General features: G+C 70.8%; 46 protein-coding genes and 3 tRNA genes. 21 read left to right on the forward strand and 28 right to left on the reverse strand.

Annotated elements, in window-relative coordinates; translation table 11 throughout:
* Nucleotides 1–56 precede the first annotated feature (56 nt).
* Nucleotides 57–2,141: a GH25 family lysozyme gene (locus VFV67_RS21650; protein ID WP_326472402.1), complete on the forward strand. Its 2,085-nt coding sequence runs from the start codon at nt 57–59 to the stop codon at nt 2,139–2,141.
* Here the strand turns inward: VFV67_RS21650 and lhgO are convergent.
* The 3 genes from lhgO to VFV67_RS21665 form a co-directional block, all read right to left on the reverse strand.
* Complete coding sequence (gene lhgO / locus VFV67_RS21655) at nt 2,131–3,309, reverse strand: L-2-hydroxyglutarate oxidase (RefSeq protein ID WP_326472403.1); 1,179 nt, start codon at nt 3,307–3,309, stop codon at nt 2,131–2,133. The genes VFV67_RS21650 and lhgO overlap by 11 nt on opposite strands.
* A gap of 22 nt (nt 3,310–3,331) precedes the next feature.
* A complete protein-coding gene (locus tag VFV67_RS21660; RefSeq protein WP_326472404.1) occupies nt 3,332–5,281 on the reverse strand; it encodes a DUF6541 family protein in 1,950 nt (649 codons plus the stop codon).
* Nucleotides 5,282–5,371: 90 nt separating this feature from the next.
* A complete protein-coding gene (locus VFV67_RS21665) occupies nt 5,372–6,613 on the reverse strand; it encodes a glycosyltransferase family 2 protein (RefSeq protein ID WP_326472405.1) in 1,242 nt (413 codons plus the stop codon).
* Between the two features lie 95 nt (nt 6,614–6,708).
* Here VFV67_RS21665 and VFV67_RS21670 point away from each other — a divergent pair, with 95 nt between their 5' ends.
* A complete protein-coding gene (locus tag VFV67_RS21670) occupies nt 6,709–7,404 on the forward strand; it encodes a class I SAM-dependent methyltransferase (protein ID WP_326472406.1) in 696 nt (231 codons plus the stop codon).
* A complete protein-coding gene (locus VFV67_RS21675; protein WP_326472407.1) occupies nt 7,394–8,131 on the forward strand; it encodes a hypothetical protein in 738 nt (245 codons plus the stop codon). Before VFV67_RS21670 ends, VFV67_RS21675 begins: the two co-directional genes overlap by 11 nt.
* A gap of 3 nt (nt 8,132–8,134) precedes the next feature.
* On the opposite strand, the gene VFV67_RS21680 is transcribed toward VFV67_RS21675, so the two are convergent.
* Both VFV67_RS21680 and VFV67_RS21685 read right to left on the reverse strand, forming a co-directional pair.
* The gene (locus tag VFV67_RS21680; RefSeq protein WP_326472408.1) at nt 8,135–9,298 is read right to left on the reverse strand and encodes a glycosyltransferase family 4 protein; all 1,164 of its coding nucleotides are present in this window, start codon (nt 9,296–9,298) and stop codon (nt 8,135–8,137) included.
* A 24-nt stretch (nt 9,299–9,322) separates the two neighbouring features.
* Nucleotides 9,323–10,252 (reverse strand): lysylphosphatidylglycerol synthase domain-containing protein, encoded by a 930-nt coding sequence (locus VFV67_RS21685; protein ID WP_326472409.1) that lies wholly within the window; start codon nt 10,250–10,252, stop codon nt 9,323–9,325.
* Nucleotides 10,253–10,295: 43 nt separating this feature from the next.
* On the opposite strand from VFV67_RS21685, the gene VFV67_RS21690 reads away from it, so the two are divergent.
* Both VFV67_RS21690 and VFV67_RS21695 read left to right on the forward strand, forming a co-directional pair.
* Nucleotides 10,296–12,188, forward strand: coding sequence for a glycosyltransferase (locus tag VFV67_RS21690; RefSeq protein WP_326472410.1), 1,893 nt, complete (start codon nt 10,296–10,298; stop codon nt 12,186–12,188).
* Between the two features lie 42 nt (nt 12,189–12,230).
* A complete protein-coding gene (locus tag VFV67_RS21695; RefSeq protein ID WP_326472411.1) occupies nt 12,231–12,578 on the forward strand; it encodes a hypothetical protein in 348 nt (115 codons plus the stop codon).
* 7 nt (nt 12,579–12,585) lie between these two features.
* Here the strand turns inward: VFV67_RS21695 and VFV67_RS21700 are convergent, their stop codons facing one another.
* Both VFV67_RS21700 and VFV67_RS21705 read right to left on the reverse strand, forming a co-directional pair.
* The gene (locus VFV67_RS21700) at nt 12,586–13,071 is read right to left on the reverse strand and encodes a histidine phosphatase family protein (protein ID WP_326472412.1); all 486 of its coding nucleotides are present in this window, start codon (nt 13,069–13,071) and stop codon (nt 12,586–12,588) included.
* A gap of 14 nt (nt 13,072–13,085) precedes the next feature.
* A complete protein-coding gene (locus tag VFV67_RS21705) occupies nt 13,086–13,892 on the reverse strand; it encodes a Cof-type HAD-IIB family hydrolase (RefSeq protein WP_326472413.1) in 807 nt (268 codons plus the stop codon).
* A gap of 55 nt (nt 13,893–13,947) precedes the next feature.
* Between VFV67_RS21705 and VFV67_RS21710 the strand changes: the two genes are divergently transcribed.
* Together VFV67_RS21710 and glf are read left to right on the forward strand one after the other, a co-directional pair.
* A complete protein-coding gene (locus tag VFV67_RS21710) occupies nt 13,948–14,832 on the forward strand; it encodes an LLM class flavin-dependent oxidoreductase (protein ID WP_326472414.1) in 885 nt (294 codons plus the stop codon).
* 164 nt (nt 14,833–14,996) lie between these two features.
* The gene (glf, locus tag VFV67_RS21715) at nt 14,997–16,202 is read left to right on the forward strand and encodes a UDP-galactopyranose mutase (protein ID WP_326472415.1); all 1,206 of its coding nucleotides are present in this window, start codon (nt 14,997–14,999) and stop codon (nt 16,200–16,202) included.
* A 1-nt stretch (nt 16,203) separates the two neighbouring features.
* On the opposite strand, the gene VFV67_RS21720 is transcribed toward glf, so the two are convergent.
* The 10 genes from VFV67_RS21720 to VFV67_RS21765 form a co-directional block, all read right to left on the reverse strand.
* Entirely contained in the window at nt 16,204–16,638 is a 435-nt protein-coding gene (locus tag VFV67_RS21720) for a hypothetical protein (protein WP_326472416.1), read from the reverse strand.
* A gap of 2 nt (nt 16,639–16,640) precedes the next feature.
* A complete protein-coding gene (locus VFV67_RS21725) occupies nt 16,641–17,366 on the reverse strand; it encodes a hypothetical protein (protein ID WP_326472417.1) in 726 nt (241 codons plus the stop codon).
* Nucleotides 17,367–17,510: 144 nt separating this feature from the next.
* Nucleotides 17,511–17,960 carry a hypothetical protein gene (locus tag VFV67_RS21730; RefSeq protein WP_326472418.1) on the reverse strand — a complete coding sequence of 150 codons (450 nt, stop codon included), beginning with the start codon at nt 17,958–17,960 and terminating at the stop codon, nt 17,511–17,513.
* Entirely contained in the window at nt 17,957–19,312 is a 1,356-nt protein-coding gene (locus VFV67_RS21735; RefSeq protein ID WP_326472419.1) for a hypothetical protein, read from the reverse strand. Before VFV67_RS21735 ends, VFV67_RS21730 begins: the two co-directional genes overlap by 4 nt.
* A complete protein-coding gene (locus tag VFV67_RS21740) occupies nt 19,309–20,163 on the reverse strand; it encodes a hypothetical protein (RefSeq protein ID WP_326472420.1) in 855 nt (284 codons plus the stop codon). Before VFV67_RS21740 ends, VFV67_RS21735 begins: the two co-directional genes overlap by 4 nt.
* A 17-nt stretch (nt 20,164–20,180) precedes the next feature.
* The gene (locus VFV67_RS21745; protein WP_326472421.1) at nt 20,181–20,714 is read right to left on the reverse strand and encodes a YbaB/EbfC family nucleoid-associated protein; all 534 of its coding nucleotides are present in this window, start codon (nt 20,712–20,714) and stop codon (nt 20,181–20,183) included.
* An 80-nt stretch (nt 20,715–20,794) separates the two neighbouring features.
* Nucleotides 20,795–21,064 (reverse strand): hypothetical protein, encoded by a 270-nt coding sequence (locus tag VFV67_RS21750; RefSeq protein WP_326472422.1) that lies wholly within the window; start codon nt 21,062–21,064, stop codon nt 20,795–20,797.
* A gap of 74 nt (nt 21,065–21,138) precedes the next feature.
* Entirely contained in the window at nt 21,139–22,044 is a 906-nt protein-coding gene (locus tag VFV67_RS21755) for a glycosyltransferase family 2 protein (protein ID WP_326472423.1), read from the reverse strand.
* A complete protein-coding gene (locus VFV67_RS21760) occupies nt 22,044–22,862 on the reverse strand; it encodes an ABC transporter ATP-binding protein (protein ID WP_326472466.1) in 819 nt (272 codons plus the stop codon). Before VFV67_RS21760 ends, VFV67_RS21755 begins: the two co-directional genes overlap by 1 nt.
* Before the next feature lie 15 nt (nt 22,863–22,877).
* Nucleotides 22,878–23,825 (reverse strand): ABC transporter permease, encoded by a 948-nt coding sequence (locus VFV67_RS21765; protein ID WP_414636312.1) that lies wholly within the window; start codon nt 23,823–23,825, stop codon nt 22,878–22,880.
* Nucleotides 23,826–24,076: 251 nt separating this feature from the next.
* Between VFV67_RS21765 and VFV67_RS21770 the strand changes: the two genes are divergently transcribed.
* A complete protein-coding gene (locus VFV67_RS21770; RefSeq protein ID WP_326472424.1) occupies nt 24,077–24,295 on the forward strand; it encodes a hypothetical protein in 219 nt (72 codons plus the stop codon).
* Here the strand turns inward: VFV67_RS21770 and VFV67_RS21775 are convergent, their stop codons facing one another.
* Nucleotides 24,296–24,871 carry a bacterial proteasome activator family protein gene (locus VFV67_RS21775; protein WP_414636313.1) on the reverse strand — a complete coding sequence of 192 codons (576 nt, stop codon included), beginning with the start codon at nt 24,869–24,871 and terminating at the stop codon, nt 24,296–24,298.
* Nucleotides 24,872–24,961: 90 nt separating this feature from the next.
* On the opposite strand from VFV67_RS21775, the gene VFV67_RS21780 reads away from it, so the two are divergent.
* Nucleotides 24,962–26,161, forward strand: a complete 1,200-nt coding sequence (locus tag VFV67_RS21780) for a cysteine desulfurase-like protein (RefSeq protein WP_326472426.1) — start codon at nt 24,962–24,964, stop codon at nt 26,159–26,161.
* Here the strand turns inward: VFV67_RS21780 and VFV67_RS21785 are convergent.
* Nucleotides 26,154–27,134, reverse strand: coding sequence for an NAD(P)H-quinone oxidoreductase (locus tag VFV67_RS21785; RefSeq protein WP_326472427.1), 981 nt, complete (start codon nt 27,132–27,134; stop codon nt 26,154–26,156). The two genes, VFV67_RS21780 and VFV67_RS21785, sit on opposite strands and share 8 nt — an antisense overlap.
* 165 nt (nt 27,135–27,299) lie before the next feature.
* Between VFV67_RS21785 and VFV67_RS21790 the strand changes: the two genes are divergently transcribed.
* Nucleotides 27,300–28,868, forward strand: coding sequence for a M28 family metallopeptidase (locus VFV67_RS21790; protein ID WP_326472428.1), 1,569 nt, complete (start codon nt 27,300–27,302; stop codon nt 28,866–28,868).
* An 867-nt stretch (nt 28,869–29,735) separates the two neighbouring features.
* On the opposite strand, the gene ypfJ is transcribed toward VFV67_RS21790, so the two are convergent.
* Nucleotides 29,736–30,653 (reverse strand): KPN_02809 family neutral zinc metallopeptidase, encoded by a 918-nt coding sequence (gene ypfJ, locus VFV67_RS21795; protein WP_326472429.1) that lies wholly within the window; start codon nt 30,651–30,653, stop codon nt 29,736–29,738.
* 588 nt (nt 30,654–31,241) lie between these two features.
* On the opposite strand from ypfJ, the gene VFV67_RS21800 reads away from it, so the two are divergent.
* Nucleotides 31,242–31,715, forward strand: coding sequence for a MarR family winged helix-turn-helix transcriptional regulator (locus VFV67_RS21800; protein WP_326472430.1), 474 nt, complete (start codon nt 31,242–31,244; stop codon nt 31,713–31,715).
* Nucleotides 31,716–31,740: 25 nt separating this feature from the next.
* Nucleotides 31,741–31,825 (forward strand) — tRNA-Ser (locus VFV67_RS21805).
* 431 nt (nt 31,826–32,256) lie between these two features.
* On the opposite strand, the gene VFV67_RS21810 is transcribed toward VFV67_RS21805, so the two are convergent.
* The 3 genes from VFV67_RS21810 to VFV67_RS21820 are packed head-to-tail and all read right to left on the reverse strand — an operon-like array spanning nt 32,257 to nt 33,212.
* Complete coding sequence (locus tag VFV67_RS21810) at nt 32,257–32,541, reverse strand: DUF2277 family protein (RefSeq protein WP_326472431.1); 285 nt, start codon at nt 32,539–32,541, stop codon at nt 32,257–32,259.
* Between the two features lie 36 nt (nt 32,542–32,577).
* A complete protein-coding gene (locus VFV67_RS21815; protein WP_326472468.1) occupies nt 32,578–32,961 on the reverse strand; it encodes a DUF2795 domain-containing protein in 384 nt (127 codons plus the stop codon).
* Nucleotides 32,962–32,963: 2 nt separating this feature from the next.
* Nucleotides 32,964–33,212: a CsbD family protein gene (locus VFV67_RS21820; RefSeq protein WP_326472432.1), complete on the reverse strand. Its 249-nt coding sequence runs from the start codon at nt 33,210–33,212 to the stop codon at nt 32,964–32,966.
* A 324-nt stretch (nt 33,213–33,536) separates the two neighbouring features.
* Between VFV67_RS21820 and VFV67_RS21825 the strand changes: the two genes are divergently transcribed.
* Entirely contained in the window at nt 33,537–35,252 is a 1,716-nt protein-coding gene (locus VFV67_RS21825; protein ID WP_326472433.1) for a bifunctional metallophosphatase/5'-nucleotidase, read from the forward strand.
* Between the two features lie 52 nt (nt 35,253–35,304).
* Here the strand turns inward: VFV67_RS21825 and VFV67_RS21830 are convergent, their stop codons facing one another.
* Complete coding sequence (locus tag VFV67_RS21830) at nt 35,305–36,078, reverse strand: putative hydro-lyase (RefSeq protein ID WP_326472434.1); 774 nt, start codon at nt 36,076–36,078, stop codon at nt 35,305–35,307.
* A 12-nt stretch (nt 36,079–36,090) separates the two neighbouring features.
* Nucleotides 36,091–37,374 carry an MFS transporter gene (locus tag VFV67_RS21835; RefSeq protein ID WP_414636314.1) on the reverse strand — a complete coding sequence of 428 codons (1,284 nt, stop codon included), beginning with the start codon at nt 37,372–37,374 and terminating at the stop codon, nt 36,091–36,093.
* 331 nt (nt 37,375–37,705) lie between these two features.
* On the opposite strand from VFV67_RS21835, the gene VFV67_RS21840 reads away from it, so the two are divergent.
* The 4 genes from VFV67_RS21840 (at nt 37,706) to VFV67_RS21855 (ending at nt 42,073) form a co-directional block, all read left to right on the forward strand.
* Nucleotides 37,706–38,383: a GntR family transcriptional regulator gene (locus VFV67_RS21840; protein ID WP_326472435.1), complete on the forward strand. Its 678-nt coding sequence runs from the start codon at nt 37,706–37,708 to the stop codon at nt 38,381–38,383.
* 143 nt (nt 38,384–38,526) lie between these two features.
* Complete coding sequence (locus VFV67_RS21845) at nt 38,527–39,282, forward strand: sulfite exporter TauE/SafE family protein (protein WP_326472436.1); 756 nt, start codon at nt 38,527–38,529, stop codon at nt 39,280–39,282.
* A 20-nt stretch (nt 39,283–39,302) separates the two neighbouring features.
* Nucleotides 39,303–40,079: an ESX secretion-associated protein EspG gene (locus tag VFV67_RS21850; RefSeq protein WP_326472437.1), complete on the forward strand. Its 777-nt coding sequence runs from the start codon at nt 39,303–39,305 to the stop codon at nt 40,077–40,079.
* Nucleotides 40,080–40,090: 11 nt separating this feature from the next.
* Nucleotides 40,091–42,073: an acetoacetate--CoA ligase gene (locus VFV67_RS21855; RefSeq protein WP_326472438.1), complete on the forward strand. Its 1,983-nt coding sequence runs from the start codon at nt 40,091–40,093 to the stop codon at nt 42,071–42,073.
* A gap of 37 nt (nt 42,074–42,110) precedes the next feature.
* Here the strand turns inward: VFV67_RS21855 and VFV67_RS21860 are convergent, their stop codons facing one another.
* Both VFV67_RS21860 and VFV67_RS21865 read right to left on the reverse strand, forming a co-directional pair.
* Nucleotides 42,111–42,371 carry a hypothetical protein gene (locus VFV67_RS21860; protein ID WP_326472439.1) on the reverse strand — a complete coding sequence of 87 codons (261 nt, stop codon included), beginning with the start codon at nt 42,369–42,371 and terminating at the stop codon, nt 42,111–42,113.
* Between the two features lie 39 nt (nt 42,372–42,410).
* Entirely contained in the window at nt 42,411–42,674 is a 264-nt protein-coding gene (locus tag VFV67_RS21865) for a hypothetical protein (RefSeq protein WP_326472440.1), read from the reverse strand.
* 188 nt (nt 42,675–42,862) lie between these two features.
* On the opposite strand from VFV67_RS21865, the gene VFV67_RS21870 reads away from it, so the two are divergent.
* A complete protein-coding gene (locus VFV67_RS21870; RefSeq protein WP_326472441.1) occupies nt 42,863–43,771 on the forward strand; it encodes a MauE/DoxX family redox-associated membrane protein in 909 nt (302 codons plus the stop codon).
* Between the two features lie 4 nt (nt 43,772–43,775).
* Here the strand turns inward: VFV67_RS21870 and VFV67_RS21875 are convergent, their stop codons facing one another.
* Nucleotides 43,776–45,536: a gamma-glutamyltransferase family protein gene (locus VFV67_RS21875; RefSeq protein ID WP_326472442.1), complete on the reverse strand. Its 1,761-nt coding sequence runs from the start codon at nt 45,534–45,536 to the stop codon at nt 43,776–43,778.
* 22 nt (nt 45,537–45,558) lie between these two features.
* On the opposite strand from VFV67_RS21875, the gene VFV67_RS21880 reads away from it, so the two are divergent.
* The 3 genes from VFV67_RS21880 (at nt 45,559) to VFV67_RS21890 (ending at nt 46,266) form a co-directional block, all read left to right on the forward strand.
* A complete protein-coding gene (locus tag VFV67_RS21880; RefSeq protein ID WP_326472443.1) occupies nt 45,559–46,005 on the forward strand; it encodes a DUF5655 domain-containing protein in 447 nt (148 codons plus the stop codon).
* Between the two features lie 60 nt (nt 46,006–46,065).
* Nucleotides 46,066–46,155 (forward strand) — tRNA-Ser (locus VFV67_RS21885).
* Between the two features lie 38 nt (nt 46,156–46,193).
* Nucleotides 46,194–46,266 (forward strand) — tRNA-Arg (locus VFV67_RS21890).
* Nucleotides 46,267–46,391 lie beyond the last annotated feature (125 nt).

Raw genomic sequence — 46,391 nt, forward strand, 5'->3', positions numbered from 1 at the left:
CCGCCGGGGCCAGGATGGCCCCCGTCGTTGCGCGCCCGGCGTCGGTGGAGGACCAGATGACCGCAACTCTTGCCCGGTTGGCCGGCGGGCTGCTCGGCGCGGCCGTGCTGCTGGCCGGGCTGCCGCCGCTCGCCCCGGCCGCGCAGCCCGCACCGCCGGCCAACCCGGAACGCGACTTCATGGGATCCACGCTGGCCACCCACGAGCCGCAGGCGGTGACCCACGCGGTGGACGCGGCTCCGTACGGCACGCCGGGCATCGACGTCAGCCACTGGCAGGGCCGGATGGACTGGCCCGCGATGGCCGCGCGCGGCATCCGGTGGGCGTACATGAAGGCCACCCAGGGCACCAGCTACCGGGATCCGGAGTTCGGCAACAACTACACCGGCTCGCGCACCGCCGGCCTGCTGCGCGGCGCCTACCACTTCGCCCAGCCGTCGATCTCCGGCGGCGCCGCGCAGGCCCACTTCTTCGTGGACAACGGCGGCGGCTGGTCGGCCGATGGCTGGACCCTGCCGCCGGTGCTGGACATCGAGTACAACCCGTACGGTCCGACCTGCTACGGCCTGACGCCCGGCCAGATGGTCGCCTGGGTCGACGAGTTCGCGACCACGGTGCGGGCGCGCACCGGTCGCTGGCCGGTCGTCTACACGACCCGGAACTGGTGGCGGTTGTGCACCGGCAACAGTGAGGCCCTCGGGCTGCGCACGCCGCTGTGGATCGCCGGCTTCAACGGCAACCCGGTCAACCTGCCGTACGGCTGGACCACCCACACGATGTGGCAGTACGCGGTCACCGACATGGATCAGGACGTCTTCAACGGCACGCCGGCCGAGTTGCGCGCGCTGGCCGTGGACAGCGCGGGCGACGCGATCGCCGCGCACTACGACCGGGTGGGCGGCGCGGCCTGGCTGGGCCTTGCGACCGGCGCGCGGTACGCGGTGGGCGCCGGCTCGGCCCAGAACTACACCGGCGGCCGGATCTACTTCACCCCGGGCGGCGGGGCCTGGTCGGTCCGCGGCGACATGCTGGACCGCTACCTTCGGGGTGGTGGGCCCGCCGGGGTCCTCGGCTTCCCGGGCAGCGACGAGCTGTACACCTCGGACGGGTCGGCCCGGTTCAACCACTTCATGCGCGGCTCGTTCTGGGCCGGGCCGACCGGCTTCTTCGAGGTCCGCGGCAGCGTCCGGGAGAAATGGGGCGGGCTGGGCTGGGAGCGGTCCCAGCTCGGCCACCCGACCAGCGACGAGCAGCGCACCGCCGACGGTGCCGCGTTCAGCCTGTTCCAGGGCGGCGCGATCTACTACACGCCGGGCACCGGGGCGCACGAGGTGCGCGGGTCGATCTATCAGCTGTGGCGGGCTTTCGGGGCGGAGTGGTCGTTTTTCGGCTATCCGGTCACGGACGAGACGCGGTCCTCGGACGGGGTGGGGTCGTTCAGCCACTTCCAGCGGGGGTCGATCTTCTACCACCCGGGCCTGGGCGTGCGGGAGGTGCACGGCGCCATTCGGGACAAGTATGCGGCGCTGGGTTGGGAGCGGTCCCACCTCGGCTATCCGACGACCAACGAGCTGCGCACACCGGACGGCATCGGCGCTTATAACTTGTTCCAGCAGGGGTCGATCCACTGGACGCCGGCAACCGGTGCGCACGAGGTGCGGGGGCTGATCTATCAGGTGTGGGCGTCGTTGGGTTTGGAGCGGTCGGTGATCGGCTACCCGATCACCGACGAGACCCCGTCGTCGGACGGAGTCGGGTCGTACAACCACTTCCAGCGAGGGTCGATCTTCTACCGGCCGGGGGTCGGGGCGCAGGAGGTGCGCGGCGCCATTCGGGACAAGTGGGCGGCGCTGGGTTGGGAGCGTTCGGTGCTGGGCTATCCGACGACCAACGAGCTGCGCACGCCGGACGGGATCGGCGCCTATAACTTGTTCCAGCAGGGGTCGATCCACTGGACGCCGGCAACCGGCGCGCACGAGGTACGCGGCGCGATCTTCCAGCGCTGGGTGGCGCTCGGTTCCGAACGGGGCCGGCTCGGCTACCCGACCAGCGACGAGTACGACGTCCCGGGCGGGCGGCGGACCAACTTCCAGCGCGGCACGCTCACCTGGAACCGGACCACCGGCGCCGTCACCGGTTGACCCGGTCGGCCACGTACCGGGCGATCTCCAGCGCGCAGGTCGCGGCCGGCGACGGCGCGTTGAGCACGTGCACCTGGTCCCGCGCGGTCTCGATCAGGAAGTCCTGCACCATCGAGCCGTCCGGCAGCAGCGCCTGGGCCCGCACCCCGGACCCGGCCCGGACGAGGTCCTCCTTGCGCACGGCCGGCACCAGCCGGGCCAGGCTGGCCGCGAACCGGCGCTGCGACAGCGACCGCAGCACCTCGTCCACCGCGGTCCGCGGGTAGCGCCGGGCCAGCTTCCACAGCCCGGGGAACCGCACGGAATCCCCGAGGTCGCGGGCCGAGACGTCGCGCCACCGGTACCCCTCGCGGCGCAGCGCCAGCACCGCGTTCGGCCCGGCGTGCACGCTCCCGTCCAGCATCCGGGTGAGGTGCACGCCGAGGAACGGCAGCGTCGCGTCCGGTACCGGATAGATCAGCCCGCGGACCAGGTGCCGGCGGTCGGGCCGCAGCTCGTAGTACTCGCCCCGGAACGGCACGATCCGGGCGCGCGGTTCCAGCCCGGCCATCCGGGCGATCCGGTCGCTGTGCAGCCCGGCGCAGTTCACCAGCGCGTCCGCGCGCAGCACGTCCGTTCCGGTGGCCACCTCGACCCCGCCGGTGGCCCCGCGCCGGATGCCCAGCGCCGGCGTGGCCAGCCGCAGGTCGGCGCCGAGCTCGATGAGCTGGCGCATCAGCGCTTCGCACACCGCGGGAAAGTCGATGATGCCGGTGCTCTCCACCCGCAGCGCCGCCACGCAGGACACCTCGGGCTCGTACTCCCGGGCCTGCGGCGGGTCGATCAGCTTGGCCGGCACGCCGTTGGCCTCGGCCCGCTCGGCCAGCACGTGCAGCGCCGGCAGCTCCGCCTCGGTGGTGGCCACGACCAGCTTGCCGCACACCTCGACCGGAACGCCGTTGTCCCTGGCGAACTCCACGATGGACCGGCTGCCGGCCACCGCCATCCGGGCCTTGTTCGAGCCGGGCTGGTAGTACAGCCCGGCGTGCACGACGTTGGAGTTGTGCCCGGTCTGGTGGGCGGCCCAGTGGTCTTCCTTCTCCAGGACCGTCACCCGGTCGCCGCGCCCGGCCAGCTCGCGCGCCACGGCCAGACCGAGAATTCCCCCACCGATCACCACCACTCGCATCCGAACAGCCTAAGGCCGCCGGTCAGGGATCCGTTCGGTGGTCCTCGGTGTCCACCCGGTACAGCCGCACCGACCCGCTGCTGTAGACCAGCGTGGCCGAGCGCATCCCGGACAGATCGTCCAACCCGGGGATCCGGCTCTGCCACGGCCGGATGAACCCGGTGCACAGCACCGTCCAGCGCACCCCGAGCGTGGTCGCGTCCCGGCGTACCTGCGCCTCGGTGCCCAGCTCGTCGAACCGCTCGTAGAGCCGCATCCGGTCGTAGCCGACGGTGGACCAGTCGAACGGCCCGGTCAGCGGAGTGGGGAACACCACCTTCATGCCGTACAGCGGGTAGGCCCACGAGCACCCGTCGTGCGGGTCGTTCATCACCATGCCGCCCCCGCCGGCCGCCACCACCTTGCTGGCCTCGGCAAGGTCGGCCCGCTCCTGGTCGGTCACGGTCGGCCCCTGCCCGTAGGCGATCGCCACCGTGGCCCGCGTGGTCCCCTGGTAGTCGGCCTTGGTGACCACGAAGAACAGCCCGAGCAACCCGGCCAACGCCACCGGCGCGACCCACCGGGTCCACCGCGATTCGGACACCCGTCCGGTGCGCCCGATCAGCCCGGCCAGCCAGTCCCGCACCCAGACCAGGCCGGCGGCCAGCAGCGGCAGCACGATCACGCCGAACGCCGCGGCGAACCGGTGCCGGTCGTTCCACCAGAACGAGGTCAGCCGTAACGAGATCGCGTTGTCGTAGGCCGCCGCCAGCACGTACAGGCCGGTGACCAGGCCGGCGGCCAGCACGATCGGCCGCAGCGCGCGCACCCCGCCGGGCGCGAGCACCGCCCACAGCCCGACTCCGAGCAGCGGAATGAACCAGTACTGCGGAAACGGCGTGACGGCGTTGAACATCACCAGCTCGCCGAAGGCCGCGCCGGGGTTGGTGTAGGCCGGCCAGTCGATCCCGGTGGCGCCGGCCGCGGCGGCCAGGGTGGAGCGCAGCACCGCGATGCCGCCGATCACCCCCACCACGGCCGCGACGCCGAGCGTGCCGACCAGCGGCCACTCGATCCGCCTGCGCTCGACCAGCTGCGCGCCGAGCAGCAGGGCACCGATGATCGCGGCGAACAGCGCCACCTGCGGGTGCCCGTTGAGCAGCCCGGCCACCGCGAGCCCGAGGGCGAGGCCGAGCCGCCAGTTCGGCCAGCGCAACAGCACCACGATCAGGGCGAGCACCCCGGGCAGCATGACCAGCGTGGTGCCGTACGGCAGCAGCGCGCCGTAGCCGGTCATGTGGTACGGGATCGCGGCCATCCCGACCGACAGCAGGCCGACCGCCGCGGCGTGCGCCGGCCGGCCGGTGAGCACCCGCAGGAACGCGACCAGACCGATGCCGAGCAGCAGCGGCCCGGCCGCCCCGATCGCGTTGAGCACCTCCGGAACGGAAAGACCGGTCGCGTCCCGGATCAGGGCGGCGGTGGCGTGGTAGGCGTCCGGCGCGTAGGAGGTCGATGCCGGTGCGCTGATCGCGGCGACCGCGGACGGTGCGGCGTCGCCGGTGTCGCTGATCATGCGGGTGGCGGCGGCGTGGAACAGCGCGTCCCAGGTCTGGTTGATCCCGTCCAGCGCGTTGGTCGCCCGGACGAACACGAAGGCGCCGACCGCGCCGGCGACGGCAAGCACGGCCGCGACGCCGGCGTGGTGGTACCACTCCCATGTGTTCAGCTCGACCCGCCACCGGCGCCAGGGCCAGGTGACGGCGGCGAGCAGCACGCACAGCGCAAGGCAGGCCAGCAGCACGTTCAGCGGCTCCCAGCGGATTCCGGCCGCCGAGAACACGATGATGGTCACGGCGACCAGGCCGTAGGTCAGCGCCGGGGCCACGCCGGCCAGCGTCCAGCCGCGCAGGCCCATGGCCAGGCCGAGGGCGAGCCCGGGCAGCACCAGCCAGGCCAGGGTCGCCAGGACCGGGAGCACGGTGCCGGTCATGACGGGTCTGCCTCCCGGAAATTCTTGTCGGCGCGGATCGCCGCCGCGGAATTTACCGTGGTGGTCGACGTGAGGTTCAGACCAGGGGTGTTACGACCGCATGGACCGTTCGGTGTGCGGCTCGGCGGCCGGTTCCGTGTCCCGGGACGACCTGGCGAACCGGGTGCCGTCGCTGGTCGGAATGTTCAGTACCCCGGCGAACATGCTGAACATGATCGTCTGGAAGCCGAGCACGAGGCCGAGCACCGCCGGGATCGCGGTGCGGATGGTCTGTGCCGTGTCCATCGCGCCGAACCCGGCGTCGCCCCAGCGAAGCAGCTGACCGAGCGCGGCCAGGACACCGGCCAGGAAGATCGCCAGACCGAACACCAGACCCCGTTCCACCGAGAACCGCTCGATCAGCTGCCGGTACCGCGGGCTCATCGGCAGTAAGCCCGCGCGCGCGCCGAACAGCTTCACCAGCACGGAGAACAGCACCGCCTGGTAGCCGAGCACGGCGATGCCGGCGGCGTAGAGCATGGTGCCGACGTCGAAGCCGATCACGCCGATGTCGACCGGACCGATCAGCAGCACCAGGGTGGCCGCCAGGCCGCTGGCCAGCGCGGCCAGTCCTGGGTAGAGGAACAGCCAGCGCGGGCTGTAGATCAGCAGGAAGCGCAGGTGTCGCCAGCCGTCCCGCCAGCTGTTCAGGTGCGGCGGCCGGTTGCGTCCGTCCTTGGCCAGCGTGGTCGGCACCTCGGCGATACGCAGGCCGGACAGGCAGGACTTCACCACGATCTCGCTGGCGAACTCCATCCCGGAGGTGTGTAGCCCGATGCCGAGAATCGCCTCCCGGCGGAACCCGCGCAGCCCGCAGTGGAAATCGCCGACCGGCGCCTTGAAGAACTGCCGGCCGACCCCGGAGAGCAGCGGGTTGCCGAAATAGCGGTGCAGCGCGGGCATCGCACCCGGCGCGATACCGCCGCGAAACCGGTTGCCCATCACCAGATCGGCGCCCCTGCGCAGCTCGTCGACGAACGCGTCGAGGTCGCTGAAGTCGTAGCTGTCGTCGGCGTCGCCCATGATCACGTACCGGCTGTTCGCCGCCCGGATGCCGCCCATCAGCGCGTTGCCGTAGCCCTTGTCCGGCACGTCGACCACCTGCGCGCCCAACTCCCGGGCGATCGCCTGGGAGCCGTCGGTGCTGCCGTTGTCGGCGATCAGCACCGCACCGGACACGCCGGAGGCGGCAAGATAGCCCTGCGCCTTGCGGATGCAGGTGCCCAACGTCTCCGCCTCGTTGAGGCAGGGCATGACGATGGTCAACTCGCTCGCGTAGGTGCGCTGTTCCATGCTGTGTCCGTTTCGGCGACTGTCTGACCGCGTCACAGTACCGACGGTGATCGTTCATTTCTTGTCGAGCCGGTTTCGGGAAGGAAAACTGAAGAGTGCTCAACTCCCACTACGACGACGATCCCGCAGCCTACGCAGCCAAACGCACCGGGTGGTTGCACCAACGCAGACAGCGACGGGCGATCGAGTTCCTCGGCACCGCGCGACCGGGCGAGCGGGTGCTCGATCTCGGCTCCGGAACCGGTGAGCACACCCTGGCGATGGCGGCGGCGCATCCGCACCTGAGGGTTGTCGGCGTCGAGCCGCTGGCGGACTACGTGGCTTATGCCCGGGAGCGCGCCGCCGGTCTCGGACTCGGCAACGTGGAGTTCGTGCAGGGCTACGCCGAGGACGTCCGGGCGGTGCTGCCGGACGGCCCGGTCGACCGGGTGGTGTCCAGCGACGTGCTGCACCACGTGGCCGACGAGCGGGCGGCCGCGGGCAGCGTGGCCGCCGCCGCCCGGCCGGGCTGCCGATGGCTGGCGTTCGAGCCGAACCGCTGGAACCCCTACATCTTCCTGTTCCAGGCGTTGACCAGGGGCGAGCGCAACTTCCGGCCGGGCGCGTTCGTCCGGGCGGCGGCCCCGGCCGGCTGGCGTCCGGCCGGCCGCGACTATCTTTTCCTGATCCCGTCGGCCATCCCGGAGCCGCGACCCTGGATGAAGACGCTGGAACGGCGGTTCGAGTCGCGAGCCGTACTCGGCGGCGGGGTGACGCTCACGCTCGTCCTTGGAGATGATCATGGCCACTAACCTGCGCGTCGAAGTCCGCCGCGGAGTGAGCGCCCTGCGCGAGTCGATCGGCGACCACGGGTTGTGGACCACGGCCGGCCTGGTCGCCTCGACCGCCGCCGGCCAGGTCGCGTTCCCGGTCATCCGGGCCCGCAGGCGCCGCGCCCGGTTCACCTTCCGCGGCACCGCGCTGCCCTACACCGTGCACCGGTACAACAACGCCTACCGCAACGAGCGCACCGTGGAGATCGCGGTCGCCAGGTGGTTCCTCGCCGGCGCCGGCCCCGGCCGCACGCTCGAGGTGGGCAACGTGCTCGGGCACTACGGCGTCACCGGGCACACCGTGCTGGACAAGTACGAGACCGTGCCCGGGGTGATCAACTCCGACATCGTCGGCTTCCGGCCGGACGAACCGTTCGACACCGTGCTCGCCATCTCCACCCTCGAGCACGTCGGCTGGGACGAGCAGCCGCGCACCCCGGAGAAGGTGATCAAGGCGATCGAGGCGACCAAGGCCTGCGTGGCACCCGGCGGGCGGCTACTGGTCACCCTCCCGATCGGTTGGAACACCCGGCTGGACGAGGAACTGCGGGCCGGAACGATCGGCTTCCAACGGGAGACCTGGCTGGTCCGCACCAACGCGGCCAACGACTGGCAGGAAACCGATCGCGACGAGGCCCTGCGCGCCCAGTACGGCCACCCCTTCCGCAACGCCAACGCCGTACTGATCGGCACCGAGACCCGGTGACGCTTAGCGCTTTCCCGAGCTGACCGCGGCCTGGATCCGCCCGAGCAACTGGGTGGCCGCGGCTCGGATCGTCCTGGTCCTGCTGGCCTGCTGGAACCATTCCGCGGTGCTCTTGCGCAGGGCCGGGCCGGCGGCCACCACGTCGGCGATCGCGTTGCCGAGCACTGGTGCCGCGACCGATCCGGCGATCCGGCCGTTGACCCCGTCCGCCACCAACTCCAGCGCGGCGTTGTCCGGGCCCTCGACCAGGACCACCGGGGTGCCCTGCGCGCACGCCTCGACCACGACCAGGCCGTAGCCCTCCCTGGCCGACGGGTTGACCAGGCACGCGGCCGTGCGCATGCCCTCATCCAGCTCCTCCTGGCTGACGAACCCGGGTGTGTCGATCACCGCGCCGAGCCCCAGCCGGGCGATCTCGGCCCGCACCGCCGCGCGGCTGCGGCCCTCGCCGTAGATCGTCGCGGTCAACTCGGGAATCCGGTCCCGGGCCACCGCGATCGCCGCCGGCAGCGTCTCCACCCGCTTGTCCGGGATGTGCCGCCCGACGTAGATCACCCGAGGCGGCTCGGTGGCGGTCAGCACCGGCCGCCCACCGCACTGGCCGTCGATCAGACCCGGGCTCACCACCGGCTCCGAGCGCAGCCCCAGCTCGGTCAGCCGGCGCGCGTTGAGCTGTGAGTGGCAGCTGGCGATCGGGCTGAACCGCACCGCAATCCGCTGGATCGCGGTGGCCACCCGACCGGCCACCGGCCCCTTGTACTCCCGCCACTGGGCCGGCCGCCACACCTCCAGCCAGTCCACCACCAGCACCGCGGGCGAGCCGATCAGTGCCGCCCTTGCCGCCGGCACGTTGGTCGCCGGGATGGCGCTGACCAGCACGGCGTCGTAGTCGCGGTGCCGGCGCAGGTGCCGGTACAGGCCGCGGGCGAACCGGATCGCCGGTCCGAGGGTGCGCGCCCCGGTCTCGTCGTACAGCTCCCGGTCGGTGCTGATCACCTTGATGTCGAAGGGTTCCCCGCCGGGCGGGGCGCCGTCCCACTGCTGCCGGGTCAGGTAGGTGACCCGGTGGCCGGCCGCGGCGAACTCCTCGGCGAACACGCGGTACTGCCGCTCGCCGCCTCCGGTGGAGTAGGGGAACAGGCAGTCGTAGGCGACGGCGATATGCAACGGAACCCTCCTGAACGCGATCGGTCAGGTCGCGGCGACGGGGTGAGCCGCATCGTCGCGGCGGCGCGGCCGGGCGAGCAGCGTGGCCACCCCCGCGGAGGCCAGGTCGGCCACCGTGAACATCACCCGGGACACCACCGCGAGCGCGATCGCGGTGCCGGCCGGCAGCACGCTGGCCAGCGCCGCGACCAGCACCACCTCGCGTGCGCCGATCCCGGACGGCAGGAAGAACGCGAGCAGTCCGGCCGTCATGGCCAGGGCCATGGCGCCGGTGCACAGCATCAGGCCGCGCATCCCGGGCGAACCGAGTGCGTCGGCCAGCAGCCACAGGTGCAGGCCGAGCAGGACGAACGTGGCCAGCCCCAGTCCCAGCGTGCGGGCGATCGCGCCCGGGGTCAGCGGGTGCGGCAGCGGCGGCCGGCGCAGCAGCCGCAGGCCGCGCGAGACCAGCCAGGTCAGCGGCCGGGGATGCAGCAGGACCAGCCCGGCCGGCAGCAACACGAACAGCCACAGGTACTCCCGGTGCTCTACGAGCAGCACCGGAAGGGCCAGGAAACCGGACAGCAGCGAGGCGACGATGCCGATGCCGGTAGCCACCACGGACGCGGTCAACGCCCGCACCCGGGTGATCCCGGCGGCCTTGGCCAGCTCCATCTGCACCAGGAACGACCACACCGAGCCGGGCACGTACTTGCCGAGCTGACCGACCAGGAAGATCATCGAGGCGTCCCGGGTCCGGGACGCGGTGCCCAGGTCCCGCAGCACCGTCTGCCACATGAACGGGCCGAGCAGGACCGCGGCCAGCACCAGCAGGAAGGAGACCAGCACGCTCGGCAAGGGCAGCGCCAGCAGCGTGCCGGACACCTCGGGCCACCGCACGATCAGCTGATGGACGGCTCCGGCGAGCACGCCGGTCACCAGCACCCGGCGTAACCACTGGGTCACCGCGGTCATGCGTGCCTTTCGCTACGGGGGCCTCAGGTTACAGTGACGCCTTGTGAACGATCTGGTTAGCCCGAACCCGGCCAGCGCCGACCGCGTGTTGCAGCGGGTCATCCTGCCGAGGGACACCGACCCGCTCGACGTCCGGCCGCTCTACCTCGACGAGCCGGAGCACGTGCACAGCCACGTCTCGTCCCGGCGCGCGGTGACCGTGCCGCCGTCGGCGCGGGTGTCGTTCGCCGCGTACTTCAACGCGTTCCCGGCCAGCTACTGGAAGCGCTGGACCCGGATCGACGAGGTGGTGCTGCGGATGGACGTGCGCGGCGCCGGCCGGATCGACGTCTACCGGTCCAAGCCCAACGGCGACGTGGTGCACCTGCAGGGCCGCGCGGTGCCGGCCGGCGAGGACTGGCAGACCCTGGAGTTCCGGATCAGCCTGCGCCCGTTCGAGGACGGCGGCTGGATCTGGTTCGACGCGTTCACCGACGACACCCGGCTGGAGATCGCCGAGGCCGCGTGGCTGGCCACCGAGGACCTGACCCGGCAGCGGGTGGCCATCGGCACCACCACGTTCAACCGGCCGGACGACTGCGTGGCCACGCTGCTCGCGCTCGGCGAGGACCCGGCCGTGCTCGCCGTGGTCAGCCGGGTCTACGTGGCCGACCAGGGGGACCGCAAGATCTCCGCACATCCGCGGTTCGCCGAGGCCGCCGCGGCGCTCGGCGACCGGCTGCAGGTCATCGAGCAGGACAACCTCGGCGGCTCCGGCGGCTTCACCCGCGCGCTGTACGAGGCGCTCGAGCACAGCGACGTCGAGCAGATCCTGCTGATGGACGACGACATCGTGCTCGAGCCGGACAGCGTGTTGCGGGCCAACGCGTTCGCCAGGGCCGCCGCGGCGCCGGTGATCGTCGGCGGGCACATGCTCAACCTGCAGGCCAAGGCCCGGCTGCACACCACCGGCGAGATCGTCGACCTCGGGTCCTGCCTGTGGCGGCCGGCGCCGGACGCCGTGGTGGACCACGACTTCGGCCAGAGCTCGCTGCGCACCAGCCCGGAGCTGCACAAGCGGATCAACTCCACCTACAACGGCTGGTGGATGTGCCTGTTCCCGCGCGAGGTGGTCCAGCGCACCGGTCTGCCGCTGCCGCTGTTCATCAAGTGGGACGACGCGGAGTACTCGCTGCGCGCGCTGGCCGCCGGTTTCCCGACGGTGAGCCTGCCCGGCGCCGCGGTGTGGCACATGCCGTGGACCGACAAGAACGACGCCACCGACTGGACCGCATACTTCCACCTGCGCAACCGACTGATCATGGCCGCCCTGCACAGCCCGTACGACATGCGCCGCACGCTGCTCAAGCAGGGCCTGCGGATGGCGCTCGGCCGGCTGCTGTCCATGGAGTACTCCACGGTGGCGATCGAGCAGAAGGCGGTGGAGGACTTCCTGGCCGGGCCGGACCGGCTGTTCGACCTGCTCGGCACCGTATTGCCGGAGATCCAGGAGATCCGCCGGCAGTACCCGGACGCCCGGGTGCTGCCCTCCGCCCAGGAGTTCCCGGCGCCGACCTTCGACATGGTCCGCACCGAGGCGCTGCTGCGGCCGCCGGGCGACCCGGTGCGCAAGAGCGTGCGGGCGGCCAAGGCGCTGCTGCACAACCTGGGCGCCCCGCAGCCGGTCGCCACCGAGCGGCCGCAGGTCAACGTCCCGGCCGGGAACGCGCTGTGGTACCTGCTCGGCAACCTGGACAGCGCCACCGTTTCCAACCCGGACGGCAGCGGGGTGGCGTTCCGCAAGCGGGACCCGGAGCTGTTCCGCGAGCTGGCCCGCCGGGTCGTGCGCAACTACCGGACGCTGGCCCGGGAGTGGCCGAACCTGGTGGAGACCTACCGGGCCGCGGTGCCGGAACTGACCTCCGTCGAGTCGTGGCGCAAGGTCTTCGACAGCTGAGCGGGGGTTGCGAGGGATCACGGGCTGGGAGACGCTTCCCCTGTGAGCGAGCTCGCTAACCAGTCCCAGACCATCTCCCTTGAACTCGACGACGCCGGTGTCTCCGTCGATCTGCCCCGCCCGCCACACCAGGGCGATCAGGTTTACGGCGTGCCCTATCGCCCGGTGGAGTTCCGCGACGACGACCTGCCGACCGCACTGGAGCGCTCGGCGGCGTGGCTGCGGCAGACCCAGGAGTGGCTCGGTGAACCGGTGGATGTGATCGCCATCCACCTCGACTACGACGACAGCGAGGACTCCCCGTACTACGACGTCAAGCTGCTGTGCAACGAGGAGGATCTCGCCGGGGCGCCGATCGCGCTGCGCCGGGCCACCGGCGACGACGCCTGACCGCGGCTCAGCCGCGCACGGTGGCGTAGGCGTCCACGGTCGCGGTGCTGAACTCGGCGTCGACCCACGACCCGGGCCAGCTCAGCACCGCGACCGCGGCGGTCTTCAGCTCGCGCTGCTCCCCGGACAGCCGGGCGACCAGGTCGGCAAGGCCGGGGTTGTGCCCGACCAGCGCCACCCGCTCGATCTCGTCCGGCAGCTCGGCCAGCACGGTCAGCAGCTCGGTCGGACCGGCGCCGTACATCCGCTCGTCGTGCCGCACCGACGGCCGCGGATCGAGCCGCGCGCCGGCCAGCTGCCAGGTCTGCCGTGCCCGGGTGGCCGGTGAGCACACCACCAGGTCCAGCGTCTTGACGTGCTCGGCCAGCCAACCGCCGAGCGCAGGCGCGTCCCGGCGACCCCGCTCGGCAAGCGGCCGCTCGTAGTCCAGCTCGCCGCCGGACCAGTCGGACTTGGCGTGGCGAACCACGACCAGCGTGCGGCGTTCGGTCATCGGCCAAGCATCCTCTAGAACCAGCGCTCGAGAACCTGAGCCACGCCGTCCTCGGAGTTCGGTGCGGCGACCTCGTCGGCGGCGTCCAGCGCCCTCGGGTGCGCGTTGGCCATGGCCACCCCGTGCCCGGCCCAGCGCAGCATCTCCACGTCGTTGGCCATGTCCCCGAACGCGATCACGTCCTGCGCCGGCACGTCGAACAGCTCGCAGACCCGGGCCAGCCCGAACGCCTTGGTGACGCCCTGTGCGGAGAACTCGATCAGCCCGTGGTTCGTGGAGAACGTCACGTCCACGGCGTGGTCGAGCACCTCGATGGCGGCCGCGGCCATCTCCTCGCTGCTCATCCGGTCGTGCCGGACCAGCAGCTTGGTCGCCGGGTGACCGAGCACCTCGGCGCGCGGGACGGCGGCCGCGCCGTCCTCGTCACCCCACGGGTTGCGGTAGCCGAGCTCGGTGACGAACACCGGGACGTCCCGGGCCGGGCTGGCCCGCTCGGCGGCCACCCGCATCCCGGGCAGCGCCCGCTCGAGCGCGTGGGTCACGTCGTGCAGCAGCATCGGGTCGAGGCCGTGGCTGTCCACCACCCGGCTGGTGCCGATGTCGTAGAGCACCGCGCCGTTGGAGCAGACCGCGTAGCCGTCCAGCCCGGCGCTCTGCACCACCGGCGTGATCCACCGCGGCGGCCGGCCGGTCACCAGAACGAACGGGACGCCGGTCGCGGCCACCCGGGAGATCACCCCGGCGGTGCGGTCGGTGAGCCGCGCCATCGGGTCGAGCAGCGTTCCGTCCACGTCCGAGGCGATCAGGCTGGGTCTGCGCACCAGACCATTCTCCCAGGCCGGGCCGGGTGGTTCGGTGGAGCGCTACGGTGCCGCCATGCGTGTGGGAATCATCATCCTGCCCGAGCACCGTTGGGCGCAGGCCGCGCCGCGCTGGCGGGCGGCGGAGGCGTACGGGTTCGACCACGTGTGGACCTACGACCACATCGGCTGGCGGAACCTGGTGGACGGGCCGTGGTTCGACGCCGTGGCCACGCTCACCGCCGCGGCGACGGTCACCGAGCGGATCCGGCTGGGCACGATGGTCGCCTCGCCGAACTTCCGGCACCCGGTCAGCTTCGCCCGCTGCCTGCTGGCCCTGGACGACATCGCCGGCGGACGGTTCACGCTCGGCGTGGGCTCGGGCGGGATCGCCGGTTACGACAACCTGGTCACCGGCGGCTCGGAGCTGTCCCCTCGGGTGCGGGTGGACCGGTTCACCGAGTTCGTCGAGCTGACCGACGCGCTGCTCACCCGGGAGCGGACGGACTTCGCCGGCGAGTACTACACGGCGGTGCAGGCTCGCAGCGCCCCCGGGTGTGTGCAGCGGCCGCGGCTGCCGTTCGTGGTGGCCGCCAACGGTCCGCGGTCGATGCGGCTGGCCGCGCGGTTCGGTCAGGGCTGGGTGACCACCGGGGAGCGCGGTGCGGACTTCGACACCTGGTGGCGCGCGGTGGCGCAGCGGGCCGAGCAGTTCGATGCCGCGCTGGCCGCGACCGGCCGGGACGGCGCCGGGATCGACCGGTTCCTCAGCGTGGACAGCGCGCCGGTGTACTCGCTGACCAGCGTGGAGTCCTTCCGGGACGCGCTGGGCCGGGCCGCCGCGCTCGGCTACACCGACGTGGTCGCGCACTGGCCGCGACCGGACGGCTACTACGCCGGGTCCGAGGCGGTGCTCGAGCGGGTGGCCGCCGAGGTTCTGCCTGGTCGGAATGTGATCTGAGTCGCCAGGGCAACGCAGCGGTAGGGGACGGCGTCTACATGCATGGAGGCGGGATGCCGGAGGGGTACGGGGGTACCGGGCCTCCGTGCCGACCGAGTCGGGAGGACCGGTCGGCGCGGAGGCCTTTCGGTTGCGTCGGGTTGTCCACAGTAGGCTCGGTGCCCGTGAGCTCGGATGAGAACTACGCCGGTTTCGATCTGGTGGTCGTGGGGTCGGGTTTCTTCGGCCTGACCATCGCCGAACGCGTCGCCACCCAGCTGGACAAGCGGGTGCTGGTGCTGGAGCGGCGCCGGCACATCGGCGGCAACGCGTACTCGGAACCGGACCCGGAGACCGGGATCGAGGTGCACCTCTACGGCGCACACCTGTTCCACACGTCGAACCGGCGGGTCTGGGAGTACGTCAACCTGTTCACCGAGTTCACCAGCTACCAGCACCGGGTGTTCACCAAGTACCAGGGGCAGGTCTACACGTTCCCGATGAACCTGGCGCTGATCAACCAGTTCTTCGGCCGGTCGTTCACCCCGGACGAGGCCCGTGCGCTGGTCGCCGAGCAGGCGTCGGAGATCAACACCGCGGACGCGCAGAACCTCGAGGAGAAGGCGATCTCCCTGATCGGCCGCCCGCTCTACGAGGCGTTCGTGCGCGGCTACACGGCCAAGCAGTGGCAGACCGACCCCAAGGAGCTGGCGGCGTCGATCATCACCCGGCTGCCGGTCCGGTACAACTTCAACAACCGCTACTTCAACGACCTCTACGAGGGTCTCCCGGTCGACGGCTACACGGCCTGGCTCACCCGGATGTCCGACCATCCCAACATCGAGGTCCGCTGCGACGTCGACTACTTCGACGTCCGCGACCAGATCCCGCCCGGCACCCCCACCGTGTACACCGGCCCCCTCGACCGCTACTTCGACTACTCCGAAGGCCGGCTTGGCTGGCGCACCCTCGACTTCGAACCCGAGGTCCTGCACGACTGCGCCGACTTCCAGGGCACCCCGGTGATGAACTACGCCGACGAGGACGTCCCCTTCACCCGCATCCACGAGTTCCGGCACTTCCACTCCGAGCGCTCCGCCTACCCGCCGGACAAGACCGTGATCGTCCGCGAGTACTCCCGGTTCGCCAAGGAAGACGACGAGCCGTACTACCCGATCAACACCCCGGAAGACCGCACCAAGCTCGAGCGCTACCGCGACCTGGCCAAAGCCGAAGCCCGCACCAACAACGTGATCTTCGGCGGCCGCCTCGGCACCTACAAGTACCTGGACATGCACATGGCCATCGGTGCCGCTTTGTCCATGTACGACAACAAGATCGCCCCGCACCTCAGCGCCGGCGCCCCGCTCGACGGCACCCTGGACGGCTGACCTACTCCGGCTGCCGGCCCTTCCACTCGTCGAACATCAAATCCGTGTGCCGCTCGCGGTACTGGGTGATCTCGTGCACCGCAACCGTTCTGGCCCAGGTGCCCTGATCGACCTGCACGAAGCCGTGTCGCACCACCGCCGCCTGCTCGGTGCCGACGTAGTGCAGGCCGACCGAGCCGTCCGGGTCGATGGCGATCACCTGGCAGGTGTGCCCCTGGTAGTTGGCGATCGAGGTGATCTCGACGATGCGCTCACACCGGTCGGTCGGCACCGTCGCGGCCCAGACGTCGTGCTCGGTGTCCCGGCCGAACAGGTCCGGGTTCGGATTCGCCTGCGCCCGGACGACGAGCGTGACGGCACCGCCTTCGGGATAGGAGTTTGCCGGGTACTCGACACCGTCCACAGTGGCGAAGATGCCGGTGCGCGGTCGGTTCATGTTCATCGCTCCGCCCTCCAGCCGAACCCGGCGCCCCGGTAGCTCGCCACCTGGCTGGTGCTGCCGTCCAGGCGGTACACCATGATCACGGCACCGGCCGGAAGCGGGGCGTAGCGCCGCCACCGAACCGGAACCCCGGTTTCCGGGTCGGCGGTGATGCCGGTTCCGGTGTAGGGCCAGGGGTTCAGCTCCATCCGGTAGGCGTTGGGATCCACTCCGGCCGCCTCCGCCGCCTCGATCATGCGCAGGGCCGCCACCCGAACCTCGGTCATGTTCGGCGGGTATCCGGTCCGCGGGTAGGGCAGCGCCGGCGCGCCAAGCGGGATCACCAGTTGGGCCGGTTGGGTTGCCGCGAACGCCAGCAGGTGCAGTTCCGGCAGGTCCGGCCGGAACGGGCTGCCCGGGTAGTCCAGCCGGAACGCACGCAGCAGGTCGGCCGGAGTGCGCAGGCCGGCCAGGTCCTGCAGGCGGGCCACGGTGCCACCGGCCACCCGGTAGTCGAACGGCGGCCGCTCGCCCCACCGCCCGGCGGAGACCTCGGCGTGCAGGTATCGCTCGAGGCTGCCCGGCCGCAGCGGCTTGACCAGAACCGTGTCCGGCTCGACGGTCACCACCGTGTGCACCCGAGCGGTCAGCGCGCGCTCGCGTTCGGTCAGTGCGCCCGAACCGGGCACCGCACCCTGGCCCGGTTCGCCCTGTGACATTGGTTCGCTCGCAAGCTCGCTCACGTCGTGTCCTCGCAGGCTCGGATCCGCCGCGAGCGGACGCCCTGTGACATTGGTTCGCTCGCAAGCTCGCTCACGTCGTGTCCTCGCAGGCTCGGATCCGCCGCGAGCGGACGCCCTGTGACATTGGTTCGCTCGCAAGCTCGCTCACCGGTGCACCGCCTCGCCGAAGCTGCGCGCCCGCCAGCGCTCGAACAGCAGGTCACGGTGGATCTCGTGGTAGTCGAACAACTCGCCGACCGGGACGATGGTGGAGTAGGTGCCGGGATCGGTCTGCTCGAAGCCGTTCTTCTCGGCCTCGGCACCGTTGTCGCCCGTGTAGTACACCAGCGCCCGGCCGTCGTCCCCGATCGACATCACCTGGCACGGCGCACCTCGGTACCGGGCGAACGAGTTGATCTCCACGAGCAGGTCGCACGCATCGACGGGAACGACCGTCTCCCACAGGTCCCACTTCTCGTCGTAGCTGAACCGAGGGTCGTTCGGCGGTGTCGGACCCTTGCGGGACAACCGGACCGTCCCATCAGGACGGACCGCGCCCGCCCGGCAGGTGACTCCGGCGAGCACGGCGACGACCTCGTTGCGCGGGTAGGTCATCGGGTCCTCATATCCATCCAGCCGCGGTCGGAGTCGACGTACTCGGCAACCAGCACCTTGGCCCCGGACGGACTGTACTCATAGATCCGGGAGCCATCCGGGATCTGGTGATAGGGCGTCGTCCGCTCCGGCACCCCGATCTCCCCGTCGGCCGTGACGCCGATTCCGGAGAACGGCCACCGGTACACCTCACGCCGGTAGCTGTCCGGCGGGAGACCCTGCGACTCGGCGGTGGCGATCATGTCGTCGGCCGCACGCTGCACCACGCCCCAGTTCTGGTGTGTGCCGCTGCCGCCCCCGAAGGGCGCACCGAACGGGGTGACGTAGCTGGCGTTGCCGGCCGGGAACTCCATCACGTGAACCGGCCGGCTGGTGTCGCGGAACGGCGAGTTCTGGTAGTCCAGCCGGTTGCCCTGGATGATCTCGGCCGGGGTGCGCAGATGGGTGGCATCCTGTTGCCGGGCAACGTATCCACCCACCTGATTGGCGTCGAATCTGGGTCTGTCCCGGATCGTGCCGGCCAGGTAGTCGTCCAGCGCTCCCGGCGGCAGGACCTTCTGCATCAGGGTGTCCGGCGTGATCACCACGAGTTGCTGGGCCCGGACGACCAACTCCCGTTCGCGCGGGGTGAGCTGGCCGGAGCCGGGCACCTCGCCGCGCCGGGGGTCGGCGGCCATCTTGCGATAGGCCGTGTCCAGCTCCCGCATCTCGTCCGGCGTGAAGTGGTTCTTCAGGCCCTCCCGCCAGGAGACCGGTCCGCCCGACCCACCCGGGGGCGCGGGGGGCCGGTGTGGCGGGCCGCCGCCGGGACCGCCCGGCGGTGGGGTGGGCGGCCCGCCCCCACCGGGCGGAGTGGGCGGGGCGGCGGGCGTGCTCGGGGCGGTGGCGGTGCCGCTCGGGGTGGTGCCGGCGGCGCCGGCCGGGTCGGGCGGCCGGGTGGTGGTGTCGATGGCGGAGAGGTTGGCGGCGCTGGTGGTGTCGGTGGTGCGGTAGGCCTCGGCGGTGCCGCGGGTGCCGTGTTGGGCCTGTTCGACGGCGCGGGTGGTGCGGGCGACCTGGGCTTCGGCGTGGCGGAGGTGGGACTGCGCGGCGCCGGCGAACCCGGAGCCGATCACGCCCATGCTCTGCGGGCCGAGGTTGACCCCGCTCACGGTGGCCGCGACGCCGTCGACCCGGCCGCGGGTGGCGTCCAGCCGGCCGGCCATGGTGTCGATGCCGCCGAGGTCCGTGCCGACGCCGTTGCCGCCGCCGGAATGATGGCCGGACCCGTCGGTGTCCGGCCGGCGGCTCGGGCCGCTGCCGCCGCCGTGCTGGTTGCTGCCGCCGGTCGAGTGCCGTCGCCGGCCGGTCATGGGGCCGGCTCCGCCGGGGGCATGGCGTACGGCCTGGCGCCCTGGTAGGCGCCGTAGGCCAGGTCACCGGCCATGGCGAACCGGTCGAGGCCGTCGGCCAGGCGCTGCATGGCCTGGGCCAACTCACCGAGCCGACCGGTCTGCCGGCCCAGCCCGCCGAGCAGCTTGCTGATCTTGCCGGCGATCTTGGACGCGGTCATCGCGGCGCGCGCCCCGGCGTAGCCGCAGTACGCGGCGATCGAGCTGCCCAGGCTGATCACCGAGGAGGCCAGCGCGATCAGCGCGCCCTTGATCAGCTCCGCGACCACCGACGCGATGATGTCGAACACGATCCCGCGCATCGTGCACACCAGCATCCCGGAGACACCCACCACCGCCGCGGTCCCGTCCAGCGTGGAGCCCAGCGCGTCCAGCTCCTCGGAGAGCTGGCTCATCGACGTTCGGTAGCTGTCCGCGGCCGTCCCGGTCCAGTCCGACACGCTGGACAGATCCTGCCGGTGTTCCTCGGCGATCATGTGCATCTCGAGCGCGGCGGACTTGAGCTGGTCGATGTTGGCGTTGATCTCGTCCGGGTTGCCCAGCAGCGCGTCCAGCGGCTCACGCAGGAAGCTGATGTGCTCGAGCAGCCAGCCGACGCCCGCGGTGAGCACCGAGCCGAGCGGGTCGATGGCGAACCCGATCGTGTCGGTCACCACGCCCACGGCGCTCAGCGCCACGTCGCAGACCTGCTCCCCCTCGGACTCGGCGTCGCTGGTGATGGCGCTGACCAGTCCGGCGTAGCTGTCCACGATCCCGGCGCCGGTGGTCGCCGTCGTCGTGGGGGTCACCGAGGTCGCGGCACCGTCCGGCATGCGTTCTCCCCCTCAGGTCACCATTCGTCCCGGCGACCGAAGATCTGGTCACCGCCGAACTCGTCGTCATCGTCATCGCGTGCGGTAGACCGTGGACGACCCGGACGGCCCGATGGTTCCGCCGGCGGCCGGGCCGGCGGCTCGGCGTCCTCGGGCTCGTCGGTGAACGCGTAACCCGGCCGGCGCTCGGCGGCCGGGGGATCCTCGTCCTCCTCCGGCGGAAGGTAACCGGTGACCATCCGCAGCGACTCGGAGTCCTCGCCGGCCAGCGGCGCGAACGCCTCGGCAACGTGCACGGCGGCCGCGCGCTGCGCCTTGCGGGCCAGCCGCATGATCTGCGCGGCCAGCTCGCCGCCGGAGCCGCGCAGCGCCGAGTCGGCGATCGTCAGGTCGGTCAGCGCACCGTTCGGCGCGACGGTGACCCGGAGCGAGCCGTCCGCGGAGGACTCGGTCGCCCCGGACGACTCGAGGTTCTCCTTGAACTCGGCGGCCTTCTGCTGAACCTCGGCGATCTTGGCCTCGAAGTTCGACAGCCACTGCTCCGGCGTCACCGGACTCACCCCTTACCTCTGGTGCGTTTCTCGCCGAGAGTGTCACACCGATCAGGACGGGATGCGGGGGGTTCGCCGGACTATTTCGCGAAGCCGTGCCTGCGGTGGGTGACGCTGCCGTACACCCGTCCGAGCGGCGGCAGATCGTCCAGATGCGCGGACACCACGTGCCCGAAGTTGATCGCCACGGTGCTGCCGTCGGCCAGCTCCGGGGTGTCCACCCCGCCGGAGTTGAGCAGCGGCCCGAGCCGGGGCGCGAGCTTCTTCGCCCCGCTCTCGGACAGCGCGAACACCAGCGGTTCGGTCGCCCCCGTCACGTGCAGGACGAGGGCGCGGTTGTGTTCAGCCATGCACCCGACAACACCAGCGCACCGCACCGGCGACAAGGCGAGTTCACCCAGGGCGGATCCGCCCACAGCGGACCTCAGTGCCGGAAGAACCGCTCCCGGCGTCCCTGGCGGACCAGCCGTAGCCAGTCCCGGAACGCCTTCGGGTCACGCTTGGTGCCGAGGAAGTACAGCGCGAACCGGCCCAGCTCCAGCATCCCGATCTTGCGCAGGCCGGGCTGGGAGAGCAGGTAGCCGCGGTTGCGGTAGGTGTAGTACCGCTTGACCTCGTTCTCCGGATCCTGCGCGTGGAACCGGCCGCCGAGCATCGGCTTGAACTCGTCCGACCCGTCCGGGTGCAGGTACGTCGCGGTCAGGCAGGTGCCGAACGGCAGCCCGGAGCGGACCAGCCGGCGGTGCAGCTCGACCTCGTCGCCGCGGACGAACAGCCGGTAGTCCGGCACGCCGATCACGTCAAGGGTGGATGCCCGGAACAGCGCGCCGTTGAACAGCGAGGCGATGCCGGGAAGGAAGTCCGTGCCCAGCTCGGCGGCGGTGCGCTTCCAGGTGAGGCCGCGGCGTAACGGAAACGCCAGCCGCTCCGGCGTCTCGATGTTGACCACCTTCGGCGACACGTGCGCAAGGCCGCGCCGCTGCGCCACGGTGAGCAGGGTGTCCAGCACGGTCTCGTCGGCAGGGCGGCCGTCGTCGTCGGCACACCACACCCAGTCCGCGCCGAGCGCCAGCGCGTGCAGCATGCCCAGCGCGAAGCCACCGGCTCCGCCCAGGTTGCGGTGCGAGGGCAGATAGCTGGTCGGCACCGGACAGGACTGCACGAGGTCGCCGACCGGCTCGTCCGGTCCGTTGTCGACCACCACAAGGTGGTCCGGCGGCCGGGTCTGGGCGGCGATCATCTTCAGCGAGTCGGCGAGCAGCTCCCGGCGGTGCCGGGTGACCACGACGGCCACGACGGCGCCGACCGCCAGCCGCTCCTGGCCGGTCATCAGGCCTCGCCGTTGTTCGCACTCAGCGCGGGGGAGACGCCGAGCCGGTCGAGGGACTCCCCGTCCAAGTGGGCGAACGGATCCCTGCCCTTGTACGACGTGAGCACCTCACGCAACGAACCGCGCATCTTCACCTGCCCCTCGTCCATCCAGACCGCGCTGTCACACAGCTCGAACAATAGGTCGTCCTGGTGCGATGCGAACACCAACAGGCCGGAGCGTTTCACCAGATCCACCAGCCGGTCCCTGGCCTTGGTCATGAAGTCCGCGTCCACCGCGCCGATGCCCTCGTCGAGCAGCAGGATCTCCGGGTCGATCGAGGTGACCACGCCCAGCGCGAGGCGCACCCGCATGCCGGTGGAGTAGGTGCGCAGCGGCATCTGCAGGTAGTCGCCGAGCTCGGTGAACTCGGCGATGTCGTCCACCCGCTTCTGCATCTCCCGGCGGTTCATGCCAAGGAACAGCCCGCGGATCATGATGTTCTCGATGCCGGAGATCTCCGGGTCCATGCCGACGCCGAGGTCGAAGACCGGCGCCACCCGGCCGACGATCCGCGAGTCGCCCCGGCTCGGCTCGTAGATGCCGGCGAGCACCCGGAGCAGCGTGGACTTGCCGGCGCCGTTGTGCCCGACCAGGCCGAGCCGGTCGCCCTCCTTGAGCGACAGCGTCACGTCCCGCAGTGCCTCGATGATCGGCACCCGGCTCTCCGTGCCGATCTTGCCGCCGACCTTGCCGAGCACCTTCTTCTTCAGCGACCGCGTCTTGGCGTCGAAGATCGGAAAGTCGACCGAGGCGTTCCAGATGTCGATGCTGACCATGTCGAAATGCCTCACTCAGACCCAGTAGGACACGCGGGAACGGTAGTTGCGCATGACGAGCAGCGTCGCCGCCCACCCGACAACGGTAATGCCGAGCACGACCACCCAGCTCCACGGGTTGATGGCCTGGCCGATCAGCGGTGCCCGGATGATCTGCACGAAGTGGTAGAGGGGGTTGAAGTAGACGAACGGCAGCGCCCAGGACACCGACGACCGGTCGCCGCCGGAGTAGAGCTGGTCGATCGGCCAGACGATGGGCGTCAGGTAGAACATCAGCTGGATGATCGAGCCGATCAGCTGCGGGAAGTCGCGGAACCGGGTCGAGATGATGCCCAGGAACATGGTGATCCAGCCGGCGTTCACCGCGATTAGCAGGAACGCCGGGATGGCGGTCAGCGAGTACCAGCCCAGTCCGGGGTGGCAGATCCCGGTGGATCCGGCCTGGCAGGTCCCGGTGGTCATCCCGTAGGGCTGGTCCACGGCACCGAAGAAGATCACGATGACGATCACGTACACGATCATGTTGTGCCCGAACATGATCGTCTGGCGCCACACGGTGCGCAGCGCGTACACGGTCAGCGGGGCCGGCAGGTGCTTGATCAGGCCCTCGTTGGTGATGAAGGTCTCCATGCCCTCGGTCAGGCTGCCGCTGATGAACGTCCAGACGATGAACCCGGTCACGATGAACGGCAGGAACGTGGGCAGGTGCAGTTTGAACAGCTGCGAGTAGAGCAGGCCGAGGCCGAGGGCGAGCACGCCCTGGCTGATCGTGATCCAGAACGGCCCGAGCACGGAGCGCCGGTACCGCTGCTTGATGTCCTGCCAGCCGAGGTGGCTCCACAGCTCGCGGTCGCGCCAGCCCCCGGTGAGGTCCTGGACCGCCCGCGCGAAGCTGCGGCTGGGCGCGTGGTTCGGCACCGGCTGGGTGTCGGCCGGCTCGGAAGCCTTCGTTGCTGCTGGCACGGCTAGCCAGCGTACCTACGGTCGGTGGACGCTCATTCGGTCGGGGCGTCCGGCGGCGCTACCACTGTCCGTCGCGGGTGTGATACTGTCCGGAGTCGGGCTCGCTTACCGTCCGTTAGCTGTTCACACTTAACGCGGCCAATGGCAAAAAAACGTGTCCCGAATTCGTCATATGCCGGTACGTGATCGCCCGCGCCTGCGGTCTACTGTGCTGTGGAAGATCGCACGTTCCACAGGCGTGGAGGTCGGACATGGTAGGCGTCCAGTGGTGGCTGTCCGGCTACGACAGTCAGGTGCACGCGTTCCCCAACGAGCAGGCCGGCACCGAGTACGGCGAGGCGATCTGCAACCACAGCGTGCCGAACGCCAAGATCACCTGCACGGATGAGGGTCGCCGCTGCATGGCCTGCATGCTGCTGCTGGGGGATCTCCTTGCCGAGCAGATCGACCCCACCTGGCGCGCCTCCTGATCAGAGGTACTGCCCCGTACCGCGGATGTGCGGGCCGCCCTCCGGAAGATCGCCCGGCCCCAGCCCGCCACTACCCGGCGGCAACCCCCGACGCATCTGTTCCAGCTGCACCCGCGCGGCCATCTGCTGAGCGAACAGCGCGGTCTGGATCCCGTGGAACAGCCCCTCCAGCCAGCCGACCAGCTGAGCCTGCGCGATCCGCAGCTCGGCGTCTGACGGCGTGCCCTCCTCGGTGAACGGCAGCGACAGCCGCTCCAACTCCTCGCGCAGCTCCGGCGCCAGCCCGTCCTCCAGCTCGCTGATCGACCGCTTGTGAATCTCCCGCAGCCGGTTGCGGCTCGCGTCGTCCAGCGGTGCGGCCCGGACCTCCTCGAGCAGCTGCTTGATCATCGTGCCGATCCGCATCACCTTGGCCGGCTGCTCGACCATGTCGCCGACCGACTCGCGGCGCTCCTCATCGTCACCCGGTTCGCTTCCGGGCAGGCGGGTCGCGCCGAGCGGCGTGCCGTCCGGACCGACCACCACCACGTGCTGCGGCTGCTCGCCGCCGCCGTTGGGCTGGTTCATCTGCTCCATCCTGGCCTCATCGGGTACGTGCCGAGCGATCTTAAGGTGCGTCCGGACCCAGCGGGCGCGGATTCGCACTGTCACTCTACGGTGTGTTGCATGGCGTTCGACGTCGCTCGGATTCGCGGGCTGTTTCCCGCGCTGGGGGACGGGTGGATTCACCTGGACGCCGCCGCCGGCATGCAGGTGCCGGAGCAGGTGGCCACCGCGGTCTCCACCGCGCTGCGGGCGCCGGTCTCCGGGCCCGGCGGCCAGTTTCCGGCCTCGCACCGGGCCGAAGCGATCGTGGACGCCGCCCGGCGGGCCGTTGCCGACCTGGTCGGCGCCGATCCGGCCGGGGTGGTGCTCGGCCCCAACGCCGCGGTCCTGCTGCAGCGCCTGGCCGAGGCACTCGGCAGCGGCTGGCTGATCGGTGACGAGGTGGTCGTCTCCCGGCTGGACCACCCGGCCAACGTGACCCCGTGGTTGCGCGCCGCGCAGCGGGCCGGTGCGACCGTGCGCTGGGCCGAGATCGACATCGAAACCTGCGAGCTGCCCGCCTGGCAGTACGAGAGCCTGGTCTCGCACCGCACCAAGGCGATCGCGGTCACCGCGGGCTCCGGCACGGTCGGCACCCGGCCGGACCTGACCAAGATCACCGAGGTGGCCCGGGCCGGCGGCGCCCTCGTCATCGTGGACGCCTCGGCGGCGGCGCCGTTCGTGCCGCTGGACATCGCGGCGATCCGCGCCGACGTGATCGCGCTGTCCGCAGGCGCGTGGGGCGGGCCCGCGGTCGGCGCGCTCGCGTTCGCCGACCCCGCCCTGCTGGACCGGCTGCCCTCGGGCGCGCTGGACCCGAGTGCCACCGGAGCCGGTCGGCTCGAGGTCGGCCTGCACGCCTTCCCGCTGCTCGCCGGGCTGGTGGCGTCGGTGGATTACCTGGCGATGCTGGACGACGCGGCCACCGGCACCCGGCGGGAACGCGTGCAGACCTCGCTCGGCTCGGCCAAGTCCTATCAGGCCGGGCTGTTGGCCAAGCTGATCACCGACCTGCGCGCGCTGCCCGGGGTGACCGTGATCGGCGACGCGATGCGCCGCATCCCGGCGCTCGCGTTCACCGTGGCCGAGGCCAAGGCCAGCTCGGTCAGCATGCATCTGGCCGAGCGCGGCATCTGCGCGTACCCCGACGACACCAGGGCCGGGGTGCTGGCCGCGCTCGGCGTCGCCGAGATCGGCGGCGCGGTGCGGATCGGGCTCGCCCACTACTCCACCGCGGCCGAGGTCGAGCAGCTCGCCGCCGCGGTCGCCGAGCTCAGCTGACCCGCAGCACCACCTTGCCGAACGGGTGCCCCTGTTCCATCAGGCGGTGCGCGTCGGCCGCTCGCTGTACCGGCAGCACCTCGTGCACCACGGGCCGCACCGCGCCGCTCTCGATCAGTGGCCAGAGATTCTCGGTGACCGCGGTGGTGATCGCGCCCTTCTCCGGCACCGGCCGGTAACGCAGCCCGGTGGCGGTCACGCTGGCGCACTTGCCGAGCAGAGCGCCGAGGTTCACCGCACCCTTGGCGCCACCCTGCATCCCGATGACCACCAGCCGGCCGTGCCTGGCCAGCACGTCGACGTTGCGCTCCAGGTAGGCCGCGCCCATGTTGTCCAGCACCACGTCGGCGCCGCGGCCGTCGGTCGCCTTGCGCACCTCGGCCACGAAGTCCTGGTCCCGGTAGTTGATCAGCAGGTCCGCACCCAGCTCGGCGCACCGGGCCAGCCGCTCGTCATCGCCCGCGGTGACCGCGACGGTCGCGCCGAGCGCCTTGCCCACCTGGATCGCGTGCGTGCCGATCCCGCCGGCGCCGCCGTGCACCAGCAGCACCTCGCCCACCCCGAGACGAGCTACCAGCACCAGGTTCGACCAGACGGTGCAGGCGACCTCCGGCAGGCTGCCCGCGGTCACCAGGTCCATCGCGGCGGGCACCGGCATCAGTTGGACCGCGGGCACGGTGACCCGTTCGGCGTAACCGCCGCCGGCCAGCAGCGCGCACACCGGCTCGCCGACCGTCCAGTCCGAAACTTCGGGCCCCAGCGCGGCGATCGTGCCCGAGCACTCCAGCCCGAGCACGTCCGGCGCGCCCGGCGGTGGCGGATAGAACCCCTGGCGCTGCAACAGGTCCGCCCGGTTCACCGCGCTCGCCGCGACATCGATCAGCACCTCGCCGGGGCCCGGCTCGGGATCGTCCCGTTCGGCCCAGGTCAGGACGTCGGGTCCGCCCGGCTCGGTCATCGTGATCGCGTGCATGGCCCGACCCTAACGGGACGCATCCGGCACCCGACGAATAACAGTACGAAAGGAGGTATTGACCAGGCGCGATTATGTCGAAAGGGTGACCATCGCCGGTTTTGTGGCGATCGGGATCGGGGCGGTCGACCACCGGCAACCGACCCGATATGAAGGGGAAGCTACATGCCCTCTCTCACGACCTCACGAAAGTTGGTGGTTGCCGGCCTCGCGGCGGCCGCCGGCCTCGTATTCACAGCAGTACCAGCGTCGGCCCAGGCGGAGCTGCCGGACGGGCCGGCGCTCGCCAGGAACCTGGCGCGCAAGGTGACGATCAGCCAGATCAACCGGCATCTGATCGCCTTCCAGCGGTTCGCCGACCGGGTGGGCGGCAACGGCACCCGGGTGGCCAGCAGCCCCGGACACGAGGCGTCGGCCGAATACATCGCGACCAAGCTGGAGACCGCCGGATTCGTCGTGACCCGGCAGGAGTTCCCCTTCGTCTTCACGCAGACGCTGGCCGAGTCGCTGTCGGTGGCCGGCACGGCCGTGGACATCGACATCATGACCTACAGCCCGTCCACGCCGGTCGGGGGAATCACCGCTCCGCTCGCGGTGATCCCGTCGGACGGCACCCCGGGCTGTGAGGCGGCGGACTTCCCGGCATCCGTGGCCGGCAAGATCGTGCTGGTCCAGCGCGGCGCCTGCACGTTCGCCATCAAGCAGGCCAACGCCGCCAACGCCGGCGCGGTCGGCGCGATCATCTACAACAACGCCCCCGGCCCGCTGGCCGGAACGCTCGGCGACCCGGCCGCTGGCCGGATCCCGACCGGCGGCATCACCACCGCCGCCGGCGAGGCACTGATCGCCCAGGCCGGCGCGAGCACCACGCTCGAGCTGCGCGCCCTGCGCGAGGACCGGACCTCGTACAACGTGATCGCCGAGACGCAGACCGGCCGGCACGACAACGTGGTGATGGCCGGAGCGCACCTGGACAGCGTGGTCGACGGACCGGGCATCAACGACAACGGTTCGGGCAGCGCGGCGCTGCTGGAGACGGCGCTGCAGTTGGGCAGCCGGCCCCGCGTGAACAACGCGGTCCGATTCGCCTGGTGGAGCGCCGAGGAGTTCGGTCTGATCGGCTCCGAGTTCTACGTGACCTCGCTCGACTTCGAGGAGCAGCTCAACATCGCGCTGTACCTGAACTTCGACATGATCGGCTCGCCGAACGCGGCGCGGTTCGTCTACGACGGCGACAACTCCGACGGCGTCGGCGCCGGGCCGGGTCCGTTCGGCTCCGCCCAGATCGAAGGTGCCTTCGTCGACTTCCTCACCGCCACCGGCGTTGAGACCGAAGGCACCGACTTCACCGGCCGCTCCGACTACGGCGAGTTCATCAACCAGGGCATCCCCGCCGGCGGTCTCTTCACCGGCGCCGAAGGCGTCAAGACCGAAGCCCAGGCCGAGAAGTGGGGCGGCGTCGCCGGCCTCTCCTACGACCCGTGCTACCACCAGGCCTGCGACAACCTCGGCAACCTCGACCGCGTCGCCCTGGACAGCAACGCCGACGCCATGGCCTGGGTCGCCGCGACCTACGCGATCAGCACCGAGGACATCAACGGCATCCCGCCGGACGCCTCCGCGCGCACGGTCGCCATGTCCAAGGCCACCAACGCCAAGACCCGCCTAGCCGCAACCATCGCCGCCCTCAACGCCGGCCCCCACGACAACGACCACCACTTCATCACCCAATAACCCCCAACCCCAACGAGAAGGACGCCTTCCCCCCAGAAGGCGTCCTTTCTCATCTCCGTCCCATCCCCATCCCCACTCCACCGCAACCAACACAACCTCGCGCCACCGTTTCCAGCACCCGAGCCACCGTCTCCAGTCCGGCGAGTTGCCGTTTCGAGCACCCGAGTCGCCATCTCCGACACCCAGCACCACAACTTGCCCAGACGGCGAATGGGGACCACATTGGTCGGTCCCCGGCGGCTCCCGTGGGAACCCCAGGCCCCAGCCTTGCCCAGCCCGCGAGTTGCCGTTTCGGGCACCCGTGTCGCCGTCTCCGGTCCCGCGAGTTGCCGTTTCGGGCACCCGGGGGCCGCCATCTCCGACACCCAGCCCCACAACTTGCCCAGGCGGCCAAAGGTGACCACATTGGTCGGTCCCCGGCCGTGCCGTGGGCACCCCAGGCCCAGCCTTGCCCTGGCCGCGAGTTGCCGTTTCGGGCACCCGTGTCGCCGTCTCCGGTCCGGCGAGTTGCTGTTCCCGGCACCTGAGTTGCCGTCTCGGACACTCCAGGCCCACAAACTTGCCAGGCGGCCAAGGTGACCACATTGGTCAGTCCCCGGCCGCTCCCGTGGAACGTCGGGCCCAGCCTCGCCAGCCCGCGAGTTGCCGTTCGGGCACCCGGGCCGCCGTCTCCGACACCCAGCACCACAACTTACCCAGGCGGCCAGTGTTGACCACATTGGTCGGGTTCCCGGCGGCTCCCGTGGGAACCCCGGACCCCAGCCTTGCCCTGCCCGCGAGTTGCCGAACCCGGTAACCGAATCACCGATTCCGGCAGCTGTGTCGCCGATCGGAGCGCGGCCAATCGCCGCTTCCGCGCCCCGAGGCTCAGCCCAGGTTGTTGGTGTCGAACGTGTTGCAGGAGTTGGGGTCGCCGCTCTGGATGCCGATCCTGAACCAGCGTTCGCGCTGGGCGGAGCTGCCATGGGTGAACTGGCTCTCGTCCACCCGGCCGCCACCGAGCTCACGCTGGATGTAGTCATCGCCGATCTTGCCCGCGGTGTCCAGGGCACGGGCGATGTCGTTCTCGGTGATGGTCCGGATCAGCGGCTTGCCGCCCTTGTCCACCGGAGTGGTGGTGGCGTGGTTGGCCCAGACGCCGGCGTAGCAGTCGGCCTGAAGTTCGAGCCGCACGGAGTCAGAGTTGGGGCCGCTGCCCTCGCGGACCCGGTTGGACGTACCGAGGAGGTTCTGCACGTGGTGGCCGTACTCGTGGGCGAGCACGTAGGCCTCGGCGAAGGTCCCGCCCTGGGTGCCGAAGCGCGAGGTCAGCTCCTGGAAGAACGCCAGGTCGATGTACACCTCGGAGTCCCCGGGGCAGTAGAACGGCCCCACGTCCGAGGTGGCGCTGCCGCACGCGGTGTTGACCCCGCCGCGGAAGAAGTTGGTCGGCGCGGGCTCGTAGGTCAGGTTCGCGCGGGCGAACGAGTCCTCCCAGTAGGCCTGGATCGAGTTGATGATGGCCACGACCGCACAGTCGTGGTTGGTGTTCGCGTCCTTGCCGGTCTTGCACTCGCTGGCCAGTTCGGTGTTGTTGACCCGCTCGCCGGAAGCCACGTCGCCGGTGCTCAGCGGTACGCCGGCCCCCACCCCGCCGAACTGGGACAGGACGAAGTAGAGAATCGCGCCGACGATGCCGAGGCCACCGCCACCGAGCGCGACCCGGCTGCCGATGCCCCCACCACCTGAGCCGCGGAGGTCCTCCACCTGCGAGGTATCGAGTGAGACGTCTTCGTTGAACTCCACATCTGAACCTTAAGGCCTGTCACCCGTTCGTGTGAGTTCACGCAAAAAGCACCTGGGTGTGGCGTGCTCCCATGGCGGCCACACCCAGGTGTCATAGCGTTACGTAGTGGCTAACGCGGCCGACCGGGCCGGCGTGGAACCCCACCAGTGCGTCTGAGACGTCACCCAACGAGGGGCTCAACATCGTCGACGTGCACGACGAGAGATGCGTGGGCGCACACGTGCACTCGTAGACCCGGCTACCCGCTGTTCGCGATCACGGCTGGTTCGATGGTCTCGCCTCAGCCGCGGGATTGCAGCTCTTCGTCAACCACTACGCCGGTGTTCAGCTCATCCACGGCACCACCTGATCCTCTCTCGACGGACCGGCTGCGATCTGGGTGCTCCGGCCGGTGCGCCCGGTTCGCATCGGGCCAGCCGTCGTCATCAAATATGCCCTGAGCGGAGTCGTGTCACAAGCTTCTCACCGGTCCTGAACTGGTGAAATCCGCTGCCACTGTCCGAAGCGGACATCCGACCGGGCGGCGGCGCGGTGCCCTGGTCGGGTAATTCGGAGGATCCTGTGAGTTAACCGCTTAACCTTGTGATGTGACCTCTGCGAGCACCGAGCCCCGGTGGCTCGATCCGGCCGAGATGCGGGCGTGGCGTGCCTACATCCTCGGCACCGAGTTGCTGCGCCAACAGCTGCACCGTGAGTTGCAGGACGCTCACAGCATGACGATCGCCGACTACGAGGTGCTGGTACAGCTCTCCGAGCGGTCCGACTGGCGGATGCGGATGACCCAGCTCGCCGGCCGGATCGCCTCGTCCAAGAGCCGCCTGTCGCACCAGATCGCCCGGATGGAGAAGGCCGGCCTGGTGCGCCGGGTCGACTGCGCCGACGACGCCCGCGGGGTCATGGCCGAGCTGACCGACAAGGGCATGGAGCAGCTCCGCGCCGCAGCCCCCACCCACGTCAACGGGGTCCGCGAGCACCTCGTCGACCTGATCACCCAGGACGAGCAGGAGCTGCTCGCCGCCATCTTCGAACGCGTCCACAAACACCTGGACCAACTCAACTGATCCACTGACTACCCTTGTCCCCCATGGAGGCGTGGCAGAGCGGCCGAATGCACCTGTCTTGAAAACAGGAGACCTTCACGGGTCCGGGGGTTCAAATCCCTCCGCCTCCGCTTTGGCTGAGCAGCTGAAACGCACGGATCCGCCAGGCCGGCGAATACCGCGCAGTCTCTTCCGCTCAAGGCGACTAGGTCCAAGTCACGGTCCGTCGACTGTGGATCTGGGGTTTCGTATGCGCGACTTACGAGTCAGTGGCGGCGACGAGGTAGGTTCGGGGCCACGGCGCGGGTGCGGGCGGGGGAGGCGGACAGAGCGTCTTTGGATCAGGTCGGAACGCCGGGTCGCGGTCGACGCGCGGGAAACGTGCGATCGGAGCGGGGTCTGCGCGGAGGTTGGAAGCCACGGTCGAGGCGGCCAGCATCGCCGCGGCGCTCCGGTCACGCGGGGCCGGTAATCCGGAGAGCACGCCCGCGAGCACCGACAACCGGCGGCGACCTGGACAGCGACGTCGTCGGGACCGCGCGTCTACCGAACGGTCGACGGGTTAGGTCTGGGCTTTTGCCGCTCGGGCGGCGATTCGGGCGCGCACTTCGGGGCGGCGCAGTGGGGGGACGGTCGTGGGGGGTTGGCGGCGCTCTGGGAGGGCGGCGAGCAGGCGGGTGGTCGCCGCTGTCACCTCGGCGACCGCGGCCTCGAACACCTCCCGGGTGGCGTCCGAGACCGACTGCACGCCGCTGACCTTGCGGACGTACTGGCGGGCCGCCGCCTCGATCTCCTCGGCCGTCGCGGCCGGCTCCAGCCCGCGCAGCGTCGTGATGTTTCGGCACACGCCGTCAGGGTACGGGGACCGACCGACAACGCGGGATTACCGGCGTCGGCGTCCGGCCCGCCATCGTCCGACCGCCCGAGCCGCCGCGACCAGCGCGGTCGCCGCCTGCGCGGCGGCGATGATCAGGCCGACCGGGCCCATCGCGGGTGCCCGCACCAGGCGGAACACCGTGCGGGCCGCTCCGATGGCGGTGCCCAGCGACAGCAGCGCACCAAGTGCCGTGCGCAGTCCGCCGGGCGGCTCCGCCGGGATGATCGCGTCGGTCACCTCGCGCCGGGTCGCGTAGCGGCGATCGGGCAGCGCGGCGAGTACGGCCAGCGTCTCGCCGGCGGCCTGATGCTTGGTCGCGTGTGTCAGTAACTCGTTGCGGTCGGCCGGGAACCGGGCGTCCGCAAGCACTTTCTCCACCGAGACGGACATCGTCACGACCGCTGCTGCTCGGACCGCTCGCGGGCCTCGTGCATCGCGGCCTCGGCGCGTGCCTTCTCGGCCTGCGCCTCGCGTTCGGCCACCTCCTGCTGGGCCTGTGCCTTGTCCTGCTGCGCCTCCCCCTCGCGCTCCATCGCGTCGTTGCCGGTCAGCACGCCGAGGGCCTCCTTGACCTTGCCCTTGACGCCTTCCACGACGCCCTTGACGCCCTCGGCCGGGCCGCTGTTGCCGTGCTCGCCCATCGGATCGTCCTCCTCTCTTCAGCGGATCTCGCTGCCCACCGCATACCCGCCGACCCGGGTGGTTAATCGGACGCAACCGGCGAGGAGAAACCGCGTATTCGTCTGGTTGAGACGCCCCCGCCATCTGGAGGCTAGGCATTGGGGGGTATCGGGAGGCAGGATGCATCCCTGTCGTGCGTCCCGGGTGATGGAGGCTAGAACGTGTTGCAAGTCAGATCCCTACTCCGCCGCTCGGTGGCACCGGCCGTAGCGGCAGGTTTCCTGGTGGCGGTACCGCTCGTGTCGGCACCCTCGCCCGCCCCGCAACCCGACCAGTGGACCCCCATGTCCCCCGTGTTGGTGAACTACAGCACCGGTCACGGCGGCGTCGCCAAGGGACGGGTCCTCTCCTTCAACGACTTCCATGGCGCGCTCGAGCCCCCCATCGGCAGCGGTGGCCTGGTCAACGGCACCCCGGCCGGCGGCGTCGAGTACCTGGCCACGCACGTGCAGCGGCTGCGCGCCGCCGGCGAGGCGGCCGGCGAGAAGGTGATCACCGCGGGCGCCGGCGACCTGGTCGGGGCCACCCCGCTGATCAGCGCCGCGTTCCACGACGAGCCGAGCATCGAGACGCTGTCCAACCTCGGCCTTCAGGTCACCTCGGTCGGCAACCACGAGTTCGACGAGGGCGTCACCGAGCTCAAGCGGCTGCAGCGCGGCGGCTGCCACCCGGTGGACGGCTGCCAGGACGGCGACGGCTTCGCCGGCGCGGACTTCACCTACCTGTCCGCCAACGTGGTGGACAAGCGCACCCGGCTGCCGATCCTGGCTCCGGTCGACATCCGGATCGTGCAGGGCGTTCCGGTGGCCTTCGTCGGCATGACGCTCGAGGGCACCCCGACCATCGTCAACCCGGCCGGCATCCAGAACGTGGAGTTCCTGGACGAGGTGCAGACCGCCAACAGCTACGCCCAGCTGCTGCGCCTGCTCGGCATCAAGTCGATGGTGCTGCTGGTCCACGAGGGCGGCCAGCAGAACCCGCCGCCCCCGGTGCAGGACCCGTCCGACTGCGCCAACTTCACCGGGCCGATCGCGCAGATCGTCGCCGGGCTGCGGCCCGAATACGGCCTGGTGGTGTCCGGTCACACGCACCGCTTCTACAGTTGCGCGCTGCCCAACTCCTCCGGCGCCAACTCGGTGGTCACCAGCGCCGGCTCGAACGGCACGCTGATCACCGACATCGGTTTCACGCTGGACCGCCGGACCAGGCAGTTCGCCAGCATCTCGGCCCGGAACGTGATCGTCGAGAACGGCGTGCGGCTGCCGGACGGCTCGTGGGCGCGGGACGCTTCCGGCAACTTCATCCGCAACCCCGACCTGGTCGACGCGAGCACCAGGACGATCGTGGACAAGTACCGCACCGCGGTCGCCCCGATCGCCAACCGGGTGGTCGGCGCGGTCACCGGCGACATCTCCCGGGCCGCGACCCCGGCCGGTGAGAGCGCCCTGGGTGACGTGATCGCCGACGCCCAGCTCGCGTACACCGCATCGGCCGGCGCCCAGATCGCGCTGATGAATCCGGGCGGCATCCGGGCGGACTTCAGCTTCGCCTTCTCGCCCGGCGGCGAGGCACCCGGCCAGGTCACCTACGGCGAGGCGTTCACCGTGCAGCCGTTCAACAACCTGGTGGTGACCCAGACGTTCACCGGGGCACAGCTCAAGGAGGTGCTCGAGCAGCAGTTCGTGGGCTTCGGCGGGCAGACCGTCCAGCGCATCCTGCAGCCGTCGGTCGGCTTCGGCTACGTCTGGGACAGCACCAGGACGCCCGGCGACAAGGTCTCCGGGATGACCCTGAACGGCGTGCCCATCGACCCGGCAGCGACCTACCGGGTGACCACGAACGACTTCCTGGCCAACGGCGGTGACGGGTTCACCCGGCTCACCGCCGGCACCGACCGGGTCACCGCACCCGGGTTCGACATCGACGCGCTGGTCGCCCACCTCGGCTCCGGCGCGCCGGTCGCGCCCGGCCCGCGGGACCGGATCCGGCTACCGGCCTGATGCAGTGCGAGAACCACCCGGGGCCGGTGCGGCCCCGGGTGGTTCTCGTTGGTCAGCCGGCGGTCCGGTAGGCGATGTCGCGGACGTCGGTGATGAACATGTACCCCGGTGCGTGCGTGATCGCAAACGGGATCTTGGACTCGAGCAGCACCGCCTGCGGGGTGACGCCGCACGCCCAGAACACCGGCACGTCGCCGGGGAGCGGGTCGACCGGCTCACCGAAGTCCGGCCGGGCGAGGTCGGCGATGCCCAGCTCCTCCGGCGCGCCGATGTGCACCGGCGCGCCGTGCACCTGGGGAACCTGGGCGCTGACCCGGACCGCGGTGGCCACCTGGCCGGCCGGCACCGGTCGCATGGACACCACCAGCGGCCCGCTGAACCGGCCGGCCGGTCGGCAGTCCCGGTTGGTCACGTACATCGGCACGTTGCGGCCCGCATCGACATGCCGCAGCGGTACCCCGGCCTCGGCCAGTGCGGCTTCGAAGGTGAAGCTGCAGCCGATCAGGAACGTGATCAGGTCGTCCCGCCAGACGTGGGTGACCCGGTCCGGTTCCTCGTCGAGCTGGCCGTGCCGCCACACCCGGTAGCGAGGCAGGTCGGTGCGCAGGTCCGCGTCCGGGGCGAGCACGGTGGCCGGCGAGCCGGGATCGGTCACGTCGAGCACCGGGCAGGGCTTGGGATTGCGCTGGGCGAACAGGAGCATGTCGTAGGCGTCCTCGGTGGGCACGGACACCAGGTTCGCCTGGACGAATCCCGGTGCCCAGCCGGCGGTGCTGGCGACCACGCCGTCGCGGAACGCGGCGCGGGCGGTGCTGGCGGTGCTCATTCGTCCCTCCCGTCAGGCCAGTTCGGCGTTGCGGGTCTCCGGCAACCAGAACAGGGCGACGAAGGCCAGGGCGTAGGCGAACGCTCCGAACGCCATCGCGCCGCCGATGCCGAGCTGCCCGGACAGGAACCCGATGGCGGCCGGGAAGAACGCGCCGAGCGCCCGGCCGAAGTTGTAGGTGAAGCCCTGGCCGGCGCCGCGGGCCCGGCTCGGGTACAGCTCGGCGAGGAACGAGCCGAACCCGCTGAAGATCGCCGATGCGCAGAAGCCGAGCGGGAATCCGAGGTACATCACGGCGGAACCGGTGCTGGCCGGAAGCTGGGTGTAGAGCAGTAGCAACGCTCCACTGAGGACGGCGAAGAGCCGGAAGGTGTTCTTGCGGCCCAGCCGGTCGGTGAAGTAGCCGCCGGTGAGGTAGCCGGCGAACGCGCCGGTGATCAGGAAGAACAGGTAGCCGCCGGTGCCGACCACGGACAGACCGCGCTCGGTCTTGAGGAAGGCGGGCAGCCAGGTGGCGATCGTGTAGTAGCCGCCCTGGCAGCCGGTCGCCAGCAGCGCGGCGAACACGGTGGTGCGCAACAGGTCCGTGCGGAAGATCGCCCTCAGCGAACCGCGGGCCGCCTGCGTGCGGCGTTCGGTGTAGACCGGTGCGTCGACCACCCGGCGACGGATCCAGATCACCGCGAGCGCCGGCAGGGCACCGGTCAGGAACAGCACGCGCCAGGCGACGTCCTGGTCGAACAGGTTGAACACCAGCGTGTACATCAGGACGGCGGCGCCCCAACCGACCGCCCAGGAGCTCTGGATCACCGCGACCGCGCGGCCGCGGTGCCGGGCGGTGGCGTACTCGGCGACCAGGATGGCGCCGGTGGCCCACTCGCCGCCGAACCCGACGCCCTGCAGAGCCCGGAAGACCAGGAGGGTCTCGTAGTTGGGGGCGAGGCCGCACAGCGCGGTGAACAGCGCGTAGGCGATGACGGTGATCATCAGGGTGCGAACCCGGCCGATCCGGTCGGCCAGCACGCCGGCGGCGACCCCGCCGATCGCGGAGGCGACCAGCGTGGTCGTGGCGAGTAAGCCGGTCTGCCCGCCGCTGAGCCCGAACGTGGCGGCGATGGCGGTCAGGCTGAGCGGGAGTACCCAGAAGTCGTAGGAGTCGAGGCCGAAGCCGAGGAACGCGCCGACGACCGCGCGCTTGCCTCTCGCGGGCAGCTCTCGCCACCACGCCATCCGGCGTTCGGGGAGTTCGGGTGGTTCGTGAACGGGGCTCCGGGATTCGCTGGTCACGTCGCTCATGCCGGCACCTCGCAGCCCGGCAGCCGGCCGAAACCGATGCTTCCCCGGCTCGGCGCCGGGGCAGTGCTCGTCGACCTGCCGGCCGACTTGCTCAAGGACCCGCCCGAGAACCTGCCGGTCGCCCTGCCCGCCGACCTGTGGGCCGGCCTGCCCGAGGACCTGCTCGCACGCTCGCTCATTAGGCCCCTCCTCACGCACGTGGTGGCTGTGTGTGACAGGGACGCTACGGGAACATGTGACTATCTGACAAGAGGATTGTTGAACAATTTGACAAGGGAACAAGAGGGATGTTGGCTCAGGGGGCAAGTGAACAATTGACGAGGAGGCCCGCGTGGCGGCAGGCGTCGAATGGGCCGGCCTGGATCGCATCAGCACCGCGGAACGGGTCGCCGGGATCCTTCGCGACCAGATCGAAACCGGCAAGCTCAAGCCCGGCACGAAGCTGTCCGAGGAGGAAATCACCACCGGCCTTGGCATCTCGCGCAACACGCTGCGGGAAGCGTTCCGGCTGCTGGTTCACGAACGGCTGCTCGAGCACCGGTTCAACCACGGCGTCACCGTCCGCATGGTCGGCCTCGACGACCTGCGCGATCTCTACCAGGTCCGCCGAGTGATCGAGTGCTCGGCCGTCCGCGGCGTCACCGAGTTGTCCGACACCGCCCGCACCCGTCTGCACGAAGCCGTGCTCGACGCCCAGGACGCCGCGAAGGAGGGCCGCTGGGCCGATGTCGGCACCGCGAACCTGCGCTTCCACCAGGCCATCGTCGGGATGATCGGCAGCCCGCGGATCGACGAGGTGATGCGCCGGGTGTGGGCCGAACTGCGCCTGGTCTGGCACGTCCTCGACGACCCGAGGACCAGCTTCGAACGCTACATCTCGGTCAACAGCGAGCTGCTGGACCTGCTGCTGATCGGCGACTTCACCCGGGCCGAGAAGGTGCTGAAGACCTATCTCACCTCGGCCGAGAAGCAGTTCGTGGCCGCGTACGCCGAGGCCTCCCACCGCTGAGTGTCCCCCGATCGGCGGGCATGTCAGGATGCCGGCATGCCCGCACGGATCACGGACCCCGCGCTCGACGCCGGCGCCCGTCCCATCCGACCGCCCGCAACCAGCAGTGACGCCGCGCTCGCCGACACCCGGACCCGCGTGCGGTGACCCCCTTCGAAGCGATCCTCGTCGCTCTCGCCGGGGTGCTCGCCGGCGGGATCAACACGGTGGTCGGTTCCGGAACGCTGATCAGCTTCCCGGTGCTGCTGGCCGTGGGTTACCCGCCGGTGGTCGCCAACGTGTCCAACGGGCTCGGCCTGGTGCCGGGCTCGGTGAGCGGCGCGATCGGTTACCGCCGTGAGCTGGTCGGCCAGACCGGCCGGCTGGTGCGGTTCGGTGCCGCGTCCGCGATCGGTGGCGTCCTCGGCGCGGTACTGCTGCTGGTGCTGCCGGCGAGCGCGTTCGAAGCGATCGTGCCGGCCCTGATCGCCGTCGCCCTCGTGCTGGTGGTGCTGCAACCATGGCTGGCCCGCCGGCTCGCCGCCCGGCCGCGGGAGCGCCACCCGCACGGCGGCCTGCCGCTGCTGCTCGGGATCTTCGCCACCGGGGTCTACGGCGGATACTTCGGCGCGGCGCAGGGCATCGTGCTGCTCGGGCTGATGGGCATCCTGATGGACGAGGCCCTGCAGCGGATCAACGCCATCAAGAACGTGCTCGCCGCGGTCGCCAACCTGACCTCCGGCATCGTCTTCGTGTTCGTCGCCGACGTGGCCTGGCTCGCGGTGCTGCTGCTCGCGGCCGGCTCCATCGTCGGCGGTCAGTTCGGCGCCCGGGTCGGCCGCAGGCTCCCGGCCACCTGGTTGCGCGCGATCATCGTGGTCGTCGGCCTCGCCGCCATCGCGCAGTTGGTACTGCGGTGAAACCTGGCATCCTTGCCCGGGTGACCACCGCGGTGCGCATGTCGCACGTCGAGTTCGACATCGTCTGGGAGCGGCTCGGCCTCGGCGAGCGGCCCTACCCGATCACCGTCCCGGTCTTCGGGGCGACCACGGACGAGCGCGCCGTGCTGCGTGAGCAGGTGTGGCAGAGCCTCGCCGACCGCGGCCTGCACGACGGCACCGACCTGCGCCCCCGGCTGGAGGATCTGCTGGTCCTGCTGGTCCGCAACCGGTTCACCATCGACGGACTGCTCTCCGGCCGGGAACAGCAGCGCATCCTCGCGGCGGCCGGGCGCGGCGATGCCGGATTGCTGCTCGTGCAGACCGACGCGGAGGTGCGGCTCGAACCGGTGCGCGGCGGCGACGTGGTGGCCGCGGTGATGGCGTTGGTGGCCGAGGAGAAGCCCGGCCCCGGCGATCCGATCGGGTTACCCACCGCGCTGTTCGACGAGGCCGTCCGCGCCTATGCCAGCGGCGGCCACCTGGCGCTGGAGACCGCCCTGCGGGCCGGCGGGATCACCGGGCGCGAGCTGCGCGGGCTGTCCACGCTGCTCGAGTCCGCCCGCAGCGGCGGCGGGCAGCTCGCCGCCAACACGGTCGACCGGATGGGCCGGCGCACCCGAACCCCGGTGCTCAACTGGTTCGACACCGAGGCCGGCCGCTACCTGGTCTTCGCGGAGCGCCGGCGGGACGGCGCCGAGTGGCTGACCTGCGCGCCCGGCGACTCCGGCCGGCTCAGCCGGCGCCTGACCGAGCTGGTCGCCGGGCTGCGGGTGTAGAAACTGATGGCATGACCGAGGTGTTGTGGCAGCCCGATCCCGAGCGGATGCGGGCGACCAGGGTGGCGTCGTTCCGGGACTGGTTGCGTGAGCGCAACGGGCCGGATCTGCCGGACTACGACGCGCTGTGGCGATGGTCCACCACCGATATCGAGGGCTTCTGGGGCGCCGCGGCGGAGTTCCTCGACGTCCGGTTCCACGCCGCGCCCACCCGGGTGCTGGAGTCGGACACGATGCCGGGTGCCACCTGGTTTCCCGGTGCCACGCTGAACTACGCCGAGCACGCGCTGCGGCCAGGGCCCGGCAAGGGCGATGACGACCTCGCCGTGGTGTTCGAGCGGGAGGACGGTTCGTCCGCCCGGCGGAGCTACGGCGAGCTGCGCCAGCAGGTGGCCGCGGTCCGGACCGGATTGCTGGACCTGGGTGTCCGGCGGGGTGACCGGGTGGTCGCGCTGGCCCCCAACGCGCCGCCGACCCTGGTCGCCTTCCTCGCCACGGCCAGCATCGGCGCCATCTGGTCGTCCTGCTCGCCCGACTTCGGCGCGCGCGCCGTCGCCGACCGGTTCACCCAGATCGAGCCGACCGTGCTGTTCACCGTCGACGGTTATGTCTACAATGGACGGTCGTTCGACGTCCGCCCGACGGTGGAACGGCTCCGGGCGTCGATTCCCAGTCTCAAGGCCACCGTGCTGATCGACTACCTGTCCGAGGACGCGAGCCTACCCGACGCCCCACACCCGGTGGTGCGCTGGGCGGATCTGTTGCGCCCCAACGTCGGCGTCGAGCTGGCGTTCGACGCGGTGCCGTTCGACCATCCGCTCTGGGTGCTCTACTCGTCCGGCACGACGGGGCTGCCCAAGGGGATCGTGCAGGGCCACGGCGGAATCGTGCTTGAGCATTTGAAGAACTTGGCGCTGCACTGCGATCTCGGCCCGGGGGAGCGGTTCTTCTGGTTCACCACCACCGGCTGGATGATGTGGAACTTCCTGATCTCCGGCCTGCTCGTCGGGTGCACGATCGTGCTCTACGACGGCAGCCCGGCGCATCCCGAGCTCACCACGCTGTGGCGATTGGCCGAACAGCACCGGGTGACCTACTTCGGCACGTCCGCGCCCTACATCCAGTCGTGCCTCAAGAGGCACCTGCGTCCGGCCAGGGAGTTCGACCTGTCCGCGCTGCGGGCCATCGGTTCGACCGGCGCGCCGCTGACACCCGAGGGGTTTCGTTGGCTCGCCGACGAGATCGGCGGAAACGTGCAGATATGCTCGGTGTCCGGCGGCACCGACCTGTGCACGGCGTTCGTCGGCTCGTCGCCCGACGTTCCGGTGTGGCTCGGTGAGCTGTCCTGCCGATCGCTCGGCGCCGCGGTGTTCGCCTACGACGAGACCGGCGAGCCGGTGACCGGTGAGGTCGGCGAGTTGGTGATCACCCGGCCGATGCCGTCGATGCCGGTGTTCTTCTGGAACGACCCGGACGGCAGCCGGTTGCGCGAGGCGTACTTCGAGACATATCCCGGAATCTGGCGGCACGGCGACTGGATTCTGATCACCGACCGCGGCTCCGCGGTGATCTACGGGCGCAGCGACTCGACCCTCAACCGCGGCGGCGTGCGGATGGGCACCAGCGAGTTCTACCGAGTGGTGGAGGGCTTCGACGAGGTGCTCGACTCGCTCGTGATCGACACCTCCGGTGCCGTGACGCCCGACGGTGAGCTGCTGTGCTTCCTCGTGCTCGCACCGGAAGCCGAGTTGTCCACTGTGGAACCTCGGCTGCGCACCGAGTTGCGCGGCGCGCTTTCCCCCCGGCACGTGCCCAACCGGTTCATCGTGGTCACCGAGATTCCCCGCACTCTCAACGGAAAGAAGTGCGAGGTCCCGGTGAAGAAGATCCTCGCCGGTATCGCACCGGAACGCGCGGTGAGCCGCGACGCACTGGCCAACCCGGACTCGCTGCGGCCGTTCCTGGAGCTGGCGACACCGGAGCGCCCCGGCTGAGGGGAGTCCAGCCGGGGCGCCCAGGCGCGTCCGCCGCTCAGGCCATGGCGGTCTGAGCGTTGTCGGCGACCTGTTGGATGTGCTGGGCCTCCGCGTACAGGTTGCTGATCACGGACGGGTCGATGGCGGCGAGACCGTTCTGCTTTCGGCACTCGTCCAGCTTGACGACCGCGTTGTAGTACGCCCAGCCGGCGGCGGCACAGGCGACGGCGCCGATGCCGGTCTCGACCGTCGCGCATGCGGCCACGAAGCCGACCAGCGCGGCGCCGACCTCGCTCCACTCGCTCTCACATGCCATCGTAAGTTCTCCTTCTGTCGGGTCGGTTCCGCGTTCTCGTCACGCCTGGGACTGTTCCTGGGACATGTCGATGCCGAGCTGCTGCTGCAGATAGGCGTCGTCGCCGCTCGCCTGCCAGTGCGCACTCAGCGTTGGCAGCTGCGCCCAGTCGATCTGGACGGACTGGTCCTGGGCCTGGGACTGTTCCTGGGACATGTCGATGCCGAGCTGCTGCTGCAGATAGGCGTCGTCGCCGCTCGCCTGCCAGTGCGCACTCAGGGTCGGCAGCTGCGCCCAGTCGATCTGAACCTGCTCGTCGGCCATCGTGGGTTCTCCTCGGATCGGAGCTGAGACTGGGTCCGCCTGCGACCCAGTGATCAAAAACTAGGTATGCCACCGGAGGGTGACCATCGCCGTTCGGTCTCTCGCATCGGGCGGACCTGGCGGCCCTTTCGGGCAGTCAGGGCGGACAGTCCTTTCCCGAGCGGGACCGGCCGGGCGACGATGTGCGCATGGCTGGATTCGCGGGTGGAGCGGGGCTGCTCCTCGCCGGCCTGCTGATCGTGGCCGGCGGGCTGAAACTGATGCGGCCCAAGGCATTCGCCCATGCGGTGTACCGGTTGCTGCCCAAACACCTCAACCGGCGGGAGCTGTTCGCCGCGGTGGCCGCGCCGGTCGTCGGTGGCGTCGAGCTGCTCGTCGGTGCCGGTCTGCTGGCCACCGCCGCCCGGCCGGTCGTCGCCGTGGTCGGTGTCAGCGCCGCGCTCTACCTCGGATTCGTTGTCGTGGTGGGGATCGCGATCCGCAAGGGGACCTCGTGCGGCTGCTTCGCCTCGTTCTCCGACCGGACCGCGAGCGGCGCGGAGTTCGGCCGCGCACTCGCCTTGGCCGTGCTCGCCGTCGCACTCTTCGTGCTGGAGCTGACCTCGCCGGCCGGGACCTGGTGGAGCACGGAGGCGGTGCTGTGGTCGCTGGGCCTGGCCGCCGCCGTGGTGGTGATCACCGCGTTCAGCGGCCGAATCTGGCCCTCCGGTTGGCTTCTGCTCGGCCGGATCGAGTCCCGGCTGGCCGGGGTGGACCTGCCCGCCTCGGCGCCGATCGACGCCCACGAGCGCACCGCATTGATCACGGCCGTTCGCGCGGCGCCCTCGGTGCGCGCGTTCGAGGAATGGCTCGGCGAGCGGGCCGCGACCCTGGACTGGCGGCGCAGCGAGGTGCGGACGTCCGCGGCCACCCCGCCTGGCGGTCCGCGGGTGCCGTGCACGCTGGTCTCACCCCGCACCCGCGACGCCGTGTCCGTGACTGTCTCGGTTCCCAGCGCCCACGCTTCCGCCGCGGTCGTGATCGCCGTGGTGGACGGTCGCCCGGTCTCGGCGATCGGCGGCCGGGTCATGACCGGGCCGGAACCAGCGCGGCGGTGAACCGCTATCGGCCGACCGCGTATCCCTGCATCCCCCGGGGATTCGCCGCTGCCCGCAGCAACCCGTCCTCGTCCCGGGCCACCGCGGAGAGCCGCCCGAGCGACCATCCGTCGGACACCGTGACCCGGTGACCGCGCCGGGCCAGTTCGGCCAGCACCGGCTCGCCCAACCGCGACTCGGCGACGAGTCCGCCCGGCACGGTGGTGCGCGGGTAGAACGATGACGGGAATGCCGTGGTGTGCCAGGCCGGCGCGTCGATCGACGCCTGCAGGTCAAGCCCGAACACCGCGTGGTTGAGGAAGAAGCCGAGCTGCCACTGGTCCTGCTGGTCACCGCCGGGGGTGCCGAACGCCAGCAGGCGACCGTCGCGGCGGGCGAACGAGGGGGTCAGCGTGGCGCGTGGGCGCCGGCCCGGCACCAGCGACGCCGGCAATCCCTCCTCCAGCCAGAACATCTGTCCCCGGGTGCCCAGGCAGAAGCCGAGCGCGGGGATGGTCGGCGAGCTCTGCAGCCAGCCGCCGGACGGGGTCGCCGAGATCATGTTGCCCCAGCGGTCGGCCACGTCGAGATGGCAGGTGTCGCCGCGGGTGGTGCCGTGCCGGGACACCGTCGGATCGCCTAGCGCGCCCAGCTGAGCGGAGGCCGCCTCCGGCCGCTGGGTGGTGAGATAGCGGGGCAGCCGGAGGGTGCGGTCACCGGGGGCGCCCGGCCGCAGCTCGAGACTGGCCTCGGCGCCGACCAGCGCGGCCCGCTCCTTGGCGTACCCGGCCGCGAGCAGCTCGTCCACGGACACCTCGGAGCCCTCCCCGTACCAGGCCTCCCGATCGGCGAAGGCGAGCTTCGCCACCTCGGTGATCCGGTGCACGAGATCAGCGCTGCCGTGATCGGGCAGGGGGCCGAGTGCGTCGAGCAACGCGAGTTGCTGCAGGAGTACGGGTCCCTGGCACCAGGGCCCGACCTTGTAGACCGTCCAGCCGTTGGTCCGCAGGCTGACCGGGGCCTCGTAGCTCGGGCGCCAGGCGGCACAGTCCTGGCCGGTCAGCAGGCCCGCGTGCGGTTCACCCGAGTCGTCCAGGACGGGGGTGCGGCAGAACGTGTCGATCGCCTCGGCCACGAATCCCTCGGACCAGGCCGTGATGGCGGCGTCGAGCTGCGCCTCCCGATCGGGTCCGACCGCCTCCGTCTCGTCCAGCAGACGCCGGTAGGTCGCCGCCAGCGGCCGGTTCCGCTGGACTTCGCCGGGGCCGGGTAACGGCAGCCACTGCTCGGCGGAGGTGGGCCACGCCTTCCGGAACATCTCCTCGACGGCTCCGACCGTCTGGCGCAGCCCGGATATCGGCACGTACCCCGCCTCGGCGTAGCCGATCGCGTAGGTGAGGACGTCGCGCAGGGCCAGCGTGCCGTGATCGCGGAGCAGCGTGAGCCAGGCTGGGACGGCTCCCGGCACCGTCGCCGGCAGCAGCCCGGTCCCGGGCACCAGCTCCAGCCCGGCGAACCGGTCGATCGTGGCCGCCGCCGGGGCGACCCCCTGCCCGCACAGCACGGTCGGCCGCTGGTCGCCGGCGGTGACGAAGATCGCCGGCACCTCCCCGCCCGGCCCGTTCAGGTGCGGCTCGACCACGTGCAGCGCGAACCCGGCGGCCACCGCCGCGTCGAAGGCGTTCCCACCCCCCTCCAACACGGCCATCCCGGCCGCCGAGGCCAGCCAGTGGGTGGAGGCCACCATCCCGAACGTCCCGCTCAGCTCCGGCCGCGTGGTGAACACCCATCCACGCTAGCCTGCCGGCATGGCCCGCGGTCCGCTCTGGACGTGCCCGAAGTGCGGCCGGACGTTCGCCAACATCCACCAGACCCACACCTGCGCCCCTCTCGGCTCTGTGCAGGCCCACTTCATCGGCAAAGAACCCCAGGTCCGCGCCACCTTCGACCGGATCCTGGAGATCATCCGCGCGCTCGGCCCCGTCACCGTCCTCCCGGAAAAGACCCGCATCGCCCTGCACGTCCGCATGAGCTTCGCCGCCTTCACCCCCCGCATCCACTGGCTGGACGGCCACCTCGTCCTGGCCCGCCCCGCGACCCACCCCACCTTCCGCAAGATCGAGCGGTATTCCCCCCGCAACGTCCTGCACACCCTCCGCCTCACCCACCCGAGCGACATCGACCCGGCGCTGTCCGCCCTGCTCACCGAGGCCTACCGCGTTGGCCAACAGCACCACCTCCCCACTCCGGGGTAGGCACTTTGCCCCGCCCCCAGCCGACCTTGTACGCTGTCCGCCGAGCGACCTTGGGGCCCGGGAGGCTTCGCCTAGTCTGGTCTATGGCGCCGCACTGCTAATGCGGTTGGGGGCAACACCCCCTCCCGGGTTCAAATCCCGGAGCCTCCGCACCACATCCGGCCCGCCCGGATGCAAAATTGAATAATGCGCCCGTAGCTCAACGGATAGAGCATCTGACTACGGATCAGAAGGTTAGGGGTTCGAATCCCTTCGGGCGCGCATATTGGCTGGTAGAGCCGTTGTGGCGAGATCTCGTCAAGATCATCCCCACCCTTTACCCACACAAAATCACGCCGTTTCATCGATCACGTCGAGCAGTTTTGCCACCTTCGGACTCGGTTGCG

Origin of the sequence: Actinophytocola sp., from assembly GCF_035762905.1 — a bacterium.
Lineage (GTDB): Bacteria > Actinomycetota > Actinomycetes > Mycobacteriales > Pseudonocardiaceae > DASYTH01.

Excerpts from the sequence above, each read along its gene's own strand:
- VFV67_RS21650 (WP_326472402.1), top strand. The coding sequence starts at position 57 with ATGACCGCAACTCTTGCCCGGTTGGCCGGCGGGCTGCTCGGCGCGGCC.
- lhgO (WP_326472403.1), bottom strand. The coding sequence starts at position 3,309 with ATGCGAGTGGTGGTGATCGGTGGGGGAATTCTCGGTCTGGCCGTGGCG.
- VFV67_RS21660 (WP_326472404.1), bottom strand. The coding sequence starts at position 5,281 with ATGACCGGCACCGTGCTCCCGGTCCTGGCGACCCTGGCCTGGCTGGTG.
- VFV67_RS21665 (WP_326472405.1), bottom strand. The coding sequence starts at position 6,613 with ATGGAACAGCGCACCTACGCGAGCGAGTTGACCATCGTCATGCCCTGC.
- VFV67_RS21675 (WP_326472407.1), top strand. The coding sequence starts at position 7,394 with ATGGCCACTAACCTGCGCGTCGAAGTCCGCCGCGGAGTGAGCGCCCTG.
- VFV67_RS21685 (WP_326472409.1), bottom strand. The coding sequence starts at position 10,252 with ATGACCGCGGTGACCCAGTGGTTACGCCGGGTGCTGGTGACCGGCGTG.
- VFV67_RS21700 (WP_326472412.1), bottom strand. The coding sequence starts at position 13,071 with ATGACCGAACGCCGCACGCTGGTCGTGGTTCGCCACGCCAAGTCCGAC.
- VFV67_RS21710 (WP_326472414.1), top strand. The coding sequence starts at position 13,948 with ATGCGTGTGGGAATCATCATCCTGCCCGAGCACCGTTGGGCGCAGGCC.
- VFV67_RS21720 (WP_326472416.1), bottom strand. The coding sequence starts at position 16,638 with ATGAACCGACCGCGCACCGGCATCTTCGCCACTGTGGACGGTGTCGAG.
- VFV67_RS21730 (WP_326472418.1), bottom strand. The coding sequence starts at position 17,960 with ATGACCTACCCGCGCAACGAGGTCGTCGCCGTGCTCGCCGGAGTCACC.
- VFV67_RS21735 (WP_326472419.1), bottom strand. The coding sequence starts at position 19,312 with ATGACCGGCCGGCGACGGCACTCGACCGGCGGCAGCAACCAGCACGGC.
- VFV67_RS21740 (WP_326472420.1), bottom strand. The coding sequence starts at position 20,163 with ATGCCGGACGGTGCCGCGACCTCGGTGACCCCCACGACGACGGCGACC.
- VFV67_RS21750 (WP_326472422.1), bottom strand. The coding sequence starts at position 21,064 with ATGGCTGAACACAACCGCGCCCTCGTCCTGCACGTGACGGGGGCGACC.
- VFV67_RS21755 (WP_326472423.1), bottom strand. The coding sequence starts at position 22,044 with ATGACCGGCCAGGAGCGGCTGGCGGTCGGCGCCGTCGTGGCCGTCGTG.
- VFV67_RS21760 (WP_326472466.1), bottom strand. The coding sequence starts at position 22,862 with ATGGTCAGCATCGACATCTGGAACGCCTCGGTCGACTTTCCGATCTTC.
- VFV67_RS21770 (WP_326472424.1), top strand. The coding sequence starts at position 24,077 with ATGGTAGGCGTCCAGTGGTGGCTGTCCGGCTACGACAGTCAGGTGCAC.
- VFV67_RS21775 (WP_414636313.1), bottom strand. The coding sequence starts at position 24,871 with ATGGAGCAGATGAACCAGCCCAACGGCGGCGGCGAGCAGCCGCAGCAC.
- VFV67_RS21780 (WP_326472426.1), top strand. The coding sequence starts at position 24,962 with ATGGCGTTCGACGTCGCTCGGATTCGCGGGCTGTTTCCCGCGCTGGGG.
- VFV67_RS21785 (WP_326472427.1), bottom strand. The coding sequence starts at position 27,134 with ATGCACGCGATCACGATGACCGAGCCGGGCGGACCCGACGTCCTGACC.
- VFV67_RS21790 (WP_326472428.1), top strand. The coding sequence starts at position 27,300 with ATGCCCTCTCTCACGACCTCACGAAAGTTGGTGGTTGCCGGCCTCGCG.
- VFV67_RS21815 (WP_326472468.1), bottom strand. The coding sequence starts at position 32,961 with ATGTCCGTCTCGGTGGAGAAAGTGCTTGCGGACGCCCGGTTCCCGGCC.
- VFV67_RS21820 (WP_326472432.1), bottom strand. The coding sequence starts at position 33,212 with ATGGGCGAGCACGGCAACAGCGGCCCGGCCGAGGGCGTCAAGGGCGTC.
- VFV67_RS21825 (WP_326472433.1), top strand. The coding sequence starts at position 33,537 with ATGTCCCCCGTGTTGGTGAACTACAGCACCGGTCACGGCGGCGTCGCC.
- VFV67_RS21830 (WP_326472434.1), bottom strand. The coding sequence starts at position 36,078 with ATGAGCACCGCCAGCACCGCCCGCGCCGCGTTCCGCGACGGCGTGGTC.
- VFV67_RS21835 (WP_414636314.1), bottom strand. The coding sequence starts at position 37,374 with ATGAGCGACGTGACCAGCGAATCCCGGAGCCCCGTTCACGAACCACCC.
- VFV67_RS21855 (WP_326472438.1), top strand. The coding sequence starts at position 40,091 with ATGACCGAGGTGTTGTGGCAGCCCGATCCCGAGCGGATGCGGGCGACC.
- VFV67_RS21860 (WP_326472439.1), bottom strand. The coding sequence starts at position 42,371 with ATGGCATGTGAGAGCGAGTGGAGCGAGGTCGGCGCCGCGCTGGTCGGC.
- VFV67_RS21865 (WP_326472440.1), bottom strand. The coding sequence starts at position 42,674 with ATGGCCGACGAGCAGGTTCAGATCGACTGGGCGCAGCTGCCGACCCTG.
- VFV67_RS21870 (WP_326472441.1), top strand. The coding sequence starts at position 42,863 with ATGGCTGGATTCGCGGGTGGAGCGGGGCTGCTCCTCGCCGGCCTGCTG.
- VFV67_RS21880 (WP_326472443.1), top strand. The coding sequence starts at position 45,559 with ATGGCCCGCGGTCCGCTCTGGACGTGCCCGAAGTGCGGCCGGACGTTC.